41 protein-coding genes, 1 tRNA gene and 4 pseudogenes (1 of these 46 running past the window's edge) are annotated in these 57,671 nt (G+C 68.8%); 27 read left to right on the forward strand and 19 right to left on the reverse strand.

Annotation, left to right across the window (positions count from 1 at the left end):
* From argJ to N2652_02170, 17 genes are all read left to right on the forward strand, one after another.
* Positions 1-463 carry the final stretch of a bifunctional glutamate N-acetyltransferase/amino-acid acetyltransferase ArgJ gene (gene argJ, locus N2652_02090; GenBank protein ID MCX7817994.1) on the forward strand. Its footprint begins 758 nt before the window's first position, so 463 of the gene's 1,221 nt are visible here — the last part of the coding sequence; the start codon falls outside the window, past its left edge; its stop codon occupies positions 461-463.
* A 29-nt stretch (positions 464-492) separates the two neighbouring features.
* Complete coding sequence (argB, locus tag N2652_02095; GenBank protein ID MCX7817995.1) at positions 493-1,395, forward strand: acetylglutamate kinase; 903 nt, start codon at positions 493-495, stop codon at positions 1,393-1,395.
* Positions 1,392-2,600 carry an aspartate aminotransferase family protein gene (locus tag N2652_02100; protein MCX7817996.1) on the forward strand — a complete coding sequence of 403 codons (1,209 nt, stop codon included), beginning with the start codon at positions 1,392-1,394 and terminating at the stop codon, positions 2,598-2,600. Before argB ends, N2652_02100 begins: the two co-directional genes overlap by 4 nt.
* Positions 2,585-3,346: a class I SAM-dependent methyltransferase gene (locus tag N2652_02105; GenBank protein ID MCX7817997.1), complete on the forward strand. Its 762-nt coding sequence runs from the start codon at positions 2,585-2,587 to the stop codon at positions 3,344-3,346. The genes N2652_02100 and N2652_02105 overlap by 16 nt, the downstream gene beginning before the upstream one ends.
* Positions 3,347-3,400: 54 nt before the next feature.
* Positions 3,401-4,363 carry a hypothetical protein gene (locus N2652_02110; GenBank protein MCX7817998.1) on the forward strand — a complete coding sequence of 321 codons (963 nt, stop codon included), beginning with the start codon at positions 3,401-3,403 and terminating at the stop codon, positions 4,361-4,363.
* Positions 4,364-4,584: 221 nt separating this feature from the next.
* On the forward strand, positions 4,585-5,133 hold the full coding sequence (locus N2652_02115) for an NUDIX hydrolase (GenBank protein ID MCX7817999.1): 549 nt from the start codon (positions 4,585-4,587) through the stop codon (positions 5,131-5,133).
* A complete protein-coding gene (locus N2652_02120) occupies positions 5,117-7,048 on the forward strand; it encodes an ATP-dependent helicase (protein MCX7818000.1) in 1,932 nt (643 codons plus the stop codon). Before N2652_02115 ends, N2652_02120 begins: the two co-directional genes overlap by 17 nt.
* An 83-nt stretch (positions 7,049-7,131) precedes the next feature.
* A complete protein-coding gene (locus N2652_02125; GenBank protein ID MCX7818001.1) occupies positions 7,132-8,268 on the forward strand; it encodes a carboxynorspermidine decarboxylase in 1,137 nt (378 codons plus the stop codon).
* Between the two features lie 55 nt (positions 8,269-8,323).
* On the forward strand, positions 8,324-9,790 hold the full coding sequence (locus tag N2652_02130; protein ID MCX7818002.1) for a saccharopine dehydrogenase family protein: 1,467 nt from the start codon (positions 8,324-8,326) through the stop codon (positions 9,788-9,790).
* Between the two features lie 25 nt (positions 9,791-9,815).
* Positions 9,816-11,312, forward strand: coding sequence for a metallophosphatase family protein (locus N2652_02135; GenBank protein ID MCX7818003.1), 1,497 nt, complete (start codon positions 9,816-9,818; stop codon positions 11,310-11,312).
* Positions 11,309-11,929, forward strand: coding sequence for an MBL fold metallo-hydrolase (locus tag N2652_02140; protein ID MCX7818004.1), 621 nt, complete (start codon positions 11,309-11,311; stop codon positions 11,927-11,929). Before N2652_02135 ends, N2652_02140 begins: the two co-directional genes overlap by 4 nt.
* Before the next feature lie 53 nt (positions 11,930-11,982).
* Entirely contained in the window at positions 11,983-12,834 is an 852-nt protein-coding gene (locus tag N2652_02145; protein MCX7818005.1) for a fumarate hydratase, read from the forward strand.
* Complete coding sequence (locus N2652_02150; GenBank protein ID MCX7818006.1) at positions 12,831-14,462, forward strand: hypothetical protein; 1,632 nt, start codon at positions 12,831-12,833, stop codon at positions 14,460-14,462. The genes N2652_02145 and N2652_02150 overlap by 4 nt, the downstream gene beginning before the upstream one ends.
* Before the next feature lie 93 nt (positions 14,463-14,555).
* Positions 14,556-17,042 (forward strand): DNA topoisomerase (ATP-hydrolyzing) subunit B, encoded by a 2,487-nt coding sequence (gyrB, locus tag N2652_02155; protein ID MCX7818007.1) that lies wholly within the window; start codon positions 14,556-14,558, stop codon positions 17,040-17,042.
* A 25-nt stretch (positions 17,043-17,067) separates the two neighbouring features.
* The gene (gyrA, locus tag N2652_02160; GenBank protein MCX7818008.1) at positions 17,068-19,521 is read left to right on the forward strand and encodes a DNA gyrase subunit A; all 2,454 of its coding nucleotides are present in this window, start codon (positions 17,068-17,070) and stop codon (positions 19,519-19,521) included.
* Positions 19,522-19,553: 32 nt separating this feature from the next.
* Positions 19,554-20,591 carry a tRNA-dihydrouridine synthase gene (locus N2652_02165; protein MCX7818009.1) on the forward strand — a complete coding sequence of 346 codons (1,038 nt, stop codon included), beginning with the start codon at positions 19,554-19,556 and terminating at the stop codon, positions 20,589-20,591.
* Between the two features lie 54 nt (positions 20,592-20,645).
* Entirely contained in the window at positions 20,646-22,874 is a 2,229-nt protein-coding gene (locus N2652_02170; protein ID MCX7818010.1) for an alpha-L-fucosidase, read from the forward strand.
* 13 nt (positions 22,875-22,887) lie between these two features.
* On the opposite strand, the gene N2652_02175 is transcribed toward N2652_02170, so the two are convergent.
* Complete coding sequence (locus N2652_02175; GenBank protein ID MCX7818011.1) at positions 22,888-24,288, reverse strand: Gfo/Idh/MocA family oxidoreductase; 1,401 nt, start codon at positions 24,286-24,288, stop codon at positions 22,888-22,890.
* Positions 24,289-24,489: 201 nt separating this feature from the next.
* On the opposite strand from N2652_02175, the gene N2652_02180 reads away from it, so the two are divergent.
* The gene (locus N2652_02180) at positions 24,490-25,887 is read left to right on the forward strand and encodes an MFS transporter (protein ID MCX7818012.1); all 1,398 of its coding nucleotides are present in this window, start codon (positions 24,490-24,492) and stop codon (positions 25,885-25,887) included.
* Positions 25,862-26,473: an RdgB/HAM1 family non-canonical purine NTP pyrophosphatase gene (gene rdgB, locus N2652_02185; protein MCX7818013.1), complete on the forward strand. Its 612-nt coding sequence runs from the start codon at positions 25,862-25,864 to the stop codon at positions 26,471-26,473. Before N2652_02180 ends, rdgB begins: the two co-directional genes overlap by 26 nt.
* A 20-nt stretch (positions 26,474-26,493) precedes the next feature.
* Here the strand turns inward: rdgB and N2652_02190 are convergent, their stop codons facing one another.
* From N2652_02190 to N2652_02200, 3 genes and pseudogenes are all read right to left on the reverse strand, one after another.
* Complete coding sequence (locus N2652_02190; GenBank protein ID MCX7818014.1) at positions 26,494-27,996, reverse strand: hypothetical protein; 1,503 nt, start codon at positions 27,994-27,996, stop codon at positions 26,494-26,496.
* A gap of 109 nt (positions 27,997-28,105) precedes the next feature.
* Positions 28,106-29,074 (reverse strand): L-threonylcarbamoyladenylate synthase, encoded by a 969-nt coding sequence (locus tag N2652_02195; protein ID MCX7818015.1) that lies wholly within the window; start codon positions 29,072-29,074, stop codon positions 28,106-28,108.
* Between the two features lie 102 nt (positions 29,075-29,176).
* Positions 29,177-29,647, reverse strand: a pseudogene (locus N2652_02200) (HAD-IIIA family hydrolase).
* 140 nt (positions 29,648-29,787) lie between these two features.
* Between N2652_02200 and nikR the strand changes: the two are divergent.
* A complete protein-coding gene (nikR, locus tag N2652_02205) occupies positions 29,788-30,201 on the forward strand; it encodes a nickel-responsive transcriptional regulator NikR (GenBank protein ID MCX7818016.1) in 414 nt (137 codons plus the stop codon).
* A gap of 43 nt (positions 30,202-30,244) precedes the next feature.
* Here the strand turns inward: nikR and N2652_02210 are convergent.
* From N2652_02210 to N2652_02230, 5 genes and pseudogenes are all read right to left on the reverse strand, one after another.
* Positions 30,245-30,580: pseudogene (locus tag N2652_02210) on the reverse strand (restriction endonuclease).
* Between the two features lie 15 nt (positions 30,581-30,595).
* Positions 30,596-30,751 carry a restriction endonuclease gene (locus N2652_02215; protein MCX7818017.1) on the reverse strand — a complete coding sequence of 52 codons (156 nt, stop codon included), beginning with the start codon at positions 30,749-30,751 and terminating at the stop codon, positions 30,596-30,598.
* A gap of 131 nt (positions 30,752-30,882) precedes the next feature.
* Positions 30,883-30,930, reverse strand: a pseudogene (locus N2652_02220) (hypothetical protein).
* Positions 30,931-31,105: 175 nt separating this feature from the next.
* The gene (locus tag N2652_02225; GenBank protein ID MCX7818018.1) at positions 31,106-31,384 is read right to left on the reverse strand and encodes a hypothetical protein; all 279 of its coding nucleotides are present in this window, start codon (positions 31,382-31,384) and stop codon (positions 31,106-31,108) included.
* 1,510 nt (positions 31,385-32,894) lie between these two features.
* Positions 32,895-33,093, reverse strand: a pseudogene (locus tag N2652_02230) (N-6 DNA methylase).
* Positions 33,094-33,110: 17 nt separating this feature from the next.
* On the opposite strand from N2652_02230, the gene N2652_02235 reads away from it, so the two are divergent.
* Together N2652_02235 and N2652_02240 are read left to right on the forward strand one after the other, a co-directional pair.
* A complete protein-coding gene (locus N2652_02235) occupies positions 33,111-33,545 on the forward strand; it encodes a hypothetical protein (protein MCX7818019.1) in 435 nt (144 codons plus the stop codon).
* Between the two features lie 482 nt (positions 33,546-34,027).
* A complete protein-coding gene (locus tag N2652_02240) occupies positions 34,028-34,306 on the forward strand; it encodes a hypothetical protein (protein MCX7818020.1) in 279 nt (92 codons plus the stop codon).
* Positions 34,307-34,703: 397 nt separating this feature from the next.
* Here N2652_02240 and N2652_02245 read toward each other — a convergent pair.
* The 4 genes from N2652_02245 to N2652_02260 all read right to left on the reverse strand — a co-directional run bounded on the left by N2652_02245 (position 34,704) and on the right by N2652_02260 (position 39,674).
* Positions 34,704-34,780, reverse strand: a tRNA-Met gene (locus N2652_02245).
* Between the two features lie 47 nt (positions 34,781-34,827).
* Positions 34,828-35,979 (reverse strand): DUF1080 domain-containing protein, encoded by a 1,152-nt coding sequence (locus N2652_02250; protein MCX7818021.1) that lies wholly within the window; start codon positions 35,977-35,979, stop codon positions 34,828-34,830.
* A 132-nt stretch (positions 35,980-36,111) separates the two neighbouring features.
* Positions 36,112-37,920, reverse strand: coding sequence for an ABC transporter ATP-binding protein/permease (locus tag N2652_02255; protein ID MCX7818022.1), 1,809 nt, complete (start codon positions 37,918-37,920; stop codon positions 36,112-36,114).
* Positions 37,917-39,674: an ABC transporter ATP-binding protein/permease gene (locus tag N2652_02260; GenBank protein ID MCX7818023.1), complete on the reverse strand. Its 1,758-nt coding sequence runs from the start codon at positions 39,672-39,674 to the stop codon at positions 37,917-37,919. The genes N2652_02255 and N2652_02260 overlap by 4 nt, the downstream gene beginning before the upstream one ends.
* A 132-nt stretch (positions 39,675-39,806) precedes the next feature.
* On the opposite strand from N2652_02260, the gene N2652_02265 reads away from it, so the two are divergent.
* The 5 genes from N2652_02265 (at position 39,807) to N2652_02285 (ending at position 48,549) form a co-directional block, all read left to right on the forward strand.
* Positions 39,807-42,179, forward strand: coding sequence for a hypothetical protein (locus tag N2652_02265; GenBank protein MCX7818024.1), 2,373 nt, complete (start codon positions 39,807-39,809; stop codon positions 42,177-42,179).
* Positions 42,180-42,282: 103 nt separating this feature from the next.
* A complete protein-coding gene (locus N2652_02270; protein MCX7818025.1) occupies positions 42,283-44,874 on the forward strand; it encodes a hypothetical protein in 2,592 nt (863 codons plus the stop codon).
* A 65-nt stretch (positions 44,875-44,939) separates the two neighbouring features.
* Positions 44,940-46,391 (forward strand): glucuronate isomerase, encoded by a 1,452-nt coding sequence (uxaC, locus tag N2652_02275; protein ID MCX7818026.1) that lies wholly within the window; start codon positions 44,940-44,942, stop codon positions 46,389-46,391.
* Positions 46,392-46,435: 44 nt separating this feature from the next.
* Positions 46,436-47,260, forward strand: coding sequence for an SDR family oxidoreductase (locus N2652_02280; protein ID MCX7818027.1), 825 nt, complete (start codon positions 46,436-46,438; stop codon positions 47,258-47,260).
* Positions 47,257-48,549, forward strand: a complete 1,293-nt coding sequence (locus tag N2652_02285; GenBank protein ID MCX7818028.1) for a lactate racemase domain-containing protein — start codon at positions 47,257-47,259, stop codon at positions 48,547-48,549. Before N2652_02280 ends, N2652_02285 begins: the two co-directional genes overlap by 4 nt.
* A gap of 15 nt (positions 48,550-48,564) precedes the next feature.
* On the opposite strand, the gene hemW is transcribed toward N2652_02285, so the two are convergent.
* The 6 genes from hemW to tviB are packed head-to-tail and all read right to left on the reverse strand — an operon-like array spanning position 48,565 to position 57,414.
* The gene (gene hemW / locus N2652_02290; protein MCX7818029.1) at positions 48,565-49,728 is read right to left on the reverse strand and encodes a radical SAM family heme chaperone HemW; all 1,164 of its coding nucleotides are present in this window, start codon (positions 49,726-49,728) and stop codon (positions 48,565-48,567) included.
* On the reverse strand, positions 49,725-50,600 hold the full coding sequence (locus tag N2652_02295; protein MCX7818030.1) for a fumarylacetoacetate hydrolase family protein: 876 nt from the start codon (positions 50,598-50,600) through the stop codon (positions 49,725-49,727). Before N2652_02295 ends, hemW begins: the two co-directional genes overlap by 4 nt.
* Positions 50,597-51,637, reverse strand: a complete 1,041-nt coding sequence (gene rnhC / locus N2652_02300; protein ID MCX7818031.1) for a ribonuclease HIII — start codon at positions 51,635-51,637, stop codon at positions 50,597-50,599. Before rnhC ends, N2652_02295 begins: the two co-directional genes overlap by 4 nt.
* Positions 51,634-53,130: a bifunctional glycosyltransferase/class I SAM-dependent methyltransferase gene (locus N2652_02305; protein MCX7818032.1), complete on the reverse strand. Its 1,497-nt coding sequence runs from the start codon at positions 53,128-53,130 to the stop codon at positions 51,634-51,636. Before N2652_02305 ends, rnhC begins: the two co-directional genes overlap by 4 nt.
* A complete protein-coding gene (locus N2652_02310; protein MCX7818033.1) occupies positions 53,127-56,096 on the reverse strand; it encodes a hypothetical protein in 2,970 nt (989 codons plus the stop codon). The genes N2652_02305 and N2652_02310 overlap by 4 nt, the downstream gene beginning before the upstream one ends.
* A gap of 34 nt (positions 56,097-56,130) precedes the next feature.
* Entirely contained in the window at positions 56,131-57,414 is a 1,284-nt protein-coding gene (gene tviB / locus N2652_02315) for a Vi polysaccharide biosynthesis UDP-N-acetylglucosamine C-6 dehydrogenase TviB (GenBank protein ID MCX7818034.1), read from the reverse strand.
* Between the last annotated feature and the right edge of the window lie 257 nt (positions 57,415-57,671).

The following is a 57,671-nucleotide window of genomic DNA, read 5'->3' on the forward strand; positions in this document are numbered from 1 at the left end:
GGCGCCCGGTCGGCCCGGGTGGCGCGAGTTCGAAAGGGCGGTACGCGCAACGGCCCGCGCGCTCGCGCGGATGATCGTCGCCGACGGAGAGGGTGCCACCCGCTTCATCACGGTCCGCGTGCGCGGCGCCCGCTCCGACCGCGAGGCGGACCTCGCCGCGCGCAGCGTCGCGAACTCGCTGCTGGTGAAGACCGCCTGGGCAGGGCCGAACGCGAACTGGGGCCGCGTGATGGATGCGCTCGGCTACTCCGCCGCGAAGGTCGTCGAGTCCCGCGTTGCGATCTGGTTCGACGGGCTGTGCGCGGTGCGGCGCGGCGCGCCAGGCCCGGCAACGCGCGAGCAGCTCCGCGAGGTGATCGCGCGGCCCGAGTTCACCGTGGAGATCGACCTCGGCCTCGGCCGCGGCCGCGCGGAGATCTGGACCTGCAACTGTACGGAGGAGTACGTTCGAATCAACATGTAGCCGGACGCGGGGGCCGGCGCGGAGGTGGGATGCAACTGCTCGTGGAAAAAGCGGCGGTGCTGATCGAGGCGCTGCCCTATCTCCAGAAGTTTCACGGCGAGACGATCGTCGTGAAGTTCGGCGGCAGCATCATGGACAACGAGGGGGGGGTGCGCGCGATCCTGCAGGACGTCGCGTTCATGGCGGTGGTCGGGCTGCGACCGGTGCTGGTGCACGGTGGCGGCAAGGCGATCTCCCAGAAGATGAAAGCCGCGGGCCTGACGCCGGAGTTTCGGCTCGGACTGCGCGTCACCGACGAGGCGACGATCCGGATCGTCGAGCAGACCCTGAACCAGGAGATCAACCCCCACATGGTGCGGCTGCTGCGCGAGTTCGACTGTAAGGCCCGTGGCATTCACGGCGAGGACATCCTGCAGGTCCGGCCGAAGACGGGCCGCGACCCGGCCACCGGGCAGGTCGTGTCGTGGGGGTACGTCGGCGAAGTGGTCGAGGTGGACGTTGAGCCGGTGCTCGCGTTTCTGGCGGCGGGCATCGTACCGCTGATCACGCCGCTCGGCCGCGGGCCTGATCGGCGGGTGTACAACGTGAACGCGGACGAGGTGGCCTCCGCGATCGCGCGCGCGCTGCGGGCACGCAAACTCGTGTTTCTGTCCGACGTACCGGGTCTGCTCGCGGACCCGTCCGACCCGACCAGCATCATCTCGAGCGTGCGCGCGGACGAGATCGACCGTCTCGTTGAGCGCGGCGTGATATCGGGGGGGATGCTTCCGAAAATCGGCGGCGCGCTCGAAGCGGTCCGCGCCGGCGTCGCGAAGGTGCACATCATTGATTCGTTTCTGCCCCATTCACTGCTGCTGGAGCTGTTCACCGACCGTGGCGTCGGCACCGAGATCGTCGGCGGCGACGTGAACGGCGCGCGGGAGGGCACATGAGCGCAGAATCTCCGGAGGGTCTTGCAGCCGGCGAAATCGAGGCGTTGTACCGGCGGTACGTGCTGACCACCTATGCGCCGGCGAGCCTCGCGCTCGCGCGCGGGCGCGGCGCGTGGGTGTGGGATGTGGCGGGGCGTCGCTATCTCGACTTTCTCTCCGGCATCGCGGTCACCGGTGTCGGGCACGCGCATCCGACGCTGGTGCGCGCGATCCGGCGTCAGGCGGGCCGCCTGATGCACACCTCGAACCTCTTCTACCACGAGCCGCAGGCGCGTCTCGCCGAGGCGCTGGCGACTCGCTCGATGGGCGGGGGATGTTTCTTCTGCAACTCCGGCGCGGAGGCGAACGAAGCGCTCATCAAGCTCGCACGACTGTGGGGCTCGCAGAACGGCGGCCGCTGGCGGATCGTCACGATGCGCAACTCGTTTCACGGCCGCACGCTCGCGACGCTCACCGCGACCGGCCAGGCGAAGGTGCAGCGTGGCTTCGAACCGTTGCCGGATGGCTTCGACTACGCAGACTTCAACGATCTGGACTCCGTGCGCGCGGCCATCAGCGAGCAAACCGCCGCAGTGCTTGTGGAAGCGATCCAGGGTGAGGGCGGCATCGTGCCGGCCACCGAACGGTTCTTGAGCGGGCTGCGGCGGCTGTGCACCGAGAGCGGCGTGCTTCTGATGATGGATGAGGTGCAGTGCGGTATGGGCCGAACCGGGCGCTGGTGGGCGTGGCAGGCGTACGGGATCGAACCGGATGCGTTTTCGATCGCGAAGGGACTCGGCGGAGGCTTTCCGATCGGCGCAATTGTGGTCGCGCCGGGCCTCACACAGGTGTTTCAGCCCGGCACTCACGCTTCGACCTTCGGAGGAACCCCGCTGGCCTGCGTCGCCGCGCTCGCGGTGATCCGGATCATCGAGGAGGAAGGCCTGCTCGAGAACGCCGCGCGGCGCGGCGAACAGTTCATGGAGGGCCTGCGCGAGCTTCAAAAGCGACATGCCGCGCTCGTTGAAGTGCGCGGTCGCGGCCTGATGGTCGGATTGGTGCTCGACCGTCCGGCCAAACCGTTCGAAGCACGGCTGCGCGAGCTGGGGCTGCTGTCGCTGGCCACCGCGGAGCGGGTGATCCGGTTCCTGCCGCCGCTGACCATCCGCGAACGGGAGGTCGAGCGCGCATTGAGCATCGTCGCCCGCGCATGCCGGGACCTGTGACGCCGCCGCACCACGAATCGGCGCCGCTGCGAGTGATCGCGGCCGACCCGGCCGCTCGCCGGCGGTTCAACCGCCTGCTGTTCGATATGCTCGCGCCCCGCTACGACCGTCAGAATCGTTGGATCTCGTTTGGTCGCGACCCGCACTGGAAGCATCGCCTGATCGCGTCGCTGCCGACCGCGCCGAACCTGGACGCGGTCGACCTCGCCTGCGGCACCGGTGACCTCACGCGGCGCCTGGCCAGCCGCTACCCGAGCGGGACGGTGACCGGCGTGGACCTGAGCCCCGCGATGCTCGACCTCGCCCGGCGAAGCGACCGGAGCGGCCGCATCCGTTGGATTTGTGCGGACATGAGCCGTACCGGCCTGCCCGATCGCTGCGCGGACGTGGTCACCGGCGCATGGGCATTGCGGCTGGCCGAGTCGGTGGAGGCCGGTCTGAGGGAGAGCGCGCGCCTGCTGCGACCCGGTGGCACCGCCGCGTTTCTGGACTTTGCGCGTCCCGACTCCGCGCTCGGCAACGCGCTGCTGTTCACCCTGCTTGGGGTCTGGAGCCTTCTGGCCAGCATATTGATCTGCGGTCACACGCGCGCCCACACGTGGATTCCGGTCACACTGCGCGATGTGCCCCCACGCCGCGAACTGCACCGTTGCTTTCAGCGCTGCGGGTTTGCGGAGATCCGTCGTGTCTCTGCCTTCTTTGGCGCAGTGGACCTGTGGACCGCACGGCGGTGTCCGCAGGGTTGAGCCGGCTGGCGCGCGATGAACAATGTGATGTACCCCTCCTTCGTTGTTTCCCGTATGAAGACGATTACACTCCTAATCTTCGGCGTTGTGTTCGCACTGGGGGCCCTGGCCTGGGCGGCGGAAAGCGCGCCGGGACGGTTGATTCCGCTGTGTGATCTTTCGGGCGGCGACGGCCGACCGCCCGAGGAGATCGGCCTCTACGGCCACGGGCATAACGAGCCGCCGGAGCCATGGCGGACGCGTCTGCTCGATGTGGTCCGCACGATCCGCCCCCGCGATCGCGAGGGCCGGCCGGCGGCGGACGGGCGCATCGTGCTCACTGCGTTCAGCATGTCGAACGCCTCGATGGAATTCGAACTTTTCGAGACGGTCGCGATGCTGGCGGCCGAGCGTTCTCCCTCGGTCGCGGTCGTCAACTGCGCGCAGGGAGGACAGGCGATGGCAGAGTGGGCGGATCCGGCGGCAAGACCGTGGGCAGTGGCGGCGGAACGCCTAGAGCGCGCCGGCGTGACAACCGCGCAGGTCCAGGCCGCGTGGGTGAAGCTCGCGAACATCTGCCGCGGAGAATCGCCAGAGGAGTACGCCGCGAAACTCGAGCAAGACACGGTCGCGGTGTTGCGATCCGCGAAGCTGCGATGTCCGAACCTTGCGATCGTCTACCTCGGCAGTCGCATCTATGGCGGCTACGCGACCACTCGGCTCAATCCGGAGCCGTTCGCATACGAAAGCGGCCGTGTCGCCCGCCGCATCCTTCAGCGCCAGATGCGGGGCGATGCGGCGCTGAATCCCGATCCCGCGCGGGGCCAGGTGCGGGCGCCCTGGCTATGCTGGGGCCCCTATCTCTGGGCGGACGGCGAGAGGGGACGCGCGGCGGATGACCTCGTTTGGCGACGCGGCGACTTCGTCGCGGATGGCACGCATCCCTCCCCCGCCGGCTGCGCCAAGGTGGCAGAGCAGCTGATGGAGTTTTTCCTCCGCAACCCGCTCGCACGGCCGTGGTTTGTGAAAAACCCCTGACAGTTTAGCTGCGACGGCGCACACGCCGTTCAACCCTCTCGCGGAGTTCGCAGCGGCGCGGTCGGGGCCCACGTATGGGGCCGTCGGCAGCGGGGCTGGCGTGCCGGCAGAAGCGTCAGGGCGCTCGCGCGGGCGGCCCTACGCCGCCGCATCGCTCCGCCCGTTCGATTGACAGCGCCGCACCATTACGGGATATCCCACACCGCAAGAGGACCACCCGCATGCATGAGCGAACACTGGCCACGCAGACCATCTACGACGGACGCGTCGTACGGCTGGAGGTGACGGAGGTCGAACTGGCGGACGGACGCCGGTCGGTCCGCGAGATCGTGCGGCACGCGCCGGCCGTCGCGGTGTTGCCCCGGCTGCCCGACGGCGACTTTCTGCTGGTGCGCCAGTATCGCAAGGCGGTGGAGGCTGAGGTGATCGAGCTGTGTGCGGGTCTCTGCGAGCCGGGTGAGGCGCCGGAGGCGGCGGCGCGACGCGAGCTGCTCGAGGAGACCGGCCGCACTGCGAGGCTCCTGCGGCATCTCGGCCGCGTGCTCGCCTCCCCCGGCTACACCGACGAGTGGATCGATCTGTTCTTTGCGGAGTGCGACGGTTCCAGCACCGAAGCCGACTGGGACGCGGACGAGCACCTCGAGCTGGTGCGATTCCGCCCGGAGGAGCTGCGACGGGCGCTGCGTGACAACGTGATCCGCGACGGCAAGACGCTGGCGGCCTGGGCGCTCGCGGAACTGAAGGGCTGGCTCGATGCCGGTGGACTTTGATCGCGATCTGAACCCGGAGCAGCGCGCTGCCGCGCTCGCGCCGGACGGACCGGTGCTGGTGATCGCCGCGGCCGGCACCGGCAAAACGCGCACGCTCACCTACCGCGTCGCGCATCTGGTCGAGCGCGGCGTGCCACCGGAGCGGATCCTGCTGCTCACCTTCACCAACCGGGCTGCCCGCGAGATGCTCGACCGCGCACGGCGCCTTGTCGGCGAAGCGGTCGGCGGCGTCTGGGGCGGCACGTTCCACCACTTCGCCCACCGGCTGCTGCGGCGGCACGGCGCCCGCATCGGCCTTGATCCGGCCTTCGTGATCCTCGACGACGACGACGCGCAGTCGGTGCTGCGACGCGCGACCGCGGAAGCGCGACGGGCTCACCCCCACTTTCCGAAGGTCGAGGTGCTGCACGACGCGATCAGCCTGGCGCGGAACCGCGGAGAGGATCCGCTCGTCGCGGTGCCCGAACGGTTCGCGGAGCTGCCGGTGCCGCCAGAGGTCATCGTCGCGGCGGTCCGCGACTACGCGGCCGCGAAGCGGGCGGTCCGCGGCGTGGACTTCGACGACCTGCTCGAGTTCGCGCTCGTGCTGTTCCAGCAGGCGCCGGACGTGCTGGAGCGCTATCGGGAACAGTTTCAGCACGTGCTGGTGGACGAGTATCAGGACACCAATCCGATCCAGGCGCGGCTGGTGGACGAGGTCGCTGCGCGGCACCGGAACCTGCTGGTGGTCGGCGACGACTTCCAGAGCATCTACTCGTGGCGCGGCGCGGACTATCGTCATTTTCTCTCTTTTCCGCAGCGCTATCCGGACGCCTTTGTGGTGCGGCTTGAAACCAACTACCGCAGCGTGCCCGGGATTCTCGCGGTCGCGAACGCCTGCATCGCGGGCAACCCGGACCAGTTCCAGAAGACGCTGCGGCCGGTGCGCGGCGAGGACCTCGCGCCGTACCGCGCCGACCTGCGCGACGGCGCGCAGCAGGCGCGCTTCGTGCGCGAGACCGCGGAAGAGCTGCACGCGGCCGGCTATGCCTGGCGCGACATCGCGGTGCTCTATCGCTCCCACTACCACGCGCTCGAACTGCAGTTGGAGCTGCAGCGGGCGCGGGTCCCCTTCCGGATCGTCTCCGGCGTGCGATTCTTCGAGCAGGCGCACATCAAGGACGTGCTCGCGCCGCTGCGGCTGGCGGTGGACCCGACCGACGCGCTCGCGTTCGTGCGCCTGCTGCCGCTGCTGCCGCGCGTCGGCGAGGCGACCGCGCGCGCGTTGTGGCGCCGGCTCGGCGGACGGTGGTCGCCGATGGTCGAGGAAGACCGCCGGCGGCTCGCCGCCGCACTGCCGGAGGCGGCTGCGGCCGACTGGGCCGCGTGGGCGGAGGCGTTCGCGGGCGCCGACCCCGCGCAACCGGCGGAGCTGATCCACCGCTTCACCGAGGCGTTCTACGCGCGCCACCTTCGCGAGACCTTCGAAGACCCCGAGCGCCGTCGCGAGGACATCGAGGAGCTGGAACGTTTCATCGCGCGCTTCCGCAGCGCCGCGGAGTTTCTGGAGGAGGTCGCGCTGCTGACGAACGTGGACACCGCCGCGCCGGCGGACGAGCCGGACGCGGAGGACCGCCTGCTGTTGACCACCGTGCACCAGGCAAAGGGCCTCGAGTGGCCGGTGGTGTTTGTGGTGTGGCTCGCGGAGGGCATGTTTCCCTCCGGGCGCGCGGTCGCGGACGACGGCCGCGAGGGCCTCGCGGAGGAGCGCCGGCTGTTCTACGTGGCGGTCACGCGCGCGCGCGACCACCTGTTTCTCTGCGTGCCCCGCATGCGGCTGGCGCGGGACCAGTCGCCGCAGTTCTACTCCCCGTCGCGCTTTTTGCAGGAATTGCCGCCCGGCCTGCTGCAGCGTGTCTCGCTGCGCGCGTTCTGAACTGCTGGGGCACTTGCGCGGCGGGCGCGCGGGCGTACACTGCGGCGCGGCCGGTGCGATGGCGCCGGCGAGGGCCCCGCACGATGCCGGACGTGGACACACCCTGTTACCTCATCGACGAACGCCGGCTGGCCCGCAATCTCGCGATCGTGCGCCGCGTGCGCGAGCGCGCGGGCGTGAAGGCGGTGCTGGCGCTGAAGTGTTTCTCCACCTGGGGCGTATTCGGCCTGATGCGCGACTCGCTCGACGGCACCACCAGCAGCAGCGTCTACGAGGCGCGGCTGGGCCGCGAGACGTTCGGCAAGGAAGTGCACGCGTACTGCGTCGGTTTTCGGCGCGACGAAATCCGCGAGGCGGCCCGCTATGCGGACAAGGTGATCTTCAACTCGCTCTCGCAGCTGGAGGCGCTCGCCGACGCGTGCGACGGCCGACCGCTCGGCGTGCGCGTGAACCCGGGATTCAGCTATTCGCACTACGACTTGGCGGACCCGGCGCGCCGCTATTCGCGGCTCGGCGTCGTGGACCGCGCCGCGCTGCTGCGGGCGGCGGACCGGCTCGACGGCCTGATGTTCCACATCAACTGTGAAAACGCCGACCTCGCCGCGCTGGCGCAACAGCTGCGGCGGCTCGGCCGCGAGTTCGGCCCACTGCTGCGTCGGGTGCGATGGGTGAGCCTCGGCGGCGGCATTGCGTTCACCAGCCCCGGCTATCCGCTGGCGGACTTGATCCGGCTGCTGGCGGACTTCCGCCGCGAGTTCGACCTCGAGCTCTACCTCGAGCCCGGCGACGCGGTGGTCAGCCGCACCGCGGAGCTGGTGGTGACGGTGGTCGACGTGGTCCGCAACCGCGCGGACATCGCGATCGTGGACGCATCGATCGAAGCGCACATGCTCGACCACCTCGTCTACCGCACGTCGCCGCGCATCGCTTGGCCTCCGCCGGGCCGCTACGAGGTGTTCATCGCAGGGCGTTCCTGCCTGGCCGGCGACGTGTTTGGCCGCTACCGCCTCGCTCGCCGGCTGCGCGTCGGCGACCGGGTACGCATCGCGGACGCAGCGGGTTACACGATGGTGAAGAAGAACTGGTTCAACGGGCTGCCCATGCCGGCGATTCGGCTGCGCCGCGCGGATGGCCACATCGAGACGCTCGCACAGTTTGGCTACGAGGACTACCGCGACTCGCTCACGCAGCGTTGCGCCACCGCCCGCGATTCGCAATAGTAGGCGCGACCGCAGCGGCCGCGGCGCGCCGCGGCGGCGGAGTGGAGACCACCCGATGAAGACGAACGTGATGATCATCGGCGCCGGCGGCGTCGCGCACGTCGCCGCGCACAAGGCGGCGATGAACAACGACGTGCTCGGCGACATCTGCATCGCTTCCCGCACGGTCGCAAAGTGCGAGGAGATCATCGAGAGCGTGCGCCGGAAACAGCACCTGAAGGATCCCTCGCGGCGGCTCTACGCGCGCGAGCTAAACGCGCTCGACGTGCCCGCCACCGCACAGCTGATCCGCGAGACCCAGACGCAGATCGTGATCAACCTCGCGAACGCGTTCGTCAACATGTCCGTGCTCGAGGCCTGCCTCCAAACCGGCGCCGCCTACATCGACACCGCGATCCACGAGGAGCCGGACAAGGTCTGCGAAAACCCGCCGTGGTACGCGAACTACGAGTGGAAACGCCGCGACCGTTGCCGCGAGCGCGGCGTCACCGCGATCCTCGGCGCCGGCTTCGATCCAGGCGTCGTGAACGCGTACGCGGCCTACGCGAAGAAACACTACTTTGACCGGCTCGACACCATTGACATCGTGGACGTGAACGCGGGCAGCCACGGCCGCTACTTCGCCACCAACTTCGACCCGGAGATCAACTTCCGCGAGTTCATCAAGGTGTGGACCTGGATCGACCGCCAGTGGCGGGAGTATCCGACCCACACCGTGAAGCGCGTGCACGAGTTCCCGGTGGTGGGCTCGCAGCCGGTGTACCTGAACGGACACGACGAGCTCCATTCGCTGTCGCAGACGATGGACGCGAACAGCGTCCGGTTCTGGATGGGGTTCAGCAATCACTACATCAACGTGTTCACCGTGCTGCGCACGCTCGGGTTGCTCTCGCATCTGCCTGTGCGGTTGTCCACCGGCCAGGAGGTCGTCCCGCTGAAGGTGGTGAAGGCGCTGTTACCAGACCCGAAGACGCTCGCGCCCAACTACGTCGGTAAGACCTGGATCGGCGACTTCGTTAAGGGCTGGAAGAACGGCCGACGGCGCGAAGTGCTGCTGTACCAGGTCTCCGATCACAAAAAGTGCTACGAGGAGGTCGAATCGCAGGCGATCAGCTACACCGCCGGCGTACCGCCGGTCGCCGCGGCGATGTTGATCGCGCAGGGCCCGTGGGACTGCCGCACGATGGTGAACGTCGAAGAGCTAGATCCGGACCCATTCCTCGAGCTGCTCGCCCGGCTCGGCCTTCCGACGGAGATCGAGGAGCTGCGGCCCGGCAGCCCGCGCTCGTTCGACGGCACCGTTGGCCCCCTCGAGGAGGAGATCGCCCGCTCAACGGTCACGATCACCATTTCCGCCGCAAATCCGATGATTTCGGTACCGCGGCCACCGTCCGAGCCCCCCGCGGCCACACCGGCGCCGGGCGCCCCTTCGAAACCGAAGGCTCGGCGGCGGCGCGTTGCGTCCTCGAAGGCCTCCCCCACCGCACGCCGCCGCGCGCGCGCGCGGCGGTCCCGGCGGTAGCTCCGAGGCCGCGGACGCCGCCCCCGTGCGGGTGACGCGCGTGAAATACGCGATCGTCTCCGACCTCCACGCGAACCTGCCCGCCTGGCGGGCGGTGCTGCGCGACATCGTGCTGCAGCAGGCCGATCGCATCCTCTGCCTCGGCGACGTGGTCGGTTACGGACCGCAGCCGGTGGAGGTGCTCGAGTCGCTGTATGCGGAGGCGTGGCGCGTCGCGCTCGGCAACCACGACGCGGTGCTCACCGGCCGGCTGCCGGCGGATGGGTTCCACGAGCTCGCACGCGACATTCTCGAACGCAGCCGGCGGTGCGTCGGGCCTGACGCGCTACGCTGGATGGCCACCTGGCCGCTGCAGCTGGTCGGCCGGGGGTTCCGCTGCGCCCACGCCAGCTCTGCCGCGCCCGGCCGGTTCGACTACGTCGAAGATCCGGCCGATGCGCTCGCCGCCCTGTCCGCAGTGCCGGAGCCGTTGGTCTTCATCGGCCATACCCACCGCCCCGCACTGTTTGTCTTGGGCAACAGCGGTACGCCACACCGGCTCGAGCCGCAAGACTTCGAGCTGGAACCCGGTAAACGATACCTGGTCAACGTCGGCTCGGTCGGCTGTCCGCGGGACGGCGATCCCCGGGCATCGTACGTACTCTTTGACGCCGCCCACGGTGCGGTCTGGTTCCGACGTGTTGCGTTTGATCTCGACGCTTGCCGCATTGCGATCGCCGCGACCGGCTGGCCCGAGGCTGCTGCCGCCTTTCTCCGAGCCGATCCGTTGCTCGCGCACCGGCCGATCCGCGAAGTCGTCTCGTTCCGGCCACCCCAGCGCGAGGAGGACGGCGCGCGGGGCGCGCCCGCCGCCGATGACATCGAGCGGCTGCGCGGCCGTGCGCGCCGGTGGCGCCACACCGCGCTCGTGCTGGCAGGCGCGCTGGTGGCGCTTGTCGCCGCCACGCTCGGCGCGCTGTGGTGGGTGGCGGGCCGCAGCGCGGTGATCCCCGCGCTCGAGCCCTCCGTCGCTGCGCTCGTCGAGGGCAACCTACTCGCCGCGCCGCGCCCCGGTCCCCCGCCCTTCGAGGGCTGGAGCGTCCGCTACGGCAACCGCCGCACGCAGAGTGTCACCGCGCTGCGCGCGGCGGCCGACGCCCCGGGACCTGCCTTCCGGCTCGAATCCGATGATCCCGCGCGGGCAGTCGAACTGGTCAGTCGCCCGCTCGACGTAACGCCCGGCCGGCGGCTGCAAATGGAGATGCTGGTGGACGAGGTGCCGCCGGGCGGCGAGATCTCGATCGCCGCCGCGCTGCGCCGGATACGGAACGACCGAGAGGAAATCATCCCCGCGTTCGTGACACGGACGCCCTCACTCCGCCGTCGCGAGGGCTGGCTGGCGCAGGTCACCGCGGAGATTCCGGCCGGCGGCCGCGAGATCGAGGTCCGCATCTACGGCCGCTTCCGTGGCGCGGTGAACGTGCGCAGCGTTCGCGCAGTCTGGAAGGGCAACGAGGAACCGCCGGGGGGCGCCGTGCGATGAGAGTGATCCGGCTTCCGCTGGGGCCGTTTGAAACGAACGCGTACCTCGTCGCCGCACCGGGCTCGAAGCAAGCAGTGATTGTCGATCCGGCCGCGGAACCCGAGACGATCGAGCAGGCGCTGCGCGGCGAGGGATGGACACTTGAGGCGGTGCTGCTCACGCACGGACACGCGGACCACGTCAGCGCGGCCGGTGAGCTCGCGCGGCGTCACGGCGTGGCGGTCTATCTGCACCCCGCCGACGCGGTCTGGGCGTTCACGGAGATCAACCAGCTTCCGCCCTGGTATTCGCCGCCCCTTCCGCCGCCCGAGCCAGTCCGCGAGCTGACCGACGGCGCGCGCCTCTCGCTGGCGGGGCTGGAGTGGCGCGTGTTGCACACGCCCGGCCACACGCCCGGCGGAGTCTGCTTCCAGGTTCCCTGCGAGCAAACGGTGTTTTGCGGTGACCTCGTGTTCCAGGGCAGCGTCGGTCGCACCGACCTGCCCGGCGGCGATCCCGAGCAGCTGCGCGCCTCGATCCGCCGGCTCTGCGAACTGCCGGCATCAACGCGCCTGTGGCCGGGGCACGGGCCGCCGACGACGCTGGCGGCGGAACTGCGGTTCAATCCGTTCTTTTAGGCGTGCGGCGCGAAGGGTTGAAGCGGCGTCGGCAGCGTGACATTGTCGGGCGCATGGGCCGAATCCGCGAACTGGACGTCGCCGAGTTGCGCGCCGCGGTGATCCGCTGCATTGAACGCACCAGCTTTGAGATGGACGGCGCCGAGCTGGCGGAGCTGCGGCGGCGCCGCGCGCGCGAATCAAGCTGCATGGGCTGCGCGGTGCTCGATCAGCTGCTGGACAATGCGGAGGTCGCGCGCTCGGACCGCCGCCCACTGTGCCAGGACACCGGGCTGGTGGTCGTGCGGGTCACGCTCGGCCAAGACGTGCACCTGGTGGGAGGGGAGCTCGAGCCCGCGATCCACTCCGCCGTCGCGGAGGCATGGTCGCGCTGCCGCTTGCGCCCTAGCGTGGTGCGGCATCCGCTCGCGCGCCGCAACACCGGCGACAACACACCGGCAGTGATCCACATTCGGCTGGCGCCGGGCGAGCAGGTGGAGCTGGACGTGATGGAAAAGGGGGGCGGGTGTGAAAACATGTCGCGCCTCGCGATGCTGACGCCCGCAGACGGTCGCGAGGGTGTGGTGGACTTTGTGGTGCGATCGGTCGTCGAGTCCGGCGGAAACGCGTGTCCGCCGCTGGTGGTGGGGGTTGGCCTAGGCGGCTCGTTCGAGCGGGCCGCGCAACTTGCGAAGGAGGCGCTCTGGCGCCCGTTCGGTGCGCCGGCGGAGGACCCGCTCGACCGGGAGCTTGAGGCGGAGCTAATGGAGCGGCTGAACGCGACCGGACTGGGTCCGATGGGGCTGGGCGGTGACACCACCGCGTTGGCGGTGCACGTGCAATCGCATCCGTGCCATATCGCCTCGCTGCCGGTCGCGGTCAACCTCGACTGTCACAGCCACCGCCACGCGCGCGAAGTGCTGTGAGCGAATCCACCCACCGACGCGGTGGTGCGGCGGTCGCGGTGGCCGCCGCACTGGCGATTGCCGCCGCCTATGCGGGGACGGCCCCGCGCAACCGCACCGAGGCGGAGGATACCTGGGACTTTGCCTGGAAGGTTGAACGCGCGCCGGCGCGTGAGCTGCTGCATCCCCATCACCTCCTTCACCTGCCGGTGATGCGCACGCTATGGGCGATCGCGCGGCGGGTGATGCCCGCTGTGCGGGCACACACGGTGATGGCCGGCGCCAGCGCGGTGGCCGCCGGCGCAACGGTGGTGTTGGTGTATGCGCTGCTGCGCTGTGCCGCAGGGGCTGGCCGCGCGCGGGCGGCGGCCAGCGCGGCGGTCTGCGCGGTCTCTTACGGTGTGTGGCGCTACGCGGCGGAGGCCGAGGCGTACGCGCCCGCCGCCGCGCTCGCGCTAGCCGCCTGGTGGTGCGCGGCGCGCTCGCGACGCGCCGCCGCGGCGGTCGCCGGCGCGGCGGCGATCGGCATGCACATCTTCGCGCTGCCCGCCGTTGGCGGTGCAGTTCCGCTCTGGCTCTGGCGTCGCCGCGGCTCGCGCGCGGCGCTCGCGCACGGTGGCGCGACCGTCGCGCTCGCGGCGCTCGCCTACGCGGTCGCCGGCGTGGTCCCCACGCACACCGTCGGCGGCCCCGATCCGCTGCGCGCAGAAGGCGGATTCACGCCGTCGGCCGCCGCGAAGGCGACGCTCGCGTTCGGCTCCACGGTCGCGTCTGCGAACTTCCTCTTTGGCGAGCCCGCGGTTGCGGCGGCGATCGCGCGACGGTTTCCCGCGCGCATGACGGCGGAGGAGGAGTTCCTCGGCCGCGCGATTCCCGAGCTCCAACGCCGTGCGGCACGGGGCACGCTCGCGCTGACGTTTGCGGTGGCGCTCACGCTCGCCGTCGCGATGCTGCGCGGTGCGCGGGGCGCGACGGAGGCCACCGCGTTCCAAGGGTTGGACCGCGACGTGGCCGGCGCCTCCAATCCTTGGACGGCGTTCGCGGCAGCCGCAGGCGCGTGGTTCGCCACGCACGCGCTGCTGTTGCTGGTGATGGAGCCGGGCAATCCGGAGCTGTGGGTGATGGCGCTGCCGCCGCTGTGGCTGGCGGTCGGGGCGGCGGCGGAGGGATGCGCGGTGCGGCCGATATTGCTCGGCGCGCTCGCGGGGGCACTCGGCGCGCACAACTGGCTGGGCGGCCTCGAACCGCTGCGCCGGCCGGAGGGCGATCTGCATCGCGCCCGCGCGAGGGCGGTGTTGCGCGTCTGTACCGCGCCCGATCAGATCCTGACTGCCGGCGGACCGGTGTTCTTCCGTTATCTGCGCTATCACGCGCCGCCCGGCGTGACGGTTGTGGATCTGTGGAGCGAAGACCCTCCTCCGCCGCCGGTCGGAGGACGGTGCCTGGTGATGGGCGATGTGTTCCGGCCGCCACCTGCTCTCCGCGTGCGGTTTCCCGGCCGCGCCGCCCAGCTCGAGGCACTCACCGGGGCCTGGCGCAGCCGCGCGCGGCTCCTCGCCGCCGACCCCTGGGACGGCATTTGGGAGCTCTCCCAACACCCCTCCCCGGCCGCCCTGCCTCTCCCTGCGGACGGGGCGCCCGGCACATAGCGCAAATCATTACTGGTCATTCTGTTACGTTGCGCTGGGCCACCCGGTTCCGCCTTGATCTGCGGGGCCGTTTTCGGTATGATTTTTTCTCAAATGAGCGAGACTTTGCAGAAGGAAGAATCCGCGGAAACGGCCCCCGCTGAGCCCACCTCCACCTACGGCGCCGAATCCATCACGGTGCTGGCCGGCCTAGAGGCGGTTCGCAAGCGGCCGGCGATGTACATCGGCGACACCGGCATTCGCGGCCTACACCACTGTGTGTTTGAGGTGGTGGACAACAGCGTGGACGAGGCGCTGGCGGGCTTTTGCCGCCGGATCGCGGTGACGCTGAACTCGGACGGGTCGGTGACGGTTGAGGACGACGGCCGCGGCATTCCGGTGGAGGAACACCCGACGGAGAAGCGCTCCGCGCTCGAGGTCGTGATGACGGTGCTGCACGCGGGCGGCAAGTTCGACCACAGCTCCTACAAGGTCTCCGGCGGGCTGCACGGCGTGGGGGTGTCGTGCGTGAACGCGCTCAGCGAATGGCTCGAGGTGGAGGTGCGGCGCAACGGCCGCGTGTACCACCAGCGCTACGAGCGCGGCAAACCGGTGACCGGGGTCGAGCCGATCGGCAAGTCGCGCACCACCGGCACGACCGTCACCTTTCTGCCGGACCGGGAAATCTTTTCGACGACCCAGTTCAACTGGGACATCCTCGCGAACCGGCTGCGCGAACTGGCGTTTCTGAACCGCGGCATCGAGATCTCGCTGCGGCAGGAGGACCCGCCTCGCGAGGAGGTGTACCGCTACAAGGGCGGCATCGTTGAGTTCGTTGAACACCTGAACCGCGCGAAAAATCCGCTGCATCCGAAAGTGATCCTGCTGGAGGGAGAGCGGGACGGCGTACAGGTCGAGATCGCACTGCAGTACTGCGACGCGTTCAACGAGAGCGTGTTCTCGTTCGCGAACAACATCAACACGACCGAGGGGGGCACACACCTGAGCGGCTTCCGGTCCGCGCTGACCCGAACCGTGAACGCGTACGCGCGCGCGAACAAGCTCTTCAAGAACGAGGCGGACGCGATGAGCGGCGATGACGTCCGCGAAGGGCTCACCGCGGTGGTCAGCGTGAAGGTGCCCGATCCGCAGTTTGAAGGGCAGACGAAAACGAAGCTCGGCAACGGCGAGGTGGAAGGGATCGTCGCCTCGATCGTGAACGAGCAGCTGGGCACCTATTTCGAGGAGCATCCGAGCGTCGCGCGGCGCGTAGTGGAGAAAGCGCTGCTGGCCGCGCGCGCGCGCGAAGCGGCGCGCAAGGCGCGCGACCTCACGCGCCGCAAGGGCGCGCTCGACAGCGCGGGGCTGCCAGGCAAGCTCGCCGATTGCTCCGAGCGCGATCCCGCTCTCTGCGAACTGTTCATCGTCGAGGGCGACAGCGCCGGCGGCTCTGCGAAGCAGGCGCGCGACCGGCGCTTCCAGGCGGTGCTGCCGCTGCGAGGCAAGGTGCTCAACGTGGAAAAGGCGCGCGAGGACAAGATGCTCAGCAACAACGAAATTCGCACCATTATCCAGGCGCTGGGCACCGGCATCGGGCGCGACGAGTTCAAAATTGAGAACCTGCGCTACTCGCGGATCGTGATCATGACCGATGCAGACGTGGACGGCTCTCACATCCGCACGCTGCTGCTCACGTTCTTCTACCGGAAGATGCCGGAGCTGATCGAGCGCGGTCACGTGTACATCGCGCAGCCGCCGCTGTACCGCATCCGGCGCAAGAATCGGGAAGAGTACGTCGAAAACGACGAGCAACTCACGCGGATCCTGCTCGAGCTGGCGGTGGACGAGGTAAAGCTGGCGCGCGCCGGTGGCGGTCCGCCGGTGAGCGGCCGCGCGCTCGGCGAGCTGCTGCGGCTGGTCTGCGAGGCGGAGACGCACGTGGACCGCATTCGTCGTAAGGGGGTGGACATTGCGGAGTTTCTGCGGCTGCGTGATCCGGCCAGCGGCGCGCTGCCGCTCTACCGGGTCACCGCGCCGGACGGCGCCGGCGGGCAGCGCACCGCCTGGGCGCACTCGGAGAGCGAGCTGCGCGAGATCGTCGAGGAGGCCGAGCGCGCGACGGGCGGCGAGCAGATGGAGCTGCTGCCGGAGGAGGAACGCGCGGCCGGCGCGCCGCGGCGCTCACCGGTGCGCTGGGTGGAAATCTACAGCGCGCCGGCGCTCGCGCAGACGCTGCGCGCGCTCGAACGGCAGGGCTTCCGCGCAACCGATCTGCTCGACGCGGACCCGCCCCCGTTCCGGTTGCTCAACGGCGAGGGCGAGGGCGAACCGGTGCGCTCGCTCTTCCACCTCCTCGACGAGGTCCGCCGGATCGGCCGTCGAGGCCTCACGATCCAGCGCTACAAGGGCCTCGGCGAAATGAATCCCGAGCAGCTTTGGGAAACGACGCTGAACCCCGCGAATCGGAAACTGCTACAGGTGATGCTCGCGGACGCCGCGCGCGCGGACGAGCTGTTCACCGTGTTGATGGGCGACGCGGTCGAGCCGCGCCGCCAGTTCATCGAGGACAACGCGCTGAACGTGCGCAATCTCGACATCTGAAACGCCACCGCGCGGGAGCCGGACGATGTACAACCAGGGCGAACGGATCGCACCGATCAACCTCGAAGAGGAGATGCAGCGCGCGTACATCGACTATTCGATGTCCGTGATCATCGGCCGCGCGCTGCCGGACGTGCGCGACGGGCTGAAGCCCGGCAACCGCCGGATCCTCTACGCGATGCGCGAACGCGGCTGGACCTCGAACAAGCCGTTCGTGAAGTGCGCGAAGGTGGTCGGCGAGGTGATCGGCAACTACCACCCCCACGGCGACGCCGCCGTCTACGACACGCTGGTTCGCATGGGCCAGGACTTCGCGATGCGCGCGCCGCTGATCGAGGGGCAGGGCAACTTCGGCTCGGTGGATGGCGACCCGCCCGCCGCCTACCGCTACACCGAGTGCCGCCTGCACCCGCTCGCGGAGGAGATGCTCGCCGACATCGACAAGAACACCGTCGACATGCAGCCCAACTTCGACGAGTCGCTGCAGGAGCCGACGGTGCTGCCCGCGCGGCTGCCCAACCTGCTCGTGAACGGCTCCACCGGCATCGCGGTCGGCATGGCGACCAACATCCCCCCGCACAACCTCGGCGAGGTGGTGGACGCGCTCGTCGCGATGATTGATGAGCCGGACATTGGGCTGGACCGCCTGATGCGGCACCTGCGCGGGCCGGACTTCCCGACCGGTGGGCTGATCTGCGGCGTTGCGGAAATCCGCAAGATGTACGAGACCGGCCGCGGGCTGCTGAAGGTGCGCGGCCGCGCCGGCATCGAGGAGGGGCCGCAGGGACGCGAGAGCATCGTCATCACCGAGATCCCCTACGGCGTGAATAAGGCCGCGCTGGTCGAAAAGATCGCCGAGCTCGTCAACGAACGGAAGATCGAAGGCGTCGCGGACGTGCGCGACGAGTCGGACAAGGAGGGCATCCGCGTTGTCGTGGAGCTGAAGCGCGGCACGGTGCCGCGAGTGGTGCTGAACAACATCTACGAGCACACGCAGCTCGAAACGACGTTCGGCGCCATTCTGCTGGCGATCGACCAGGGCCGGCCGCGCACGATGACGCTGGCGGAGATCCTGCGCCGCTATCTCGACCACCGCTTCGAGGTCTTCACCCGCCGGTTTCGCTTCGAGCTCGACCGCGCGAAGGAGCGCGCGCACATCCTCGAGGGCCTGAAGATCGCGCTCGATCACCTCGACGCGGTGGTGCGGCTGATCCGCGAATCGCGCGACCGCGACACCGCGCGCATCGCGCTGATGAGCCGCTTTGGCCTGTCCGAGCGGCAGGCGAACGCGATCCTGGACATGCGGCTCTATCAGCTCACCGGTCTGGAGCGCGGCAAGGTCGAGGCGGAGTACGAGGCGCTGCTGAAGGAAATCAACCGGCTGGAGGACCTGCTGGCGAACCCGCGCAAGATCTACCTCGAGATCCGCGCGGACCTGCTCGACCTCAAACAAAAGTATGCGGATGCCCGCCGCACGGAAATCGTGCCGGAAGAGGGCGAAATCCGCATCGAGGACCTGATCGCGGACCGCGGATGCGTGCTGACGATCAGCCACCACGGCTACATCAAGCGCATGCCGGTCTCGACGTTTCGGCTGCAGCGGCGCGGCGGCAAGGGCGTCGTCGGCATGGAGACGAAGGAGGAGGACTACGTCGAGCACGTGTTCACCGCCTCGACGCACGACTGGCTGCTGTTCTTCACCGCCCAGGGCCGCGCGTACTGGAAAAAGGTGTACGAGGTGCCCGAGGCGGGCCGCGCTGCGCGCGGCAAGGCGATCGTGAACTTTCTCGAAATCGGCAACGAGGAGAAGATCGCCGCGCTGATCCCGGTGCGGGAGTTCCGGGCGGACCGCTTTCTCGTGTTCGCGACGGAGCGTGGCATTGTGAAGAAGACCACCCTCGCCGCGTTCTCGAACCCGCGCGCAGGCGGCATCATCGGCATCCGCATTGAAGAGGGCGACCGGCTGATCGGCGTCCGCCTCACCGAGGGGCACAACGAGCTGATGCTGGTGACGCGTCAAGGCATGAGCATCCGGTTCCACGAGGAACAGCTCCGCGACCAGGGGCGCGACACGATCGGCGTGAAGGGCATCGAGCTGGCCCGCGAGAACGACGCGGTCGTCGCGGTGGAGGTGGTGGATCCCTCCGCGACGCTGCTGTGCATCTCCGAGAACGGCTACGGCAAGCGCACCTCGTTCGAGGAGTATCGCGCGCAGCAGCGGGGAGGGAAAGGCATCATCACGATGAAGACCTCCGATCGGAACGGGCCGGTCGTCGCCGCGCACGCGGTCCGCGACGGCGATGCGCTGATGGTGATCACCGAGCACGGGCAGATGATCCGGATCGCGGTCGCGGACATCCGGGTGATCAGCCGCATCACGCAGGGCGTCCGCGTGATCCAGCTCGAACCGGGCGACCGGGTGGTATCCGCGACAACGGTGGAGCCGGACGAAGAACCCGAAACTGCGCAGCCTGCCTGACGCGCGGCGGAGAGACACACGCCGGGCCGGCCATGATCGAGACCCCCCCTTCTTCCCTCTTCGCAGTTCCGTTTGTGCTGGCGCCGATGGCCGGCTACACCGATCTGCCCTTCCGGCGCATCTGCCGCCGTTTCGGCGCCGGCGCCGTGTACACAGAGCTGGTGAGCGTGGACGGCCTCGTGCGCCGTTCCGCCGCGACCTGGCATCTGCTGGCGAGCGCGCCCGACGAGCGGCCGGTGTTCGCGCACCTCTACGGCGCGGATCCGGCCGTGTTCGGCGCAGCCGCCGCCATGATCGCGCCGCTGGGCCGGTTCGACGGTATTGACGTGAACGCCGGCTGCCCGATGCCGAAGGTGGTGCGGCGCGGCGCGGGCGCCGGGCTGATGCTCGACCTCGACCGGCTCGCCGCGATCGTGCGCGAGATCCGCGCCGCGGCGCCGTTGCCGGTGAGCGTGAAAACCCGCACCGGCCCTACCGCGGACCATGTTCTCATTTTCGAACTTGCGGACGCGATCGAAGCGGCCGGCGCCTCCGCGCTGACGATCCACGCGCGGCCCACCGCCGTCCGGCACAGCGGCCCGGCGGACTGGGACCTCATCGCGGAGGTGAAACGGCGTCACCCGAAGCTGGTGGTGATCGGCAACGGTGGCATCGGTAGCGGCGCGCAGGCGGTGGAGCGCTGGCGCACCAGTGGTGTCGACGCGGTGATGATCGGCCGGGGCGCGATCGGCCGGCCGTGGATTTTCCGCGACGCTGCCGCCGTGCTCGAAGGGCGGCCGCCCGCGCCCCCGCCCGGCCCGGACGAGGTGCGGGCGCTGATTCGCGAACATTTCGCCGGCTTGCTGGAACTGGAGCGCAGCCATCCGCTTTGCCGTCGGCGCCGCCATCCGCCAGAACACATCGCGGCCTGTCGGTTCCGCGCGCACCTGCTGCGCTACGCAGGCGGTCGCCCCGGCGCGGCGGAACTGCGCCGGCGTCTGAACTCGGTGCGCAGCCCGGCCGCGATCGAGGAGGGGCTGACGCTGCTCTTCGGCCCAGATCGACCGGCGGCCGACGTGCCACCGGATTGACCCTCCCCAGCCGTTGGCGCAAGCTGCGCGGTGTTGCACCGTCGGAAATTCACGATGCCTCGAACCGCAGTGCGCCTGTGCACACTCGCCCGGGCGGTCGCGCTCGGCGCCTTCGGGATCGGCACGGCGACCGGCGCGCCGATCCGCGTGATGAGCTTCAACATCCGCTATGGCACTGCGCCGGACGGCCTGCACGCGTGGACCAATCGGCAGGAGCTTCTCATCGAAACGATCCGCACCGCGGATCCGGACCTGCTCGGCACACAGGAGACGCTGGCGTTTCAACGGGATGCGCTCGCGACCGCGCTGCCGGAGCACGAGCCGTTCGGCGCGGGGCGCGATGACGGTGGTGATCGCGGCGAAATGTGCGCGGTGTTCGTGCGGCGAACGCGCTTTGAGCGACTCGCCGGCGGCCATTTCTGGCTGAGCGAGACCCCAGAGGTGCCGGGTAGCCGGAGCTGGGACAGTTCGCTGCCCCGCATGGTCACCTGGGTGAGGCTGCGCGATCGACTTGATCCGTTGGCGCCGCCGTTGCTGTTCTGCAACACGCACTTTGATCACCGGGGGGCGCGCGCGCGCTTGGAATCCGCACGGCGCCTGCGCGAGTTTGTCGAACGCGAGGGGCGCGGTCTCCGCGTGATCGTCACCGGCGACTTCAACGCCGGAGAAGACGATCCTCCCTACGCGGCGCTCTTTGGAGACACCGCCGCAGCGCCCTCACCGCTGGTGGACGTGTATCGCGCGGCACATCCCGTTCGCCAGCCGGACGAGGGCACGTTCAACGGTTTCCGGCCCGACCAGGTCGCGGGCCCCCGCATCGACTGGATCGCAGCCTCGCGCGGTGCGCGCGTGCTGGAAGCGCAGATTGTGCGCCGTTCGCAGCGCGGTCGGGTTCCCTCCGACCACTGGCCGGTGGTTGCACAGATTGCCTTTTCGGAGGCCGCGCCAACCTCGCCGCCGTCGGAGTCGCCCGACCGCCGCGACGCGCGCATGCGCTGGTGGCGCGAGGCGCGGTTTGGATTGTTCGTGCACTGGGGACTGTATTCGGCGCTCGCCGGCACCTGGGAGGGACGGCCCGTGGGCACACGCGGCGGCATGGAGTGGATCCAGCAGCGAGTGAAGGCGGACACCGAAACCTACGCGCGCGCGGCGATCCCGAAGTTCCGGCCCGCTCCGGCCTTTGCGCGCGAATGGGCCCGCCTCGCGCGCGAAGCGGGCTGCCGCTACGTGGTGTTCACGACGAAGCACCATGACGGCTTCGCGCTGCACGATTCCGCAGTGTCCGGGTTCGACGCGGGCAGCGTGCTCGGCCGCGACCTGGTCCGCGAGATTGTGGACACGCTGCGCGCGGAGGGGCTGCGCGTGGGGTTCTACCATTCCGTGATTGACTGGCATCACGACCAGTACGAGTACGCCCGCTCCGCGCAGCTGCCGCACCCGCTGAAGGGCCGTCCCTACCCGAACGGCGCGCGCGACCATCGCCGCTATGTCGAGTACCTGCACGCGCAGGTCCGGGAGCTGCTCACCAACTACGGCACGGTGGACGTGCTCTGGTGGGACTACAGCGCACAGGATTTCCAGGGCGACGAGGCTTGGGGGGCGTCTGAGCTGCTCGCGATGGCCCGCGCGCTGCAGCCCGCGATCATCATGAACAACCGCCTCTACCGCAGCGCCGAGGCCGGCTGGACCGGCATGGGCACCGATGCGGTCGCGCCACGCCTCGATCCCAAGTTCGGCGACTTTCTCACGCCTGAGCAGCATATCCCTCCCGGAGGTCTCCCCGACGTGGACTGGGAAACCTGCATGACGATGAACACCACCTGGGGCTACAGCGAGCACGACCATGCGTGGAAACCGGCGGACGAGCTGATCCGCAACCTCGTGGACATCGCCAGCAAGGGCGGCAACTACCTGCTCAACATCGGGCCTCGGGCCGATGGTAGCGTGCCGGAGCAGAGCGTTGCGGCGCTGCGCGCGATCGGAGACTGGTTGCGCGCACACGGGGAAGCGATTTATGCGACGGATCGCTCACCGTGGCCGCCGCCCCGTTGGGGCCGGATCACCCGTCGCGACACGACGCTGTATTTGCACGTCTTCCAGCGGCCCGCAGACGGCCGGCTCCCGCTGCCGGCGCCGGTCGCGTTCGATTGCGCCGTCGTTCTCGGCGCACCACCCCGCCCCCTCACGGACCGCGCGCCGGTGCCGGTCGCCGAACTTGTACTGCCACTGGAGCTTGTGCCCGCGCCGGTGGCGGTCATCCGGCTCGACCGCGCGCGGTGGTGAACCCCGGCGGCCCTCAGGTCAGCGTCTCCGCCGGGTGCCTCCAGGGAGTGCGATAGGATCGGCGAAGCCGCGCGGTTGCCTCCGGATCGCCGCGCACGGTGCGGGTGGCCGGGTCGTAACTCAGCGTGCGGCCCAGCTCCATCGCCAGGTTACCGAGGATGCAGGCGGCGGTGGAGATGTGCCCGTCCTCCACGTCCGCGACCGGCCGCGAGCGGCGGTCAATCGCGGCGAGAAAGTCGAGCATGTGCCGGCGCGTCGCCGGCGCCGCGTTGAGCTCAATGTCTTTCTCGGTGAGATCCTCCGGGTACTGCTCGCGCTCGTACAAGCACTCGAAGCGGATCGGCTCCGCGGACTTGTCCCGCGGAATGAAGTCGGCGCGCATCGTGCTGGCTTTCAGCACCCCCCGTTCGCCATAGATGAACAGCGCCCACGGATAGTCCGGGTCCGCGGGTGGTCCCCAGGTGCGGTGCTGCCAGACTAACGAGAGGCCGTCATACTCGAACGTGACGGTCTGCGTGTCGGTGATGTTCGACTTGCCGCCGGTCTGCACGAAGATGCCGCCCGTCGAGCTGATCCGTTTCGGCCAGCCGAGCCCGAGCATCCATCGCGCGGTATCCAGCATGTGCACGCACATGTCGCCGACGATGCCGTTGCCGTACTCCATGAACGTGCGCCACCAGCGGCGGTGGGGCAAACCGTCGAACGGGCGCAGCGGCGCGGGGCCGGTCCAGAGTTCATAGTCGAAGAAGTCGGGCACCGGCTGCTCCGGCGGGTTGCCGTTTGCACGCATGTGGAAATAGCAGCACATGTCCACATGTCCGATCCGGCCGAGGCGCCCCTCCTCGATCACGCGCCGTTTCGCCTCGATCAAATGCGGGGTGCTTTTCCGCTGTGTGCCGATCTGCACCACTCGCTGATGCCGGCGTGCGGCCGCGAGGATCGCCTCGCCTTCCAGCACGTCCCGGCTGATCGGCTTCTGCAGATACACGTCCGCGCCGGCCTCGATCGCCGCAATCGCGTGCAGCGCGTGCCAGTGATCCGGCGAACCAACGAGCACGATCTCGGGCTTCTGCTCCCGCAGCAGGTCCCGGTAATCTCGATAGCCCGGTGGCCGACGGCGTGAGGGCTGCCGCTGCGCGGCGATCTCGATGGCGCCCTCGAGCATCTGTCGGTCCGGATCGCTGATGCCAACCACCTCGACCGGGCACACCTGGATCAGCCGCCACAGATCGCTCTTGCCGTACCACCCGGCGCCGATCAGGCCGACCCGGCGCGGCGGTCGGTTCACCAGGTCAGCACCGTACGCGCCCAGCGCGGAAACGGCGAGTGCGCCCGAGGCTGTCCGCAGAAACGCACGACGCTGGATGAAGAACCCACGGGACGCGAGGGGTGTTCGAGTCGGCGAATTCATCATCGTACTGTCCTCCGTGCGGAGCGGGCTGGCCGCCCGCCCGCCGACATTCTGCGCCGGCGACCGGCCGCGCTCAAACGACTCGCGGGAGGCGGAGCCGCGGGATTCGCGAGACGGGACCGCCAAGGTACACTGCGCGGCATGTCCGAAGGTTCATCGAATTGGGCCGGGACGCCCGGAGCGGCGCGCACGCGGCGGCTTTCCGTGATCGAGGGCGTGGCGTGGTCGGTGATGTCGGGCTTCGGGGATGCGTACCTTTCGCCCTTCGCGCTGCGCCTGGGCGCCGGCAACCGCGCGATGGCCGCGCTGGGCAGCATGCCGCTGGTGATCGGTGCGCTCGCGCAGGTCGCGGGCGCCGCGCTCGCGGAGCGGTTCGGCCGCCGCAAGCCGCTGCTGGTCGCGACCACCGCCGCGCACGCGGCCGCGTACGTGCTGCTCTACGCGGGCGCGATCGCAACGCCCGCACGCGCGGTCGACTGGGTGCTGATCCTCGGGGCAACGCTCGCATGGCTCGGTGCGTTCGGTACACCGGCCTGGACCAGCTGGATGGGCGATGTGACCAGCGACCACGATCGCGGCCGCTACTTGGCGCGGCGCAACTCCACGGTGATGATCGCGCTGACGGCCTCCATGTTGCTGGCGGCGAGCATACTTTCGTGGTTCCGCCAGCGCGGGCAGGTGCTCTTCGGTTTCGGCGTACTGTTTTCGGTCGCGGCGCTCGCGCGCGCGCTGAGCTCCTGGCTGCTGTCGCGGCACTGGGAGCCGCCGATGGTTCGCTCGCCCGAGCCGGGGTTCTCGTTCTGGGACTTCCTCCGCCGCGCACCGCGTTCGAATTTTGTGAAGTTCAGCCTGCTGGTCGCGCTGATGAACGGTGCGACCAACGTCGCGGGTCCGTTTTTCAGCGTGTACATGCTGCGCGATCTGCACTGGTCCTACGCGCAGTTCACGCTGAACAACGTCGTCCAGCTGCTCGCGCAGACCGCCGCGTACCGTTGGTGGGGCGCGGTGTGCGATCGCCACGGTTCTCGCGTCGCGATCAAGGCCGCGAGCGTGCTGCTGCCGGCGCTGCCGCTGCTGTGGGCGATCACGACCGACTTCCGGCTGCTGCTGGCCGTGCAGGTGCTGTCCGGCCTCAGCTGGGCGGGGTTCAACCTCGCAACCACAAATTTCATTTACGACGCGGTGACACCCGCGAAACGCGCGAGAGTCGTCGGTTACCACGGACTGCTCAACGCCGCGGGCACACTGATTGGCGCGAACCTGATCGGCGCGCCGCTGGCAGAACTGCTGCCGAACGAGTTCGCGATCGGCCCCTGGACGGTGCGGCTGGTGTCCTCGCTGCCGCTGGTATTCGTCGCCTCCGGTTTGCTACGCATCGCAGTCGCGGCGGTGATGCTGCCGAGGTTCCGCGAGGTGCGGCCGGTCGAACGCGTGAGCACCTGGACCATCTTGCGACGTTTCGGCAGCGGCGAACCGGTGCTGACGGCGGGGATCGACGTGATCCAGAGGGTTCCGCGACTGGTGCGCCTTGGTGGCCGGACCGGCAGCCGGCCGCCGCCGCCCGACCATGAACCACATGAAACTGATCATCGCCACTCGTAACGAAGGAAAGCTGCGGGAGTTCCGTCAGCTGCTGGCCGGTGTGAATCTGGAGATCGTCGGCGCCGCCGAGGTGGCCGGCTGCCCCGAGATTGTGGAGGACGCCGCAACGCTGGAGGGCAACGCGGTGCGCAAGGCCGTCGGCGTGCACGCGGCCACCGGCGAATGGGCGCTGGCGGACGATTCCGGCGTCGAGGTGGAGGCGCTCGACGGCGCGCCCGGTGTCCTCTCCGCCGTCTACGCGGGCCCGCAACGCGACCCCGCTGCGAACAACCGCAAGCTGCTCGCCGCTCTGTCCGGCATTGCGAACCGGCGCGCCCGCTTTCGCTGCGTGCTGGCGCTGGCCGGTCCGAGCTTCCCACCGCAGACCGTCGAAGGCATCTGCGAGGGCGTGATCACATCCGAACCGCGCGGCGAGCACGGCTTTGGATACGACCCGATTTTCGTCCCTGATGGCTTCGCGCAGACATTTGCGGAGCTGCCGGCGGAGGTGAAGAACCAAATTTCGCATCGGGCGCGCGCTCTGCAGGCTGCCCTCGCTGTCTGGGGGCCGGTGTTGCGTACCGCCGCGCGCGCCGCGGCCCGCTAAGCCCGGATGGGACCGACGCCTCAGCTGCGGACAATCCGCGCCGCTGCCCCCCCGCGAATGTCCGGCACCGGCACACAGGTCGGCGTTGTGCCGTCCGTCGTGTCGACGCTTTCCCCAAGCGGCTTGCCGTCCTCGACCGAGATCCACCGCGTCCGCCACCGTCCCGGCGGCAGCCGCAGCCATAGCTCGGTGGGCCCGCGCCCTTCAACATAGATCGCGTATTGCAATCCGGGCACGGAAAGCGACCACGTCGCCACGCCCGGCGCCGCCTCCACCACGAGGCAGTCCGGCTCCAACCTCGTCAGATCAAACTGGTGGAGAAACCGTGAGAGGATCGCGAGCTGCCGGCGGATGGTCGGCCCGCCGCCGCCCGGCGCCTCGTTGCCGATGTCGCTGCCGTCCTCGTGGCCGACGGTGAAGGAGTAGTCCAGGTGGTTGAACAGCGCGCCGCCGCTCATCACAAACCGCCACGCCTGGCGCCGGTACGGTGTGTCCTCGCGGCCCATGAAGCCGGTCTCGTCGCAGCCGATCGCCCCCTTCCAGCCGCGGTTCCAGCCGACCGCCTCCGGCAACGCGTAGTGAAAGTTCAGCAGCTCCGCCTCCGGCACAAGGTCATCCGGATGCACCGCGAGCACAAAGTTCGCGATGTTCTGCGCGATCAGGTGCCGCTTCGGCAGACGTCGCTCCTCGTCGCGAATCACCGCCGCGATCGCTCGCTGCCAGGCGACCGACTCGGCGGTCGGGATTTGCACCGCGTTCGGCCAACCACGGCGTTCGGTCCACCACGGGTGAATCACCTCGCCGGGGCGGCTGTTGTCCGCCCATGGCTCGTTCTGAATCTCGTAAAACAGGTTGTCGAACTCGTTCAATCCGCGCACGAGGTGGCGAACCAGTGCCTCTTGATAGCGGAACGCCGGGTTTGACGCCCGCGCAGTTGCAAGGTCCGCGGACACCGGCAGCAGATGGAGCCGGCGGTAATCGTGCACGGGCAGGCGCTGGATGTTGTTCGACGGGTTGAACGGGTGGATCGCCCACTGCGCTGGCCCATAGGTCGCACAGAAGAGCGTCAGCTCCACCACAATTCCGCGGCGATCCGCCTCCGCGATGAAATCGCGCAACCGGCGAAGGTGCGCGTCCGAAAAGCGATCGAGGTCAAAACGCGTGCCGCCATCCCCGGCGCCGGGTTCGTCGCTGCGGACCCACGGCGCAAGGAACCGACCTGGTGCCGGCGCGAGCGTATTGCGCTGGATGTTGAACGCATTGGTCGGCTCGACATAGGCGCCGGAAAATACGCGCGTGTAGTTCAATCCCTCGCGCTCCAGCGTCTCGAGATAGCGCCGGATGTCGAAGTCGAGGTTCAGCACCGCCCCGTAGTGCTCGGCGCTCGTGATCAGCGCGAGCGCACGGCCGCGCCACTCAAACCACCGCGGATTCTCTGGATGGAGTCGAATCGGCTGCGCGGACGCGATGATCGCGCCCGCGACAACCGCGGATGCAGCCAATCGGCCAGGATTACGTTGCATCGCTCACCTCTGTGGTCAGCCCCATGATGACCACATCCGAGACCACGGTCCACTTCGCAACGCGACGGGGGGAAGTCCGCATGAATCCGGCCCCACCGCGGTGGCTCGTTCACTCAACAGGCCCCGGATGCGCGGCGCGCCGGAGCCGATCGTTGATCGCCAGCCCGAGACCGCTGTCCGGCACAAGCTCGGCGGCAATACCATCCAGGTTCGCCTCGTCGAGCCGCCGGATCGCCGCAAACAGGTTGGCCGCCGCCTCGCGTAGGTCGCCAACCCGCGAGAGCACTTCGACGCGTTCCCACCCTCCTACCTCCGGCAACCGTTGAAACACGAGCAGACCCCAGCGGCCCGACCCGGGTCTGGCCGTCGCACCTGCCGGCACCAGCCGCAGGGGGGTCCTGGGAGCGTAATGGCGCGGGAGGCGACCCGGCGACTCGGGCCGGTCCGGACTTACCTCGCGGGGTCGGTCCAGCGGCCCCACCACCGCCTCGATCTCTTCGGCCGGCACGCCACCCGGCCGCAGCAGCGCGGGACGGGCCGCCACAAGGCTGACAATAGTCGACTCGATACCGACGGTGCACGGCCCGGCATCCAGCACAAAGTCCACCTCCGAGCCGAGCGTTTCGCGCACGTGTTCGGCGGCGGTGGGACTGGTCCGGCCGAACGGGTTGGCGCTCGGCGCTGCGATCGGTTCGCCCAGCGCGCGCAGCAGCTCCGCCGCGACCGGATGCCGGGGGCATCGCAGCGCCACAGTGGGTAGGCCAGCGGTGACGATGTCTGGCACATCCGGCCGTTTCGGAACCACCACAGTGAGCGGGCCCGGCCAGAATGCCCGGGTCAGACGATGCGCGCTTTCAGGCCACTCCGCCGCGAGGGCCATCGCGCCCGATTCGTCTCCGACGTGCACGATGAGCGGGTCAAAGGTGGGTCGACGTTTCACCTCAAACACGCGCGCGACCGCTCGCGCATCGGCCGCGCGGGCGCCCAGGCCATAGACCGTCTCGGTGGGGAATGCCCCGATGCCGCCGGCCCGCAGCGTGTCCGCCGCGGTACGCACCACCGCACGCCAGTCCCCCATGCGGCGTTCTGCCTCCGCGACCGCCAGAGCCCAGTCGGCCGCCTCCCGGAGTGCCGGCAGCACAACCGCCCCGCGCGGTAGCTCGTCCAGGTGGCGCTCGCCATGCCCGGTGCGAACGTACAGCCCGCACCCGCCGGCGCGCGCAGCAGTTTCGACATCGTGTGGATGGTCACCGATGACGAAGGATCGCGAGAGGTCCAGATTGAACTCGCGGGCGGCCTCAAACAGATGATGCGGGCTCGGCTTCCGGCACGGGCAGTTGTCTGTCGTCTCATGCGGGCAGACGTAAATCCGGCGCAGTGGGATTCCTTCCGCAGCCATGCGCTCGTGGATCGCTTGATGCACGCGTTCGACCTCCGCGAGCGTCAGTTCACCGCGAGCCACCCACACTTGATGCGTGACGATGAATAGCTCATACCGGGCGGCGAGCCGTCGCAGCGAATCGAACGCATCGGGCAGCCAGCGGAGGTCCGACGGCGATCGGATCGGCCCGATATCCTCAACGAGAGTACCGTCGCGGTCGAGGAACACCGCGGCACGGCGGTGGCCAGAGCCGAAAGGGTTGGAGGGCATGTGCGGCAGGATATCCCGCACGATCAGGGCGGCAAGTCGACCCGATTGCGCGCGGGTGGCCCAGGCGCTAGCTTCGCCGTGTCGGCGCGGCGGAACACGGACGGTGGGCTGGCGCCGTGGTCCGACCGGGAGACTGGCCCATGGGCGTGGTGCGATTCACCGTTTCACTAGAGCGGGAACTGGTCGAAAGGTTCGACCGGAAAATCCGACTGGAGCAATATCCGACACGCTCCAAAGCGGTGGGGGATCTGATCCGGGCCAGCTTGGTCCGGACGGAGTGGAGCGAAAACGAGGAGGTGGCGGGCGCGATCGTTCTGGTCTACGACCATCATCGGCGCGACCTGGTGCGGCGCCTAATCGAGATTCAGCACGACTACGACGATGCGATCATCTCGGCGCAGCATGTGCATTTGGACGACGCAAACTGCCTTGAAATCATCGCCGTTCGCGGCCGCGCGGCACGCATTCAGATGGTGTTCCGGAAGCTTAAGACGGTCAAAGGGATGAAGCACATCTCCCTCGCCGCCGGCACCACCGGCGCCCACCTCCCCTGACCCCCGCCTGGCCGACACCGTGTAGCATTTGGTGCTCAGCCGATCATCCGGCTGCCGTCTGCTGTTTCTCGTCCAGCTCAATGATGTCATGCGACTGGCGCCTGACGCCGATACCATACGCGGCGAGCAATGCCACCAGTTGCACGCCGTTCATCAGCGCGACCGGCACAGCGTTCGGGCGCTCCGTCTCGGCTCGGGCGACGGAGGTGAAGTCGCTGGTCGTGTTGATGAGACCCTGTTCGTGAGTGCCCAGGCTGCCACGCGCCTGCTGGACGGTCTGCGACTGTACTCGGTTCTTCGGCTGCCAGCGCGTGACCTGAACGGCCATCCGCGTGCGGATGACATCGCCGACCACCAGCGCGCCGCGCACATCAATGCCGCCATCCCTGCTGCGCTATGTGATCTCGATCTCTTCGAAGCCGATTTCCGCCAGCATGCGGCCGATCAACTCTTCGAACTCGGTCGGGTCCATCGCCGGCAAGGGCCGGTGCAGGGCTTCACGGACTCGTTCGTTGTGCTGCTCGATCTCGAAAGCCAGGCCCTTACCCATCCAGCGGTAGAGCCCGACATAGCCCCGTCCGTACTGGACGAAGCGCGGCTGTTTTCCGCACTTCTGGTGCCGGCAAATTCCGCGAGTATCTGGGCGGACATCGTCCCCTCCGGTGTCCTGCCTTCGGTGAAGATCCAGCCAAGCTCGATGGTCGTCCGGGCAATCGGCCGATAACGCATGGGCTTCTTGTTGCCAAACTGCTGCAGGACCTTCTCGGCCACATCTCTGAAAGAGCACGGTCCGGCAGGCGCCACGGCGAACGTTTCCTCCCTGGTCGCATTTCTCTTTGCGCTTCGTGAACGCCTGGGCCTTGATGTCATGTAGAGCCGCGCGGCCACCGTCACCGCCGGAGTCTTAGCTTTCGTCTTCCAGAGGCCCAGCGGACAGGATGCGCTTGGTGATCTCTTCGGCCGTCAGTGGCTGCTGTACCTCTCGCAAAACCTGACAGACTGCTTCGGTCACCTTCACGGAGTGCTTGTTACAGTGCCCCTTTGAACGCCCGGTCAAGGATGGCGGGAACGCGTCCAGTTCGGCGACAGTCTGGGCCTGCAACCGCTTCAGCCGGTCCACTTCAGCCTGCAACAGGTTCAGAATTTGCACCACGACCCGACGCTGCTCTTCCAATGGCAGCAACGGCTGTTTGACACCGGCAAGGTCGCGCCTGTTGAACCCAGCTTGTGCCGATCGGTCGGTTTTGCGATCCCGTTTCGTGGCGAATTTCGGACAAAAGTCTTCTGATCATCGTTTGAGAAGTCATGGACTTGGAGAAAACGTACCGAACCCGGTTTCGGCTCAAAACGATATTCACGTTTCGGCGGCTGGCTTCCACCAACGAAACGGCACGGGTCGGTAACCTCAAACTATCGGGTCGCCGACCTCGAGCTCGTCAAACAAGTGAGCAGCCATTGATGGGATGAGCGCCTTGGTTTTCTGGGGGCCTTGGTGGCAGAGAGCACGGACGTGCGCGATTTGGGCGGCCAGGGCCTCAATCCGCGCGCCACCAGCCGCCGCTGCTCCGCCAACGGCGGCAGAGGAATTCCCGAGGCAAGGAAACGATCCTCTTGCAGCCGGACGCGATTGGTCGTGCCTTCGTTGGCTCGCCTGCACAACTCTACGAAACCAGCGGTGCGGCGCAGCCAACCGAGAAAAAGCAGGTACCAGTCGGGCGATGTTGATGTCGAATAGCGGGGAATCATTCTTGATCAGCGCTCCATACAAGGGCGCAAACACAAGCCCTATCGCGCCGTTTCGGGCGTCAATGCGGGATAAAAATGAACTGGCCGGCGCGCTACGAACCTGGATCCGGTCACGGATGCGCCGGAGACCTGCCTCCGCCCAACCACGCCGTTGCTCCACAGGTTGACCGTGATTTCCAGGTGTTCGGCCGCCGGGCCTGGGGTGATCGTGACTTCTGATCGCCACAACACCTCGCTCAGACGCACGTTGGGCCAGGGCGATCTGGCACGCCACACGAGATGCGCATCATCGGATTTCATCGTCGACCGCCAATGGACGCCGAGGCCGGCGCCTTCCCAGAGAAACCTCCCCGAGGCCCACGTTGGGACCTGAGGCTTGGACAGGACGGAGGTTCATGTTGGGTAGCCGCGGGCTTGGCGCATCCCAATCCTGTTCATCCTCTAAATCCTGTCCGTTCTCCAGCGTCCTTTCGAGATCGGTTCGCGGCAGCAGCCAAACCGCGAACGGATGGAGGAATCAACCTTTTCGTCCTTAGGCACTTAACCATATTATCGTCTTCGGATTGGGGCGGCTTTTTTCCGGGGGCAGATCCAAGCTCTGCTTTGGTTGTCCATTCCAACCGGATTGTTCGATCGAATTGTGGTACGAATTGCATCGGATGGCGTTGTTCCGGGACGCTTCGCGATGGAGCAAGACGCTGCGCATTGGAGGGAGGCAACTCATCACGGCGAATTGCAGTTTTGATCGGCGACAAACCAGCGCCCTCCTCTGAAACAAAAGGGCGCTTGTCCATTCCGGCCAGCGCGTATTCGAAAAGGGGCGGGATTCTTTCCAGTGCACAAAAGAATGCCAACGGGCAGCTGGTCATCGTCGCTCATCAAGTTAAGAGGGGCTGGGGTTTGGTGTAGTCTTTCCGACCCTCGCACAGCGGGTGTTCGTAATATTAGACCGCGCGCGTCGGCCCGGAAGGGTCAAACAACAGGACGTTGGTGGGAATGCTGCTGTAGGTGGGCGAACACGCGGTTGGGCAGGTGCACGAGGGTGTGGAGGTTAAAGTCCTTGAGCGGCTCTTCCTTGATGCGGGCGCAGACGCCGTCGCCAAAGAGCGCCCCCTTGGGCACGACCACAGCAGCGCGGCTGGGGCGCGGCGGATCTCATCACCGTGCTCCTGGTCCGCGCAAACGAAGATGGCTTTGGCGTAAGAGTCGGGCTGTTGGAAGAAACTTTCGATTCTCTGGGCGATGGCTTCGGTGCGGGCGCGGAGGGCGACGATTTTTTCGAAGTCGGGCGTCTGGGATTCCCCGTCTGGAATCGGGCGGCCGTAGCGGTCAAGTTCACCTTTCGACGGCCGCCATCCGGTGGCATTCACGTCGGTGCCGATGCGGTGCACCCGATAAGGCGCGAAGAAGCCGTCTTCGATGCCCTGTGGCAGGCTGTAGGTGTTAGCCGGCGCGCCGAAATATTGGGAGCTTTCGCGGTTGTTCTCGCGCAGCGGCATGGCGGTCATGCCGAGTTGAAAGGCCGGGCTGAACCAGGTGAGGATTCCGTGCCCATTGCTGTCGTCGCGGAATACCGTGAGGGCACTCGTCCGCAATGACGAGGTCGAAGAACTCCGGGCTCCATTCACGGTAAAGGCCGGGGCGGCGTTCGTCCTTGGCGATGGCTTGGCAAATGGCGAAATACATCTCCCGGCGTTAGGCGGCCTCGGCTTCGATTCTCCATGCGGCGTCGCCACACAGGGCGAACTTTTGGGCCTTGGGGTTGTCCACGAGGATGGAGCGGTCAGAAAGGAACAGGATGCGCGGGCGGCGGGCCTCTCCAGTGGGATTCCAGCATGTGCTCCAGAGTTTCCAGCAGATTTGGAAGGCCACATCGGTTTTGTCCGTGCCGGTGGCATGTTGATCAGCAGCCGGCGCCGGCCGCTCGGAATGGCGAGAATGACGCGGTTGATGGCGATCTGCTGGTAGGAGCGGAGCGGCTTGGGGAGACGGGAAGCGGCAGCGCGAGGAAGCGTTGCCACTAGGTTCAGGCCGAGGCAGGCGTGCAGGCGTTGCCCAAGGTGGTCCGGCGAAGGGAAGGATGGAGGTGGGTTTCCTTGTCGGCGAGGAAGTCAAACTCGACGATACCGCGGCCATTGGTGGAACAGAGGAGGTGGCCATCGGTGAGAGTTCTCGGCTCGCAAATCTGGTCGTCCGTCCAGCCACCTCCTCGGAACGATGGTCTCCGGAGACGATACGCCGATCCCCTTATCCGATTCTCGCCCGCCAGACATGTGCCGGCGAGATCTCCGAGTGGTTACAAGACACTCTGATCACCGGTCGCCAGCTGGCCCGGTGGGTGGACGACGGCACGGACTGAACTGGGTGATATGCTGGACGGCACGACGGACAAGCGCGTGACCCGCACTGATTGAAATGTTCAGTTTCACGGTTGTCCCTGAGTTCAGATCTGTTCGAGGCGAGGACTTCCTCAGGAAAGTCGAGACCCACGGATGCCGCTCTTTTGCCCGCGGAGCAGGTTCTCGAACGCCCGTGCTTCTCTCAGCGGACCCAACGAACGGCACCCCACCACGTTACCAGCGCCGTGCCCAACGAGAGGCTTACGCGTTATGCTCGCACAGTCGCCGCTCGACGCAATCCGTGACGCCAGTGCAACCGCGGCGAGCAAGCGCGCTTCAGAGGATGTCGCACGGAACCCACCCCCGCGCTCATCACAGCACCAGGGGGCCGGAACCACGGTTCCGGCCCCCCAAATCTGGTAGCGGGGGCTGGATTTGAACCAGCGACCTTCAGGTTATGAGCCTGACGAGCTACCGGGCTGCTCCACCCCGCAGCCTGCTCTTCACCTCATTCTAACCCGCCCCGGCCGCCCGTCAACCCTTACTTTTTCTTCAGCCACCCCAACCGATCGGCCGTCTGCCGCAGCGTTTCGTGCGGTCCGCTCATCGCCGGCGCAATCTCGTGGCGCACCAGATACTCAAGGTCACCCAGCACACCAAGGATGTCGCCCTTGGCCTTTTCCGCCGCAGCGGGCGCTAGCGCGGCGACCTCGTTCGCGTACTCGGTGGCCATCCGGACGCAGCGCTCCACCACCGCGGGATCCGCGACGTAAATCAGCGACTCCCACAGCCGACGCATTCCCTCGACCCTACGCCCCGCCGCGAGAAGCTTCTCCGCGTCGTCGCGGACCCGCGCCGCCGTCTCCGCACGCTTGGCGCGGATCGCCTCCGGCCGGCGGTAGGGGCCAGTGGTGTAGTCGCCCTCGTAGTCCGGTATTTCGCGGATCCAGATGTTGCGGAACTGCACCGGATTGCCATGGTCCTGCAGCTTGAGCGGCAGTTTGGTCTCATGTTCCTTCGGCTGCGTGCGGCGCCGATGAGTCGAGACGCCTTCGAAGAGCCAGTGATCCTGAACCAGCACGCCATTGTGAAAGACCGTGATCGAGCCGGGACGGACCAGCCGTCCGCCTTCCCACTTCGGCTGATGGAACACGATGTCGTACGTCTGCCATTCCCCGGGTTTGCGGCTCGCATTGACCAGCGGGGGGTTCTCCGCGTAGATCGAGGCGGCCTGGCCGTCCGCGTAGGTGTCATTCTCGTAGCTGTCGAGCACCTGCAGCTCATAGGTGCCCATCAGAAAGACACCGCTGTTGCCTCGCCCCTGCCCCGCGCCTTCGATGGTGGCGGGCGTGCGCCATTCGATGTGAAGCTGGCAGTCGCCGAACGCGCGCTTCGTGCGAATCATCCCCTTGCCCTTGACGACCTCCATCGCACCGTCCACCAGCCGCCAGGGGCAGGGGGAGCCATCCTTGTCGGAAACCCATTCGTCCATGTGGGTGCCGTCGAAGAGGACGATCGCATCGGAGGGGGGCTGGCCGGGAGCAGCGCCGGGGCTGACCACCGGCGGGCGTGGCCGGTTCATGTCATGCACCGCCCACGCGTGGCGGTCATCGGGGGGATCTCCATACAGCGCCGCGAACGAATGCACCGCGAACGTGCACAGAACCGCGCTCCAACACACCGAACGATTCATCGCACACCTCCCGCAGCCGGCCCCGATCAAAGGGGCCCGATGCATCCATCATAGAGGGGGGAGCCCGCCGCGCAAAGTCCGCCGCGCCCGGCTGCTCGGGACAGCGCGTGGGCCCGTGCTGCGAACTGGGCGTCACGGCCGTTCGGTGGCGACCCCTAACCGCATCAGTTCGATCAGCGCGCGGTAGTGGGGATCGCGTTCCAGCAGCACCGCGTGCGGGCCGTCCGCCACGATGCGGCCCTGACGCATCACGAGGATGCGGTCCGCGTCAAGCACGGTACTGAGCCGATGGGCGATCGCCAGAGTGGTGCGGCCGCGCATCAGCCGGCGGATCGCGTCCTGAATGCGCTGTTCAGTGCGGCTGTCCACGTTCGCGGTGGCCTCGTCAAGCACGACGAGCACCGCGGGGTTCGCGAGCACCGCGCGTGCAAGGGCAATCAGCTGCTGTTCGCCGGCGGAGAGTGTGCCGCCGCGCTCGCCCAACGGCGTGTCCAGACCCAGCGGCAACCGCGCGATCAGTTCCTCCGCCCCGACGAAGCGCACGGCCTTCTCAATCTCGCCGCGGGGGGCGCCGGGAACCGCGATCGCGATGTTTTCCGCAACCGTGCCGGAGAAGATGAACGGATCCTGCGGCACCAGTCCGATGCGGCGGCGCAAGTCGGCCAGCCGCAGCTGGCGCAGGTCCTGCCCGTCCAACCGGATCACACCCTCCTGCGGGTCGTAGAAGCGAACCAGCAGTGCCGCTAGCGTGCTCTTGCCGGCGCCGGTCGCGCCCACCACCGCAACGCGCTCGCCCGGGTGCAGCTCGAGATCCACCTCGCGAAGCACCCAGTGGCCGGGTTGGTAGGCAAAACCGACCCGCTCGAACCGGATCGCGCCGCCGCCGACGCTCAGCGGCCGCGGTGCCGGGGGATCAGCGACGCGGATGGTCGCGTCCAACACCTCAGAGAGCCGCTCCGCGGCGACCGCGGCCTGCTGCCAGAGGCCGGCCTTGTCGGCCAGCGCGCTGATCGGCCGGTACAGCTCCCGCACGTATGCGAGGAACGCCGCCAGCACGCCGAGCGAGACGCCGCCCCCGCTCGCCAGGCGCATTGCGCCGCCGACCGCAAGCACCACCGCCAGCGACACCGCCTGCGCGATTTCGAGCACGGGCCAGTAAAGCGTGAACCAGTGCAGCTCGGCGAGGTTCGCGCGGTGCAGTGCGCCGTTGCGCTCGTCGAACTGGCGCAGCGCGCGCGCCTCGCGGTTGAAGAGCTGGATTGTGAACATGCCCGCAATCTGCTCCTGAAGGAGCGAGTTCAGTGCGGAGTGGCGCGCTCGGATCTCGCGGTTCGCGCGGCGAAGCCGCCCGTTCACATAGGCGAGCGCGGCCCAGAGCGGCGGAAGCGAGCCGAGCACCCACGCCGCAAGCCCACCGTGCAGCGCCACCATCGCGACGACCACGCCGGCCAACATCATCACGTCCGCTGCCGCGCCGACGACACCCTCCGTCACAAACCGCTGCACGGACTCCACATCGCTGGTCAGCCGGGTCATCAGCCGGCCCACCGGCGTGCGGTCGAACAACTCGATATCGAGCGCGAGCGCCTTGCGATGCAGGTCGAGGCGCAGGTCGTGCACCACGCGTTGCCCCGCGCGTGCGGTCAGCAGGCTTTCGACGAACCGCAGCCCGAACGCAAGCGCGGCCAGTACCAGAAACGCGGCGCCGTCCCGCAACAGGCCCTGCCAGCGCACGTCGGCGGGAACGGATGTGTCGGTGAGCCAGCGGTCCACCGCGCGGCCAAGAATCCAGGGCAGCGCGTTCACCGCGGCTGACATCGCCAGCAGCAGCCCCACCGAAAGTGCAAGCGCACCTGCGTGTGGCCGCAACCGGCGCGCGAGAGCGCGCAGCACCGGTCCCGCCGGTCGCGCCGCGTCGAGCAGGGGGCCTTCCGCGCTCATGACGCAGCCTCGAGGCCCCGCTCAATGTCCTGCCGCCGCACCAGATCACGGTAGTACGCGCAGCAGGCGAGCAGCTCCTGGTGGGTGCCGGTCGCGGTCACCCGTCCGCCCTCCAACACCACGATCCTGTCCGCCTCGCGCAACGTGGACACCCGGTGGCTGATTACAATCGCGGTGCATCCCGCAAAGACGGGGCGCAGCCGCTGGAGGATCGCCGCCTCGGTTGCCGCGTCCACCGCCGCAAATGGATCGTCGAGCACCAGATAGCGCGGACGGCGCGCGAGAGCGCGACCGAGCGCGGCGCGCCGGCGCTGGCCGCCCGAGAGCGTCACGCCGCGCTCGCCGACCAGCGTCGAATACTGCTGGGGCAGCGCCAGCGCATCGTCGTGCAGGTGCGCGAGCTCCGCCGCAGCCCGGATCCACGCCTCGTCCGGACGGTCGAGCCCAAACGAGAGGTTTCCGGCCAGCGTGTCGGAAAACAATACGGGCTCCTGCGGCACCACGCCGAGCGCCCCGCGCAGCACCGCCAACGGATACTGCCGCAGGTCCCGCCCGCCGATTCGTACCGTGCCCGCCGTCGGATCGCGCGCCCGAGGCAGCAGGGAGACCAGCAGCGACTTCCCCGCGCCGGTGGGGCCGGTGATCCCCACCACTGTGCCGGCCGGGATCCGCAGCGTGATGTCGTCGAGCAGCCGGCGGCCCCCTTCGATCACGCTGACCTGATCAAACTCGATATCCCCCTCCGGCGACGGCGCCAGAGGGTCGGTGTACGGCCCGTCGGCGACGGCAGGTCGTCGCTCAAGCACTTCGCAAATGCGATCCCACGAGGCACGCCCCCGTTGCACAAGGCTCGCGGTCCATCCGATCGCGAGCATCGGCCACTGCATGAAGAGCAGGTACTGCTGGAACTGCACCAGCGCGCCGAGCGTCAGCCGACCGTCGAGCATCATGCGCCCGCCCACCAACAGCAGCGCGAGTGAGCCGACCGCAAAAGAGAATCCGAACAGCGGCCATAGCGGATTCTGGACCCAGCCCAGTCGCAGGTTGCCCCGCACCAGCTCCTGGCTCAGCTCGCTCCATCGCCGCTGCCGTTCCCCTTCCACCGCCAGCGCGCGGATCGTCCGAATGCCGGCCAGGGACTCCTGGCAGAAGTTGCACAGTTCCCCCTGCAGGCGCTGTACCTCCTCGTGGCGCCGCCGAATTCGGCCCAGCATCACAAAAAAAATCAGGATCAGCGGCGGAAACAGTGCCGCCATCACCGCGGCCAGCACCGGCGAGGTCGCGATCATTGCCGCGAACGCCACCACGACCACAGTGACCGAGCGCGCTCCCTGCAGAATGCCCTGGCCAACCAGCTCCCGGACAGTCGCGACATCGGAAGTCAGCCGGGTCATCAAATCGCCAGTCCGCGCATCGCGGTAGAACGCCGGTTCCAGCCGGGTGAGGTGCTGCAGCAAATCCCGGCGCAGGTCGCGCTCGACCTCGTAGCCGATCCGCAGCGGCCAGCGCCGCATCAGCAGCGCACAGCCGGCGCCAGCGGCCGAAACGCCAAGAAACAGCGCGAGCGACCGGCTCAGCGAGCTGCGGTCGACGCGCCCGGCGGCCAGCTCATCCACGATGCGTCGCAACACCGCCGGCGCGGCCACCTGCGCGGCGACCGCCGCCAATACACACACCCCGCTCGCCGCCACCAGCGCGCGGTGGGGGCGCACATATGCCCAGAGACGATGTCGAGAGCCGGCGTCGGTCGCCATCGGATGAACGTGCCGGGATCAGATTGAGAGGCGCCCTGCTGAAGTCAATCCCCGCGCCCGCTCCGCTGGACAGCGGCGCGGCGCGGCGCTAACGTGGCGGGCCTTGATTCCGCGCGACGGCGGGACCGCACGATGAGCCCGGCTCTGCGAGAACGTTTCGAGCTTCGAAGCCGCATCCTCACCGACGCGCTCGGTGAGGTCTGGCACGCGCTCGCGCACGATCCGCCGGGCCCGGTGCGCGTGCGCTTGCTCAACGGGTCCGGGCTCACGACGCCGGAGGTCCGCGGCGCGCTGCTGGAATGCGCCCGGCGCGCCGCCCGCGTCCGCAGTCCCGGTCTGCCCGAGCCGATCGCGGCAGACCTCGACCCGGAGTCCGGCGCGGTCTACCTGGCGACCACCTGGCCGGACGGCGAAACGCTCGGAGCGCGCCTGCGGCGCGAGGGCCGGCTCTCGTTCGCGGAGGGAATCCGCGTCGCGCGGGAGGTCGCCAGCGCGCTGGAGACCACCTGGCGCGCCGAACGCCTTCCGCACGCGCACCTGACCGCGGACCGCATCCACCTCTGGCCGGAGGGCCGCGCAGGAGTGCTGGAGCTCGGCGCGACCGCCGTCGAGGAGCTCGCACGCGCGGGGCTGACGGGAACGATGTTGCGCCTGCTGCGTGCAGCGCCGCATTTTGTGGCGCCGGAGCTGGTGCGTGGCGGTGCGAATTTGGACGCCCGGACCGACATCTACTCGCTCGGTGCCGTCCTTTATTACACCTGGACCGGCAGGCTACCGTTCGGCGACTCGCCCGCGCCCGAGGCGCTCGACAAGCACCTGATGGGGTTCCTCGACGACCCCTGCGAGCTCAATCCGGACCTTCCGCTGGCGGCGGGCTGGATGCTCGAACGTTGGATGAGCCGAAGTCCCGACCGTCGCCCCCCGGAGTGGTCCGCGGCGTTGGCCGACCTGGAAGCGGTCGCGCAGCAGCGGCCACCGGGCGGCGAACGACTTCCCGCCGGCGCCAGCGTGATCCGGCGCGGGGCGCGGCGCGACCCCGAGCTCGCGCAGCGCCTGAATCGGCCCGCCGCACGCCTCCCCCGCCGGCCGCTTCGGACGACCTCCGGCTCCAACGGCACAGCGAAAGTGACGCTGCCCGCACCGCCGCCCTCGGGCCCGGTTCCGGTGGCGCGGTCTGGTGGCGGTGACTTCGCGCGGATCATGACGATCGCACTGCTGCTGGTCGCGGCTGCGGCGTGGTTCGCACGCGATCATCTCCGCGCTCTTTTTCAAGGGCCGCCGACCGTCGCACGGCCTGTGGCGCCACCGGTGGTCCGACCGGCCGCGCCATCCGCGGAGCCCGCGCCGGCCCAGACGCCGTCGGTGACCCTTGAAGAAATCCTGGGCCTGCGGCCGGTCGCGCTGCCCCCGCCGGTGCCGCCATCGCCGCGCAACCACACCAACGCGATTGCGACCGAGCCGCCGCCCGCGCCGGCGGAGGAGAACCCGGCGGCACCGGATCCATTGATGGCCCATCCGGCCTTTCACCGCGCGGCACAGATGTTCAACGAGTCGCTGCAGCTGTTCGGGCAGTACCGGCAGACGGCACGGCCGGAAATTCTGGACCGCGTGGAGCAGCTCGCCGAGGAGGCGGCGCGTATGTTCGAAGAGGTCCAGCGAACCTTCCCCGCCGACCGGCGGCTGCGGCGATACGTCGAGCAGTGTTACGGAATGGTGCGGTACGCGAGGCAGACGCGGCTTTCGGATGGGCATCTCAACGGTGGCGACCGGCGACCGCGGCGCGGCCACCCAACCCCGCCGCGCGCCCCACTGCCGGCGCCCCCCTCGTCCGTCGCGCCGACACCCCCGCGGCTGTCCCCGGCGCAGCCCCCATCGGATGCCCCGCCGAGCCGTCCCCGCGAACCGGCGCTGGCACCCGATTGGAATGCGCCTCTGCGAATCGGCGCAGGTCTCGCTCGGGAACTTTCGGACATTTTGCGAGTCGCCGGGCCGCCCCCCGCCGCCGCCATCCCGTCCCTCCTGCCGGGCGGCGTCCCGTATCTGGAGCCTTTCGATCGTGCCGCCGCCCGCCTCGGCATCCCTCCGCCCTCCGGCAGCGGCACCGACATCACTTTCCCCGGTTTTCCCGCGCGCAGTCTCCGATACTTCGAGTTCAGTGCGCCGCCCAACAGCGGGCCGTTCACAACCGGCCGGTTGATCGTGGACGGTCTCGGTCAGACCGTCGGCATTCAGTGGATGGACGAGCGGCCGGCCGCGCCGATGCTGCCGGAGGAACACTTCTCGCCGAAGTGGAGCATTGCGGACCCGGTCGCGGGCCGCATTCGCGAAAAGTCCTCACACCGGGTCGGTCACCGTGGCCGCTGTACAGACGGCGTGGTCTCAATCGAGACGGAAATCGTGGACCCCACCGCACCGCCGGAGACCCGCTCAATCGCGCGCTATCGCCTCGACCTCGCCGAGCCGCTGGCACGGCTGATCCTCGAGCGCCCGGCGGCCGCACCGTGAGGCGCACGATCCGCACCGCTGGCCGTTGGCGGCTCTCCCGACGTCACGGCTCGCGCTCTGTCTTGTGCGCCGTTAACCTTCGCCCGAGCCAGGGAGAACACGTATGAGATCTCGATCCGGTCTCCGCATCCAGACCGGCCTGCGGGCGCTGGCGATGGCGATGGTGGCCGCAGCGCTCCCCACCATGGCGGCCCCGCCTCTACTGCTCAGCGATGAGTATCCGCGGGTTTTCTTCTTCCGCGCCGCCGAGGGCGCCGCACGCCGGGCCGCCGACTATGAAAGCTGGTCGGCCGAGTTCTCCCGCCTGATGGGCATCATAGGCAAGTGTCTCGACGAGGAGATCGTCGGCCACATGGCACGCAATCCGGAGTTCTTTCGGCGCTTCAAAACGGACCACCCCCGGCAGCTCGTGCTGCTCCATCTCAACGGCAACGCGCGCGATCCTCGATTCGAAACCGCCCACTGGTTCGCCGGCCACTGGGTGTATCGGACGGCCGCGACGATCCTTTCTGACGTGCCCGCCGAGCCGGGCGAAACGACGATCCGCGTGTCCGACGCGTCGCTCTTCCGCGTAAACACCGGCCGGTATCGCACTTCCAACGACGACATTGCGCTCTTCCGAATCGGGCCCGACGGCCGCCACGACTGGGCACACGCGGAGCAGACACAGTTGATCTCGGTGGACACGAAGGCGGGGACCATTCGCGTGCGCCGCGGTTGCTACGGCACGCGGCCGCTCGCGTTCACGGCCGGTTGCGCACGGGCCGCGGCGCACGAAAGCGAGGGGCCGTGGGGGCGCAACAACCATTTGCTTTGGTTCTACAACTACTCCACGCACTGCCCCAGGGACGCCGAGGGCAAAACCGCCGCCGACCGGTTCATCGAGGACATCGCCCGGTGGTTCGCCCCCGGCGGTCCGCTGCACGGCCTCGACGGGCTCGAGTTCGACGTCCTTTTCTCCGACACGCAGGGCGACACCGACGGCGACGGCGTCGCCGACGACGGTATGGTCGGCGGCGTCAATCACTACGGCATCGGGGTATGCGAATTTGCCCGCCGGCTGCGCGAGCGCATGGGGCGCGATTTCCTGCTGATGGCGGACGGCGCACTCGGAGCCGGCGGCAGCCGCTCCCAGCGCGCGATCGGATCGTTCAACGGCATCGAAAGCGAGGGCTGGCCGAACCTCGGCGACTGGGCGTTCAACGACTGGTCCGGCGGACTGCACCGCCATCGCTTCTGGCAGGCTCACGCGCACCCGCCGCCCTTCAGCTACATCAACCACAAGTGGATCGAGCCAGTCGCGGGCCAGCCGGGTGAGACGCGCCACCCTGACGTGCCATTCAGCCGCCATCGTCTGGTTTTCGCGGCTGCGCAGATGGTGGATGCCGCGCTCTGTTACTCGTTCCCACCGCCCCGCCGCGGGCGAGACCGGCAGTACCCGATCTGGGACGAGCTGATCGCCGGCACGGAGTGCACGCTCGGCTGGCTCGGCCGACCGGAGGGTCCTGCGATCGCGCTCGCCACCAACGAAGCGAACATCTGGCCGGCGCGGCCGCCCCGTCCGATCGCGCCCGGTTGCATGGTCGCCGACACGGAACCCGCCGGATGGACGATCTCTCCGTCCGGGACGAACGGCAGCGCCGGCGACGTCGGCTGGCGGTGGGACGAGCTGCCGACCCGCGGGAGCAATCTGGTGATCGTGCTGGAGCTGAGCGGTGCCGCGATGCCGGGGTACCCGGATGCGATGCCGCGGCTCGCCAAAATTTGCACCGGAGCGGCGGAGCTGGAGCTTTCTGACCGTGCGCCGGACGGCGTCACGGTGCGCCGGCGCGACGACACGGCTGAGCGGCCAGCGGAACCGGCCAGCGGTGCGTTCGCGCGCCGGCTACCGCGCGCCGGCGACGGCACCAACGTCTGGCCCGCAATCCTCTCCCATCCGCCCTTCCGCGACCGCGCAGGGGCGGTCATCTGGCATCGTGACGTGGAGCTGCCAGATACGCCCCGCCCGGAACTTCGATGGCGAACGATGCTCAGCGCCACCGGTGCGCAGAAGTCCGACGGGGTGATCGCGCGCGTGGAGCTTGCGGAACTGCGGGACGGTTCGGTGGGAGAGCCGCGCGTTCTCTTTGAGGAGACCGTGCGGCATCATGGCTGGGCACCACGCAGCGTGCCGCTGGCGGAGTGGCGGGGGCGCCGCGTGCGCCTGCGCTTCGTCACGGATTGCGGCCCTCGCGACCACGCGGTCGCCGACCAGCTCTACTGGGGCGATGTCCGCGTGCTCGACGAGCGCGCCGGCCGCACACCGCCGCAGCGCTGGCACCTCTGGGTGAGCCGCACCCCCTTTCTCTCGACGCTGTATGTCCGGCACATCGGCAGCGGGACGCTGTCGCTGCAATTGCGCGTGGAAGGTGGCGCGGCGGTGACGGTCCATTCGCTGCGCGCGCATCCTGCACCGGACGTGATGGTGCGCGTGTTCGAGCGCGGGCTGGTGCTCGCGAATCCCGCGACACATCCGGTGACGGTGGACCTCGCCACGCTCAGCCCCGGCCGAAGCTACCAGCGCCTGAAGGGCTCCGCCGGCCAGGACCGCACCGTGAACAACGGCCGTCCGGTCGGGCGCAGCGTCACGCTCGGACCGCTGGACGGGCTGTTCCTGCAGCGCGTCGAGGCCGGCGCGGCCGCACCGGCGCCTTGACAGGCCACCGGCAGCGCGACAGCATCCTGCCGCGAACCCGTCCGCCAGGAAGGAGATCCGTTGCGATGGTTGATACCTCCTCAACTTGGGCGCTCTCGCCGGACCGGCTGTTCGACCCCGATCCCGCCCAGCGCGCGCTGGCCCGGGCGTTCTACTCGCGCGTTGCGGCGCTACCGATCGTCAGTCCGCACGGCCACGTCGATCCGCGCCTGTTCGCGGATCCGGACGCAAGGTTCGGCTCACCCGCCGACCTGCTCATCATCCCGGACCACTACGTCTTCCGCATGCTGTATTCGCAGGGCGTCCGGCTAGAGGATCTCGGCGTGCCGCGGCGCGACGGCCGGCCGGTCGAAACCGATCACCGCCGCATCTGGCAGCGGTTCGCGGAGCATTTCCACCTGTTCCGCGGCACACCGTCGGGCCTGTGGCTGCAGCACGAACTGACCGAGGTGTTTGGCGTACGCCAGCCGCTCAACGGACGCACTGCGCAGTCGATCTACGATCAGATTGACGACGCGCTGCGCCGACCGGAGTTTCGCCCCCGCGCACTGTTCGAGCGCTTCAACATCGAAGTGCTCTGCACCACCGATGCGGCCAGCGATCCGCTCGCGGCCCATCAGGCGATCCGCGCCTCCGGCTGGAGCGGCCAGATCCGCCCCACCTTTCGACCCGATGCGGTGACCAATCTGCTCACGCCGGACTGGCCCGCGCAGATCGCTGCGCTCGGCGCCGCCGCGAATCGCGACATTTCGAGCTACCGCGACTTCCTCGAGGTGCTGCGCGAGCGGCGCGCGTACTTCCGCCGCATGGGTGCGACCGCGACCGACCACGGCGTCACCGAGCCGTACACCGAGCGCCTCTCCGCGGAGGAGGCGGCGACAATCTTCGAGAGGGCGCTGCGCGGACGGGCGGATCCCGAGGACGCCCGCCGGTTCACCGGCCACATGCTCATCGAAATGGCCCGTATGAGCCTCGACGACGGCCTGGTGATGCAAATCCACGCCGGCGTCTTCCGCAACCACAACCCCGCGCTCTTCGCGGAGTTCGGAGCCGACAAGGGCGCCGACATTCCACTGCCCTGCGACTTTGTGCGGGGGCTGAAGCCGCTGCTCGACGAGGTCGGCCGGGAGCCGGGCCTCACGATGATTCTGTTCACGATGGACGAAACCACCTACGCGCGCGAGCTCGCACCGCTGGCGGGCCACTATCCCGCGCTCCGGCTGGGCCCGCCGTGGTGGTTCCACGACAGCTACAACGGCATGCGCCGCTACTTCGATCAGGTGCTCGAGACCGCCGGGCTCTACAACACCGCCGGCTTCAACGACGACACGCGCGCATTCCCCTCCATTCCCGCGCGGCACGACGTCTGGCGGCGCGCCTCGTGCAACTGGCTGGCCGATCGGGTCGTTCGCGGCATCCTCCGCGAGGACGACGCCGCGGAGATGGCGGTCGAGATGGCCGTCGGGCTGGCGCGCCGCGCCTACCGGCTGCCCGACCCACGGGCCGCCGGCGGTTGACCCGACCACGGACAGCGTCGTTCAATGACCCGACGGAGGTCCACATGAGCTCTGATCCGCTGTTTTCGGTCGAGGGCAAGGTCGCGGTGCTGACGGGAGCCGGAGGTGTGCTCGTCGGCCGCATGGCGTTGGAGCTGGCACGCCGCGGGGCCACGGTGGTGGTGATGGACCGCGTTGTCGACGCCGCGCAGGCGATCGTCGAGTCCATCCGCGCCGGCGGCGGCCGCGCGGAGCCGATCATCGCGGACGTGCTCGATCGCGCGAGCCTGTTGGATGCGCTGGGCTGCGTCGAGGAGTCATACGGCCGCTGCGACATCCTCGTCAACGGTGCCGGTGGCAACCGCAAGGAGGCGACCGCGTCGCCGGAGCTGGAGTTTTTCGATCTGCCGCTCGAAGCACTGCGGTTCGTGATCGACCTGAACCTGATGGGCACGATCCTGCCCTCACAGGTGTTTGGCCGGTTGATGGCGCGGCAGAAGTCGGGGGTGATTTTGAACATTTCCTCGATGAACTCGTTCCGGCCGCTCACGCGCATCGTCGGCTACTCCGCCGCGAAGGCGGCGATCAACAACTTCACGCAGTGGCTCGCGGTGCACATGGCGAAGAACTACTCGCCGGCGATTCGAGTGAACGCGATCGCACCGGGCTTTTTCGAGACCAAACAGAACCGGTTTCTGCTGCGCGACGAAGCGACCGGCGAGCTGACCCCGCGCGGTCGCACCATTGTGGAGCACACCCCGATGGGGCGGTTCGGCGTGCCGGAAGACCTGCTCGGCACGCTGCTGTGGCTGGTCTCACCGGCCTCGGAGTTCGTCACCGGCGTCGTCGTGCCGGTGGACGGCGGCTTTTCGGCGTATAGTGGGGTATGAACGCGGCGCGCGAACCGGTGACCGGCCTCGGGTGTGTGGACCGGCTGTTGAGCGAGGCGGACGTGGCCGCGGTACTGGACCGCGCGCTGGAGCCGCTGCCCCTGGACGGCGCCCGCCTGACGGTGCTGATCCCCGACGGTACCCGCAGCGCGCCCATGCCGATGATGTTCCGGCTGTTGAACGAACGGCTCGCGCCGCGCGCGCGGCAGGTTCGTTACTTGATTGCGCTCGGCACCCACACGCCCATGCCGGAACCGGCCATCGAGCGCCTGGTGGGCGTCCCCGCCGACGAGCGCGCACACCGCTGGCCGAACGTCGAGGTGCACAACCACTTCTGGGAGAATCCCGCCACGTTCGTCGAGGTCGGCCGGCTGACGGCCGACGAGGTCGAGCAGATCAGCGAGGGGCGGTTGCGACTCGAGGTGCCGGTGCGCGTGAACCGGCTCGCGGTGGAATGCGACCACGTGCTGATCTGCGGCCCGGTGTTTCCGCACGAGGTGGTCGGCTTCTCCGGCGGCAGCAAGTACTTCTTCCCCGGCATCGGCGGGCCGGAGGTGATCAACTTCACCCACTGGCTCGGCGCACTGATCACCTGCCGACGCATCATCGGCACGAAGAAGACGCCCGTTCGCGAGGCGATCGAGCGGGCCGCCGCGCGGATCCCCACCCCCCGGACCGCGATCTGCATGGTCGTGCTCGGCGACGGACTCGCGGGCCTCTGGGCGGGTGAGAGCCGCGCCGCCTGGTCCGCCGCCGCGGACCTCTCCGCGCAGCTCCACATCCGTTGGATGCCGCATCCGTTCCATACGGTGCTCTCGGTGATGCCGGAGATGTACGACGACCTCTGGACTGGCGCGAAGGGCATGTACAAGCTCGAACCGGTCGTCGCCGACGGGGGCGAGCTGATCATCTACGCGCCGCACATCACCGAGATCTCGTACACCCACGGCCGGATTCTCGATGAAATCGGCTACCACGTGCGCGACTACTTCCTGAAACAGTGGGACCAGTTCTCGCACTTCCCCTGGGGCGTGCTCGCTCACTCCACCCATCTGCGCGGCGAGGGGACGTTCGAAAACGGCGTCGAGCGCCCTCGCATCCGCGTCACGCTCGCCACCGGTATCCCTGAAGCGCGCTGCCGGCGGGTGGGGCTGGGCTGGCGCGATCCCGCCACGATCCGGCCGGAGGACTTCGCCGGGCGCGAGGCAGAGGGCGTGCTGCTGGTGCCACACGCCGGCGAACACCTCTACCGGCTGGAGTCGGAGCGCGCCGTGGCGGGCGCCGGCTGACGCGCCAGACGCCGCTCAGACCAGCTCCGCGAACACGACGTTGCTGATCAGCAGCGCGCGCGCGCTCAACCGCAACCCCGCCGGCGTGCGCTCCAGCAGGCCGCGTTCCAATAGCGAACGGATCTCCTCGCCGGCGACCTCTTCCGGCGTGTGGCCGGTTGCGACCCGGAAATCCTCCGTCGGCACGCCCTCCACTAGCCGCAGCCACATCACCAGCCGCTCCCGCGCCGCGCGCTCCGGGGGCAACCGCTCCTCGAACGCGGCGGGCGTCCAACCCTTGGAAAGCCGCTGGGCCCATTCGTCCAACGATTGGAAATTGCCCCATCGCAGACCGCCCCAGTGCGAGTGCGCGGCCGGGCCCACCCCGCGGTACTCGCCACCGGTCCAGTACAGCAGGTTGTGGCGACACTCGCGCCCCGGCCGCGCCCAGTTGCTAATCTCGTAGTGTCGGAAACCGGCGGCGACCAGCCGCTCGTGCACCCGCTCGTACTCGGCCACCGCCTCCTCATCCGCCGGCGGTGCAAGCTCGCCCCGCGCGACCGCTGCAGCGAGCGGCGTGCCGGCCTCGATGCTCAGCAGATACGCGGAGACATGCTCCGGATCGAGCGCCAGCAGCTCATCCAGGTCGCGTTCGAGCGCGTCCCGCGGCCGCTGCGGAATCGCGAGCATTAGGTCCAGTGCGACATGCTCGATTCCGGCGCGGCGCAGCGCGCGCACACTCGCGGGGATGTCCGCGGCGAGCTGCCGACGACCCAGCGCGCGCAACGCCGGCTCGTGAAAGGTCTGTGCGCCCAGCGAAACACGCGTGACGCCGGCCGCACGGAGCCTCCGCGCGGTTGCGAGATCCACGGTGCCGGGGTTCGCCTCGACGGTCCACTCCTCCGCGGCCCGAGCATGGCCGCGCACCAGCTCCAGCAGACGCTCCAGCGCTGCCGGCGGCAGCGCGGTTGGCGTGCCCCCGCCGATGTAGATCGTCGCGGGAGGGCGGTCCCAGTGCAGGAGCGCCAGTTCCCGTTCGAGCATCTCCAGGTAGCGTGCGAGGCGCTCCGGCCGCGGCGGCGCTTCGGAGGCGAAGTCGCAGTACGCGCACTTCCCCACGCAGAACGGAACGTGCACGTACAGCCCCGGGCCGGCCGGCGGCCGCAGCGGACCCGGCGGCGAAAGGGCCGCGCCGCTCACGGCTCCCGCTCGATCACCGCCCGCTGCGTGCCGAGCCCGTCGATGCCGGTTTCCAGCACGTCGCCCGGTTCGAGCACTCGGGGCGGTATGCGGGCCGATCCGATGCCCGCCGGCGTGCCCGTCGCGATCACGTCGCCGGGCTCGAGCGTCAGGCCGGCGGAGATGTGCATCAGGATCGTCGGAATGTCCGCGATCATCGCCGCGGTGGACCCCTCCTGCAGCACCTCGCCGTTCAGGCGCGAGAACAGACGCAACGCGTGCGGATCGGGGATCTCGTCCGGCGTGACCAGCCAGGGACCAAGCGGACAAAACGTGTCAAAGCTCTTCGCGTAGCACCACTGCTGGCCCGCCCGCTGCGCGTCCCGGTCCGTGACATCGTTCAACACGCAGTAGCCCGCGACCACCTCCATCGCCGCGGCTCGTGTCAGCCGGCGAGCGCGCCGGCCGATCACGACCGCCAGCTCCACCTCGCCGTCCACGCGGCGCGAGAACGGCGGCAGCCGGATCGGGTCGTACGGACCGTTCAGCGCGGTGACGGCTTTGCTGAACACCACCGGCACCTCCGCCGGCGGACCGCCGAACTCGCGCGCGTGTTCCGCATAGTTCTTGCCCAGCGCGAGGATCTTGCCGGGACGGGCCACCGGCGGACCCAGCCGCACGCCGTCCGCCCGCAGCACGACGCATCGCGGCTCCGCCAGCAGCGCGGGGAGCCGGCGCAGCCCCCCATGCGCGAAGAAGTGCAGGTCGTAGTCCGCAATGTCGAACGCCATCGCATTCACATCGAGAATGCCAGGGGACGCCGGGCCGAACGCATCCGGGATCCAGACGCCGGGCCGTTCGCGGCCGGGCGGACCGAAGCGCACAAGTTTCATGAGGCACGGACCCTCCGACGGCGCGTCCGGGTGCGCGAGGTCCGGCGCGGCGGCCGCGGCGGCGGCTCCGCCGTGCGGGGTTCGGGCGGCGCGCCGAGATCTTTTCGGGAAAGACCGGCGGCGGCGAGCACGCGGTCGGTGGTCTGAAAGTGGCATTTCGCGACCGACCAAAGCACCTGGGGGCCCTCGCGGCGCACCAGCTCCAGCGCGGTCGTCTCGGCCGCGGGCGAGGCGCCCTTCGGCAGCGGCACGTCGTGGCGCCGGCCAAGGTCCGCCAGCGCCTCCAGAAAGCGTGCGCGCGCCAGCACCGACGCAGCCGCGACGGCCGGGTCGCTCTCTGCGCGGGGGCGTTGCTCGAGCCGGATGGAGCGGCCCCGGCGCATCAGCGCGCCTTTCACGCGGAACGCGGGACCAAACTGGTCCGAAAGCGCCCGCGGGCAGTCGGGCACCCGCTCCAGGAGGTTCTCGATCGCACGCGCGTGGCCCCAGGCCAGCACCGCGTTCACATTACCCAGCCTCGCATGGAGGCGGTTGTAGGCCTCGGGGCCGATCACGACCTCGACGTGGCGCTCGCCGAGTGCCCGGCGGATCTCGCGCGCCATCCGCAGTGCGACCGCGTCACTGGTGATCCGCTTCGAATCGCGCACGTGCAACTGTTCAAGCGCCGGCACGAGCGCCTCATCCACATACGCGGCGGCGACCACCAGCGGCCCAAAGTAATCCCCCTTGCCGCTTTCGTCCACCCCAATGTGCGGCGAGGTGCGGGAGGGATCCAGCTCATCCTCATAGCCGAGCGCGGCGCGTCGCAGCACGATCGGCTCGAGCACGAACGTGACCCAGTCCGCCGCGCCCATGCCCTGCGCCACACACTTGCCGGACTCATACAGCACAATGTGGCAGTCCGGCCGCTCCGCGGCGACGATCGCGTGCGGCACCTCCACCAGCCGGTAGTTGCCCCGTTCCAGCTCGCGGCGAAGACGGGCCTGCTGTTCCGCGTCCAGCTCGAACGTGAACGAGGTGCGAGGTGTCGGGTTCATCGGGGCGGGGACGATACGGGAACCCCGCCGCTCGCGCAACGGGCCTCCGGCCCGGCGGGGCGTTCCGCAACGCACAGCAGCGAGAGGCCGGGCAGCTGAACGTGCCGCTCTAAGCGACTGACCAGCGGCACCAGCAGATCAAACGCCTTGATCTGCCAACGGCTCATCGAACGGCGGCGCCACAGCACGCTGTTCCACCACCAGCCGAGCATCGCGGCAAAGTTGAACGACCGCATGTGGACCACCCGCAGCCCGCTCGCCTCGACAAGCTCGCGCAGCGTCTCGCGTCGGTAACGGCGATGATGCCCCAGCTCCCGGTCATACCGACCATACAGCGCCGGGTGCTGCGGCACCAGCAGCACGAGCCTCCCCCCCGGCTCGAGCACTCGCGCGAGCCGCCGCAGCGCGGCGGCATCGTCCGCGATGTGTTCGAGCACGTTCGCGCAGACGACCGAGTCGAACCGTTCCGCCGCAAGAGCGTCGGCGTCCGCATCGGAGTCCAGATCAAAGCGCGCGACGCGGACGATCGGGTGACCGGCCCACGCATCGCCGAGCAGCCGCAGATAGGTCGGGTCGTGGTCGCTCAGCACCAGCCGCTCGCGACGCGGCAGCCAGCGGCTCAGGTTGCCGATGCCGGCGCCGACCTCGAGGATCCGCAGCCCGAGATATGGCAGCATCACCTGGGCCATCCACTGGTGAAAACGCCGCGCGAGCGACATCTCGGCCAGAATCGCGTGGCCGTACCGGTCCTCGTAACAATCATCCACCACCCAGAACTTCAGGATCGTAAAGATCGCGGCCACACCGTCCCTCCAGCCGATCTTCTTGCCCTCCGCGTAGCTGCGCCCGTGATAGTTGATCGGCACTTCGTAGACGACGCAGCGCCGTTTGGCGATTTTCGCGGTGAGCTCGGGCTCAATGCCGAACCGGCGCGAGCGGATCGGGATCGTCCGCAGCACGTCCGCGCGAAACGCTTTGTAGCCGGTCTCCATGTCGGTGAGGTTCAGACCAGTGCAGAGATTCGACAGCGTGGTGAGAAGGCGATTGCCGAGCTGGTGGTGATAGTTCAGCACGCGGCGCATACCCCGCGGAACGAAGCGGGAACCGTAGACGACATCCGCATGCCCCTCCAGCAGCGGACGCAGCAGCACCGGATAGTCGGCGGGGTCGTACTCCAGGTCCGCGTCCTGAAAAATCACAAACTGGCCGCGCATCTCGCCGATTGCCCGCGCGATCGCCGCCCCCTTGCCCTGGTTCACCGGCTGCCGGATCACCCGCACAACCGGCGCATGCTGCCGCTCGATGTCGCGAGCGATCTGGGCGGTGCCATCGTCCGAGGCGTCGTCCACAATGATGATCTCGCGGTCGAGGCCGTCCGGCAACGGCGCGGCGAGCACCCGTTCCACACAGGGACGCAGCCAGGTGCGCTCGTTGTAGACCGGAATCAGGATCGAGACGAGCCGGCGGCCGGTGGGCTCAGACGCACCGCTCATTCGTCGTCCAGGCTCCACGAGTACACCCGCAGCGCCGGGTCGAGCGCGGTGAGACGCTCCCGGACCCGCAGCGCGGCCTCCGGGTCCTTCGCGAGCACCCCGAGAAAACCGCCGCCACCGGCACCGGCGAGCTTGCCGCCGACGCACAGGTCTTCGACCTCACGGAACAGCGCGTCGATGTGCGGGTTGCTGCACTCGGGCGTGAGCTGCTGCAACGCCGCCCACGCGCCGGCGAGCGCGGCGCCGAGGTCGTCGAGCCGGCCCATCGCGAGCGCGGCGCGCGCCTCGGCGGCGATGTCCACCAGCGCGCGGATCGCATCGAGCGTGCGCGATTCCCTCCGCAAATAGCGCTGCACGACCAGTTGCAGGATGTTGCGCGCAAGTCGCTGCTGGCCGGTGAACACCAGCACGAACCGGCGCTCAAACTCCTCGCGCACCGACGGCCGCAGCGGCACGCGCTCGATCTCCAACCGCAGCGGACGGCGCGGCAGCGTCCGAATGCACTTCACTCCGCCGACCAGCCCCCCGATCTGGTCCTGCCATCCGCCGCCGGTGTGCATCCGCTGCTCGAGCACCAGCACCAGATCGCTCACGGTGCGGGTGTCCGCGGGGCGGCCCGCCAGCTCCTGCAGCACACGCATCACTGCAGCGCCCAGGATGCTGCTGGTGCCCAGCCCGCTGCCCTTCGGCACCGCCGCGCGCGTGCGCAACCGCACGCCCTGCGTGATGCCATCCGGCCCTGCATAACCGGCAACGCGCAGCGCGGTCTTCAGCAGATGAAAGGGATCCGCGACGCCGTCGCTGGCCAGGGCTTCCACCGGCGATTCCACAACGCGCCGCGCGCCGAGATCCTCCACCTCCAGCTCCCAACGCGGCACCGGCAGCGTTTCCGCCTCCACCGCGACCGGTCGCTCTCCGTCGAGCCGCAGCGCAAAGTTCAGCACCATCGCCGGCCGTTCCAAACAGTACGGTGGCGTGTCGCTCCAACCGCCCGAAATGTCGAAGCGGACCGGCAGCCGGATCTCGAGCCGGCGCGGCGGGCACCCCCGGACCGGTTCCGGGTCGGTGTAACGCACCGCCTCCGCGACCTCCGCCTGCACTGCTGCGAACGCCTCCTCCGCCGCCCGGCGGGCTTCCTCAAGGCTGCCGCCTGCCAACGCCAGGTCCGCGCGCATTTGCAGCCGTCGACTTCGCGGCGCCAGCGGAGCGACGGGCGCGTCGTCGGCGAGCATCTGATCGGCCAAGGACAGCGCGCGAGTACGCAGCCCCACCGTCGGCAGCCGGCGCGCGAGCTCGTGCACGTTGCGGTCGAGCGCACTCTCCACCGCCCGCCCCAGCGTCTGCAACAGTAGCGTTGCCTCGGTCGCCGCAAGTTGGCGCGACCACGCACGGTAGTCGGCACGGCGGTGGAGCTCCGCAAGCGAGATCCGCTCCGCCGCCCGCCAGTCCCGCCGAATACGCTCCGCGACCCGCCCCCGACCGGAACCGGCCAGCCACATCGCAAACCGCAGACTTGCGGGCATCTCCTCGACCGGAAACAGCCGCGCAGTCCAGATCTGCGCTGGGGTGCCGGCGGGCCACAGCTCCTCCGGCCGCACCTCGTGCTCCTCCAGCCACCACCGCAGATCACGGTTGCAGTAGGTCGCATGGGCCGCCTCCGCGCCGGGATGGTCGTCGGTGCCGCACACGACGGTCACCACCCGGGCGCCGCCCCCCTCCGGCTTGAGAGGCACCTGCCAGACGGCCGTATGATCCGGCAGCGTCCACGCCTCGCCGCCATCGTCGACACCCACCGCGACACAGCGCCGTCCGATTGCCGCATGCGGGCCAAGACGGCAACCGTAGACTAGGCTGCCCCACCCGACCTGCGCGTCGGAATGCACGGTGCTGACGTAGAGGCGTGCATCGGGAGAAATGCGCGGCCCATCGTCCGCGAGGACGCGGGTGAGCAGCGCGCCCGACCATGTCCCGCTGAAGTGGTCCAGGATCTCCGCCGTGGTGCCGAAATGCAGAAACACCAGCTCATCCGCCCGGCGGTGTTCCAGCGCGAGCGCGCCCAGATGTTCAACAAGCCGGCGACCCCAGTCGGTGGCCGCGACCGCCGGCTGCGACGCCGCAACCATCGCGCCGGCGAGTTCCTCGTAAAGACTGCACGCCGAGCCGCTCTGCAGCAGCAAATCATAGGCACCGGGCCGCTCGAGCGACGCCCGCACAAGCGCGCCAAAGGCGGCACCGGTGAACGCCCACACGCCGGTGTCCAGCAGTGCTGCCCCGCCCTCAATCAGCGCGCCCGCTGCCTCCAACTCCGCCGGCGAGGCCTTCTGCAGCAGTCGCCGCACCCGCCCGTCCGGCCCTCCCACGACCACCCCGTGCCGCGAGGCCAGATCCAGCGGTACCGGCGTGGTCACCACCACGGCCGCGTCGCACGGAAGTCGCAACCGCACCGGATCGAACAGCAGCAGCATGTCGCCCGAGAGCGTCACCATGCCGCCGCCGTTCAGCGCTTCGACAAACCCCGACGAGACCGCCACCAGATGGTCGAACACAGTCGGCAGCGCGTGGTCGGGGTCCGCGAGCAGGGGTAGCGGGATGAAGGCCTTACCAAAGGTGTTCGCCCATGGAACGCGTCGGCTGTCCCCTCCCGAATGGATCAGCAACACGCGCCGCGTGGCCAGCTCAGGGTCCTCCGCCGCAGCGGCCCGCAACGCATTGAAGGTGGCGCCCCCGCTGCCGATCCGGCGACCGCCCGGATCGGGCACCACCAGGGTGCGCGTGGCCCCCGCGAGGACCCCGCGCTGGCGCGCCGCCTCGAGCGCCATCGCGTACCAGTCGGCCTGCGCCTCGCTCGCGGCGGTGAGAATCACCCAGTCCCAGGAGGGAAACCGCTCCGGCGCAGCGATCGCCAGGCGGTGCCGCGCCCAGCTCCCCGCCAGGTCCCGCAGTTGCGTCTCGCCGACGCGGCGCATCTGGCCCCCTCTTCGGCCCTTCCGCCCCTCGCGCTCAGAGCCGGCCGTCCGCGGCACCGCGCGGGAGAATGTACTTCACGTCGAACAACACGTGCGGGCGGCGGCCGAGCGCGCGGATGTTCGCGGCGCCCATCTCCCGGAATTGCCGGTGCGCCACCGCCAGCAGAATCGCGTCGTAGGTGCGCGCACGCAGCCGACGGATCAGCCGGATACCGTACTCCCGCTGCGCCTCCGCCGGATCCGCCCACGGATCGTACACGTCCACCCGGGCACCCAGCTCGCGCAGCTCCTGAACGATGTCGACCACCCGTGTGTTGCGGATGTCCGGACAGTTCTCCTTGAACGTCAGCCCCATCACCAACACGCGCGAGCCCGGCACGATGATGCGGCGGGCGGTCATCAGCTTGATCAGGCGGGTGACCACGTACGAGCCCATATTGTCGTTCGTGCGCCGGCCCGCGAGAATCATCTCGGGATGGAAGCCCACCTGCTGGGCCTTGTGAGTGAGGTAGTACGGGTCCACGCCAATGCAATGCCCCCCCACCAGGCCCGGCCGGAACGGCAGGAAGTTCCACTTCGTGCCGGCCGCCTCCAGCACCTCCTCGGTGTCGATGCCGAGTCGCTCAAACAGCATCGCCAGCTCGTTCACCAGCGCAATGTTCACGTCCCGCTGGGTGTTTTCAATCACCTTCGCCGCCTCCGCCACGCGGATCGAGCTGGCCAGAAACGTTCCCGCCTGCACAATCGTCGAGTACACCGCCTGCACACGCCGCGCGGCCGCAGGGGTGGAACCGGAAACAATTTTCCGGATGTTGACCAGCCGGTGCTCCTTGTCGCCCGGATTGATCCGCTCCGGACTGTAGCCCAGGAAAAAATCGCGGTTCAGCTTCAGACCGGATCGCCGCTCGAGAATTGGCGCGCACACCTCCTCCGTCGCGCCCGGGTAAACCGTGGACTCATATACCACGATGTCCCCCCGTTTGAGCACTCCCCCGACCGTTTCGCTGGCCCGTTCAAGCGGCCGCAGGTCCGGCCGTTTGAACTCGTCCACCGGCGTCGGAACCGTGACGATGTAGAAGTTGCACGACCGCAGATCCGCAGCGCGGGTGGTGAACCGCAGATGCCGCGCTGCGCGCAGATCTTCCGGTTCGGTTTCCAGCGTCGAGTCGCGACCCGCACGCAGTTCGCGAATCCGCGCAGGATTGATGTCGAAACCGACCACCGGCATCCGACGGCCAAACTCAACCGCCAGCGGCAATCCGACGTAACCAAGACCAATGACCGCAATGCGCGTGGTTCCCAGAAGATCCGACGACATCGGATGGTCTCCCGTAGGCATGACGCCGACGTGATGATGCCGTAATGGCGCGGCGCTGAAAAGCGCCATAGTTGAAAAAACGGGCGGTGCGCATGATTCGATTCGCCGCAGTCGCAACGCAAGCGGCGAGCGGTGATGGGCCGCCGTGTCACCGGCGCCAACGCGTTCATGTCCGTGTTCATGTGCGTCCCTGGCGAAAACGCAATGCCCGCCCAGAGGAAGCGGGCCTCCGGGATACGGCCATCTGGACGGCCACC

It is taken from the genome of Kiritimatiellia bacterium, from assembly GCA_026417735.1.
Lineage (GTDB): Bacteria > Verrucomicrobiota > Kiritimatiellia > PWTM01 > PWTM01 > CAACVY01.

Excerpts from the sequence above, each read along its gene's own strand:
- N2652_02190 (MCX7818014.1), bottom strand. The coding sequence starts at position 27,996 with ATGCAACGTAATCCTGGCCGATTGGCTGCATCCGCGGTTGTCGCGGGC.
- uxaC (MCX7818026.1), top strand. The coding sequence starts at position 44,940 with ATGGTTGATACCTCCTCAACTTGGGCGCTCTCGCCGGACCGGCTGTTC.
- N2652_02175 (MCX7818011.1), bottom strand. The coding sequence starts at position 24,288 with ATGATGAATTCGCCGACTCGAACACCCCTCGCGTCCCGTGGGTTCTTC.
- N2652_02140 (MCX7818004.1), top strand. The coding sequence starts at position 11,309 with ATGAGAGTGATCCGGCTTCCGCTGGGGCCGTTTGAAACGAACGCGTAC.
- N2652_02195 (MCX7818015.1), bottom strand. The coding sequence starts at position 29,074 with ATGGGGGACTGGCGTGCGGTGGTGCGTACCGCGGCGGACACGCTGCGG.
- N2652_02255 (MCX7818022.1), bottom strand. The coding sequence starts at position 37,920 with ATGAGCGCGGAAGGCCCCCTGCTCGACGCGGCGCGACCGGCGGGACCG.
- N2652_02260 (MCX7818023.1), bottom strand. The coding sequence starts at position 39,674 with ATGGCGACCGACGCCGGCTCTCGACATCGTCTCTGGGCATATGTGCGC.
- N2652_02125 (MCX7818001.1), top strand. The coding sequence starts at position 7,132 with ATGCCGGACGTGGACACACCCTGTTACCTCATCGACGAACGCCGGCTG.
- N2652_02110 (MCX7817998.1), top strand. The coding sequence starts at position 3,401 with ATGAAGACGATTACACTCCTAATCTTCGGCGTTGTGTTCGCACTGGGG.
- N2652_02105 (MCX7817997.1), top strand. The coding sequence starts at position 2,585 with ATGCCGGGACCTGTGACGCCGCCGCACCACGAATCGGCGCCGCTGCGA.
- tviB (MCX7818034.1), bottom strand. The coding sequence starts at position 57,414 with ATGTCGTCGGATCTTCTGGGAACCACGCGCATTGCGGTCATTGGTCTT.
- N2652_02310 (MCX7818033.1), bottom strand. The coding sequence starts at position 56,096 with ATGCGCCGCGTCGGCGAGACGCAACTGCGGGACCTGGCGGGGAGCTGG.
- gyrA (MCX7818008.1), top strand. The coding sequence starts at position 17,068 with ATGTACAACCAGGGCGAACGGATCGCACCGATCAACCTCGAAGAGGAG.
- N2652_02120 (MCX7818000.1), top strand. The coding sequence starts at position 5,117 with ATGCCGGTGGACTTTGATCGCGATCTGAACCCGGAGCAGCGCGCTGCC.
- N2652_02265 (MCX7818024.1), top strand. The coding sequence starts at position 39,807 with ATGAGCCCGGCTCTGCGAGAACGTTTCGAGCTTCGAAGCCGCATCCTC.
- N2652_02240 (MCX7818020.1), top strand. The coding sequence starts at position 34,028 with ATGGAGGTGGGTTTCCTTGTCGGCGAGGAAGTCAAACTCGACGATACC.
- N2652_02130 (MCX7818002.1), top strand. The coding sequence starts at position 8,324 with ATGAAGACGAACGTGATGATCATCGGCGCCGGCGGCGTCGCGCACGTC.
- N2652_02295 (MCX7818030.1), bottom strand. The coding sequence starts at position 50,600 with ATGAAACTTGTGCGCTTCGGTCCGCCCGGCCGCGAACGGCCCGGCGTC.
- N2652_02215 (MCX7818017.1), bottom strand. The coding sequence starts at position 30,751 with ATGGGTAAGGGCCTGGCTTTCGAGATCGAGCAGCACAACGAACGAGTC.
- N2652_02305 (MCX7818032.1), bottom strand. The coding sequence starts at position 53,130 with ATGAGCGGTGCGTCTGAGCCCACCGGCCGCCGGCTCGTCTCGATCCTG.
- N2652_02285 (MCX7818028.1), top strand. The coding sequence starts at position 47,257 with ATGAACGCGGCGCGCGAACCGGTGACCGGCCTCGGGTGTGTGGACCGG.
- N2652_02270 (MCX7818025.1), top strand. The coding sequence starts at position 42,283 with ATGAGATCTCGATCCGGTCTCCGCATCCAGACCGGCCTGCGGGCGCTG.
- N2652_02165 (MCX7818009.1), top strand. The coding sequence starts at position 19,554 with ATGATCGAGACCCCCCCTTCTTCCCTCTTCGCAGTTCCGTTTGTGCTG.
- N2652_02280 (MCX7818027.1), top strand. The coding sequence starts at position 46,436 with ATGAGCTCTGATCCGCTGTTTTCGGTCGAGGGCAAGGTCGCGGTGCTG.
- argB (MCX7817995.1), top strand. The coding sequence starts at position 493 with ATGCAACTGCTCGTGGAAAAAGCGGCGGTGCTGATCGAGGCGCTGCCC.
- rdgB (MCX7818013.1), top strand. The coding sequence starts at position 25,862 with ATGAAACTGATCATCGCCACTCGTAACGAAGGAAAGCTGCGGGAGTTC.
- N2652_02145 (MCX7818005.1), top strand. The coding sequence starts at position 11,983 with ATGGGCCGAATCCGCGAACTGGACGTCGCCGAGTTGCGCGCCGCGGTG.
- gyrB (MCX7818007.1), top strand. The coding sequence starts at position 14,556 with ATGAGCGAGACTTTGCAGAAGGAAGAATCCGCGGAAACGGCCCCCGCT.
- nikR (MCX7818016.1), top strand. The coding sequence starts at position 29,788 with ATGGGCGTGGTGCGATTCACCGTTTCACTAGAGCGGGAACTGGTCGAA.
- rnhC (MCX7818031.1), bottom strand. The coding sequence starts at position 51,637 with ATGAACCCGACACCTCGCACCTCGTTCACGTTCGAGCTGGACGCGGAA.
- N2652_02170 (MCX7818010.1), top strand. The coding sequence starts at position 20,646 with ATGCCTCGAACCGCAGTGCGCCTGTGCACACTCGCCCGGGCGGTCGCG.
- N2652_02250 (MCX7818021.1), bottom strand. The coding sequence starts at position 35,979 with ATGAATCGTTCGGTGTGTTGGAGCGCGGTTCTGTGCACGTTCGCGGTG.
- N2652_02100 (MCX7817996.1), top strand. The coding sequence starts at position 1,392 with ATGAGCGCAGAATCTCCGGAGGGTCTTGCAGCCGGCGAAATCGAGGCG.
- N2652_02115 (MCX7817999.1), top strand. The coding sequence starts at position 4,585 with ATGCATGAGCGAACACTGGCCACGCAGACCATCTACGACGGACGCGTC.